This is a genomic window from Ciceribacter ferrooxidans (assembly GCF_004137355.1).
GTDB classification, from domain to species: Bacteria; Pseudomonadota; Alphaproteobacteria; order Rhizobiales; family Rhizobiaceae; genus Allorhizobium; species Allorhizobium ferrooxidans.
In genome coordinates this window covers 1-57099 of sequence record NZ_SDVB01000420.1, presented here as the reverse complement: position 1 = coordinate 57099, position 57099 = coordinate 1, and the positions used below count along the sequence as shown (strand labels likewise).

Annotated in this window: 48 protein-coding genes, 1 pseudogene and 1 riboswitch (1 of these 50 only partly in view); of the genes and pseudogenes, 22 read left to right on the top strand and 27 right to left on the bottom strand. The window is 63.0% G+C overall.

What is annotated here, in order from left to right:
• Positions 1-261: the 3' end of a DUF6519 domain-containing protein gene (locus tag EUU22_RS24695; RefSeq protein WP_129334610.1), read on the top strand. It extends 3474 nt beyond the left edge of the window; the window shows 261 of its 3735 coding nt (coding positions 3475-3735); the start codon falls outside the window, past its left edge; it ends in the stop codon at positions 259-261.
• 837 nt (positions 262-1098) lie between these two features.
• Here the strand turns inward: EUU22_RS24695 and EUU22_RS24690 are convergent.
• Entirely contained in the window at positions 1099-2502 is a 1404-nt protein-coding gene (locus EUU22_RS24690) for an FAD-dependent oxidoreductase (protein ID WP_129334609.1), read from the bottom strand.
• 59 nt (positions 2503-2561) lie between these two features.
• Positions 2562-2882, bottom strand: coding sequence for an ArsR/SmtB family transcription factor (locus tag EUU22_RS24685; protein ID WP_129334608.1), 321 nt, complete (start codon positions 2880-2882; stop codon positions 2562-2564).
• Positions 2883-3141: 259 nt separating this feature from the next.
• On the opposite strand from EUU22_RS24685, the gene EUU22_RS24680 reads away from it, so the two are divergent.
• Positions 3142-3879 (top strand): SDR family oxidoreductase, encoded by a 738-nt coding sequence (locus EUU22_RS24680; RefSeq protein ID WP_129334607.1) that lies wholly within the window; start codon positions 3142-3144, stop codon positions 3877-3879.
• Here the strand turns inward: EUU22_RS24680 and EUU22_RS24675 are convergent.
• The 3 genes from EUU22_RS24675 to EUU22_RS24665 all read right to left on the bottom strand — a co-directional run bounded on the left by EUU22_RS24675 (position 3842) and on the right by EUU22_RS24665 (position 6308).
• The gene (locus tag EUU22_RS24675; protein WP_129334606.1) at positions 3842-4765 is read right to left on the bottom strand and encodes a LysR family transcriptional regulator; all 924 of its coding nucleotides are present in this window, start codon (positions 4763-4765) and stop codon (positions 3842-3844) included. The genes EUU22_RS24680 and EUU22_RS24675 overlap by 38 nt on opposite strands.
• A gap of 15 nt (positions 4766-4780) precedes the next feature.
• Positions 4781-5422, bottom strand: coding sequence for a class I SAM-dependent methyltransferase (locus EUU22_RS24670; protein ID WP_245485298.1), 642 nt, complete (start codon positions 5420-5422; stop codon positions 4781-4783).
• Between the two features lie 112 nt (positions 5423-5534).
• Entirely contained in the window at positions 5535-6308 is a 774-nt protein-coding gene (locus tag EUU22_RS24665) for a DUF8605 domain-containing protein (RefSeq protein ID WP_245485297.1), read from the bottom strand.
• Between EUU22_RS24665 and EUU22_RS25430 the strand changes: the two genes are divergently transcribed.
• Positions 6307-6456 carry a hypothetical protein gene (locus tag EUU22_RS25430; protein WP_165351293.1) on the top strand — a complete coding sequence of 50 codons (150 nt, stop codon included), beginning with the start codon at positions 6307-6309 and terminating at the stop codon, positions 6454-6456. The genes EUU22_RS24665 and EUU22_RS25430 overlap by 2 nt on opposite strands.
• A gap of 13 nt (positions 6457-6469) precedes the next feature.
• On the opposite strand, the gene EUU22_RS24660 is transcribed toward EUU22_RS25430, so the two are convergent.
• Entirely contained in the window at positions 6470-7318 is an 849-nt protein-coding gene (locus tag EUU22_RS24660) for an EamA family transporter (RefSeq protein WP_129334604.1), read from the bottom strand.
• Positions 7315-7929: a nitroreductase family protein gene (locus EUU22_RS24655; protein WP_129334603.1), complete on the bottom strand. Its 615-nt coding sequence runs from the start codon at positions 7927-7929 to the stop codon at positions 7315-7317. The genes EUU22_RS24660 and EUU22_RS24655 overlap by 4 nt, the downstream gene beginning before the upstream one ends.
• Positions 7930-8033: 104 nt before the next feature.
• Here EUU22_RS24655 and EUU22_RS24650 point away from each other — a divergent pair, with 104 nt between their 5' ends.
• On the top strand, positions 8034-8939 hold the full coding sequence (locus EUU22_RS24650; protein WP_129334602.1) for a LysR family transcriptional regulator: 906 nt from the start codon (positions 8034-8036) through the stop codon (positions 8937-8939).
• 73 nt (positions 8940-9012) lie between these two features.
• Here EUU22_RS24650 and EUU22_RS24645 read toward each other — a convergent pair whose 3' ends face one another.
• Both EUU22_RS24645 and EUU22_RS24640 read right to left on the bottom strand, forming a co-directional pair.
• Positions 9013-9927 (bottom strand): haloalkane dehalogenase, encoded by a 915-nt coding sequence (locus tag EUU22_RS24645; protein WP_129334601.1) that lies wholly within the window; start codon positions 9925-9927, stop codon positions 9013-9015.
• A gap of 270 nt (positions 9928-10197) precedes the next feature.
• The gene (locus tag EUU22_RS24640; RefSeq protein ID WP_129334600.1) at positions 10198-10788 is read right to left on the bottom strand and encodes a TetR/AcrR family transcriptional regulator; all 591 of its coding nucleotides are present in this window, start codon (positions 10786-10788) and stop codon (positions 10198-10200) included.
• A gap of 491 nt (positions 10789-11279) precedes the next feature.
• Between EUU22_RS24640 and EUU22_RS24635 the strand changes: the two genes are divergently transcribed.
• The 3 genes from EUU22_RS24635 (at position 11280) to EUU22_RS24625 (ending at position 12733) form a co-directional block, all read left to right on the top strand.
• The gene (locus EUU22_RS24635; RefSeq protein ID WP_129334599.1) at positions 11280-11600 is read left to right on the top strand and encodes a DMT family transporter; all 321 of its coding nucleotides are present in this window, start codon (positions 11280-11282) and stop codon (positions 11598-11600) included.
• Positions 11601-11643: 43 nt separating this feature from the next.
• Positions 11644-12012 (top strand): DMT family transporter, encoded by a 369-nt coding sequence (locus EUU22_RS24630; RefSeq protein WP_129334598.1) that lies wholly within the window; start codon positions 11644-11646, stop codon positions 12010-12012.
• A gap of 313 nt (positions 12013-12325) precedes the next feature.
• Positions 12326-12733, top strand: coding sequence for a MarR family winged helix-turn-helix transcriptional regulator (locus EUU22_RS24625; RefSeq protein WP_129334597.1), 408 nt, complete (start codon positions 12326-12328; stop codon positions 12731-12733).
• A 186-nt stretch (positions 12734-12919) separates the two neighbouring features.
• Here EUU22_RS24625 and EUU22_RS24620 read toward each other — a convergent pair whose 3' ends face one another.
• From EUU22_RS24620 to EUU22_RS24590, 7 genes are all read right to left on the bottom strand, one after another.
• Entirely contained in the window at positions 12920-13210 is a 291-nt protein-coding gene (locus tag EUU22_RS24620) for a type II toxin-antitoxin system RelE/ParE family toxin (protein ID WP_129334596.1), read from the bottom strand.
• Positions 13207-13452, bottom strand: a complete 246-nt coding sequence (locus EUU22_RS24615) for a CopG family ribbon-helix-helix protein (RefSeq protein ID WP_129334595.1) — start codon at positions 13450-13452, stop codon at positions 13207-13209. The genes EUU22_RS24620 and EUU22_RS24615 overlap by 4 nt, the downstream gene beginning before the upstream one ends.
• Positions 13453-13702: 250 nt before the next feature.
• A complete protein-coding gene (locus EUU22_RS24610) occupies positions 13703-14488 on the bottom strand; it encodes an SDR family oxidoreductase (RefSeq protein WP_129334594.1) in 786 nt (261 codons plus the stop codon).
• 50 nt (positions 14489-14538) lie between these two features.
• The gene (locus EUU22_RS24605; RefSeq protein WP_129334593.1) at positions 14539-15489 is read right to left on the bottom strand and encodes a sugar-binding transcriptional regulator; all 951 of its coding nucleotides are present in this window, start codon (positions 15487-15489) and stop codon (positions 14539-14541) included.
• A 20-nt stretch (positions 15490-15509) separates the two neighbouring features.
• Positions 15510-16979, bottom strand: a complete 1470-nt coding sequence (locus tag EUU22_RS24600) for an FGGY family carbohydrate kinase (protein WP_129334592.1) — start codon at positions 16977-16979, stop codon at positions 15510-15512.
• Positions 16980-17057: 78 nt separating this feature from the next.
• Positions 17058-18026: a transketolase family protein gene (locus EUU22_RS24595; protein ID WP_129334591.1), complete on the bottom strand. Its 969-nt coding sequence runs from the start codon at positions 18024-18026 to the stop codon at positions 17058-17060.
• On the bottom strand, positions 18026-18835 hold the full coding sequence (locus EUU22_RS24590; protein ID WP_165351295.1) for a transketolase: 810 nt from the start codon (positions 18833-18835) through the stop codon (positions 18026-18028). The genes EUU22_RS24595 and EUU22_RS24590 overlap by 1 nt, the downstream gene beginning before the upstream one ends.
• Positions 18836-19047: 212 nt before the next feature.
• Between EUU22_RS24590 and EUU22_RS24585 the strand changes: the two genes are divergently transcribed.
• The 6 genes from EUU22_RS24585 to EUU22_RS24560 all read left to right on the top strand — a co-directional run bounded on the left by EUU22_RS24585 (position 19048) and on the right by EUU22_RS24560 (position 26438).
• The gene (locus EUU22_RS24585) at positions 19048-20022 is read left to right on the top strand and encodes an ABC transporter permease (protein WP_129334634.1); all 975 of its coding nucleotides are present in this window, start codon (positions 19048-19050) and stop codon (positions 20020-20022) included.
• A gap of 122 nt (positions 20023-20144) precedes the next feature.
• Positions 20145-21080 (top strand): substrate-binding domain-containing protein, encoded by a 936-nt coding sequence (locus EUU22_RS24580; protein WP_129334589.1) that lies wholly within the window; start codon positions 20145-20147, stop codon positions 21078-21080.
• A gap of 21 nt (positions 21081-21101) precedes the next feature.
• A complete protein-coding gene (locus EUU22_RS24575) occupies positions 21102-22595 on the top strand; it encodes a sugar ABC transporter ATP-binding protein (protein ID WP_129334588.1) in 1494 nt (497 codons plus the stop codon).
• A 16-nt stretch (positions 22596-22611) separates the two neighbouring features.
• Positions 22612-23400 (top strand): SDR family oxidoreductase, encoded by a 789-nt coding sequence (locus EUU22_RS24570; protein ID WP_129334587.1) that lies wholly within the window; start codon positions 22612-22614, stop codon positions 23398-23400.
• Positions 23401-23569: 169 nt separating this feature from the next.
• Positions 23570-23714: riboswitch (FMN riboswitch) on the top strand.
• Positions 23715-23828: 114 nt separating this feature from the next.
• A complete protein-coding gene (ribB, locus tag EUU22_RS24565; RefSeq protein WP_129334586.1) occupies positions 23829-24464 on the top strand; it encodes a 3,4-dihydroxy-2-butanone-4-phosphate synthase in 636 nt (211 codons plus the stop codon).
• 510 nt (positions 24465-24974) lie between these two features.
• A complete protein-coding gene (locus tag EUU22_RS24560; protein ID WP_129334585.1) occupies positions 24975-26438 on the top strand; it encodes an alanine/glycine:cation symporter family protein in 1464 nt (487 codons plus the stop codon).
• A 487-nt stretch (positions 26439-26925) separates the two neighbouring features.
• Here the strand turns inward: EUU22_RS24560 and EUU22_RS24555 are convergent, their stop codons facing one another.
• From EUU22_RS24555 to EUU22_RS24535, 5 genes are all read right to left on the bottom strand, one after another.
• On the bottom strand, positions 26926-28458 hold the full coding sequence (locus EUU22_RS24555; RefSeq protein WP_129334584.1) for a malonate--CoA ligase: 1533 nt from the start codon (positions 28456-28458) through the stop codon (positions 26926-26928).
• Entirely contained in the window at positions 28455-29888 is a 1434-nt protein-coding gene (locus EUU22_RS24550) for a malonyl-CoA decarboxylase (RefSeq protein WP_129334583.1), read from the bottom strand. The genes EUU22_RS24555 and EUU22_RS24550 overlap by 4 nt, the downstream gene beginning before the upstream one ends.
• Positions 29885-31201: a TRAP transporter large permease gene (locus EUU22_RS24545; protein WP_129334582.1), complete on the bottom strand. Its 1317-nt coding sequence runs from the start codon at positions 31199-31201 to the stop codon at positions 29885-29887. The genes EUU22_RS24550 and EUU22_RS24545 overlap by 4 nt, the downstream gene beginning before the upstream one ends.
• Entirely contained in the window at positions 31198-31761 is a 564-nt protein-coding gene (locus EUU22_RS24540; RefSeq protein WP_129334581.1) for a TRAP transporter small permease subunit, read from the bottom strand. Before EUU22_RS24540 ends, EUU22_RS24545 begins: the two co-directional genes overlap by 4 nt.
• Positions 31762-31825: 64 nt before the next feature.
• On the bottom strand, positions 31826-32830 hold the full coding sequence (locus EUU22_RS24535; RefSeq protein WP_129334580.1) for a TRAP transporter substrate-binding protein: 1005 nt from the start codon (positions 32828-32830) through the stop codon (positions 31826-31828).
• A 130-nt stretch (positions 32831-32960) separates the two neighbouring features.
• Between EUU22_RS24535 and EUU22_RS24530 the strand changes: the two genes are divergently transcribed.
• Positions 32961-33635, top strand: coding sequence for a GntR family transcriptional regulator (locus EUU22_RS24530; protein WP_129334579.1), 675 nt, complete (start codon positions 32961-32963; stop codon positions 33633-33635).
• 263 nt (positions 33636-33898) lie between these two features.
• Here EUU22_RS24530 and EUU22_RS24525 read toward each other — a convergent pair whose 3' ends face one another.
• From EUU22_RS24525 to EUU22_RS24505, 5 genes are read right to left on the bottom strand one after another with little or no spacing between them, the layout of a single operon-like run.
• The gene (locus tag EUU22_RS24525) at positions 33899-34423 is read right to left on the bottom strand and encodes a hypothetical protein (RefSeq protein WP_129334578.1); all 525 of its coding nucleotides are present in this window, start codon (positions 34421-34423) and stop codon (positions 33899-33901) included.
• Complete coding sequence (locus EUU22_RS25930; RefSeq protein ID WP_129334577.1) at positions 34416-35726, bottom strand: hypothetical protein; 1311 nt, start codon at positions 35724-35726, stop codon at positions 34416-34418. The genes EUU22_RS24525 and EUU22_RS25930 overlap by 8 nt, the downstream gene beginning before the upstream one ends.
• A complete protein-coding gene (locus EUU22_RS24515) occupies positions 35723-36484 on the bottom strand; it encodes an ABC transporter ATP-binding protein (RefSeq protein ID WP_129334576.1) in 762 nt (253 codons plus the stop codon). The genes EUU22_RS25930 and EUU22_RS24515 overlap by 4 nt, the downstream gene beginning before the upstream one ends.
• Positions 36481-37533: a FecCD family ABC transporter permease gene (locus EUU22_RS24510; protein WP_129334575.1), complete on the bottom strand. Its 1053-nt coding sequence runs from the start codon at positions 37531-37533 to the stop codon at positions 36481-36483. Before EUU22_RS24510 ends, EUU22_RS24515 begins: the two co-directional genes overlap by 4 nt.
• The gene (locus tag EUU22_RS24505; protein ID WP_205687974.1) at positions 37533-38612 is read right to left on the bottom strand and encodes an ABC transporter substrate-binding protein; all 1080 of its coding nucleotides are present in this window, start codon (positions 38610-38612) and stop codon (positions 37533-37535) included. Before EUU22_RS24505 ends, EUU22_RS24510 begins: the two co-directional genes overlap by 1 nt.
• A 438-nt stretch (positions 38613-39050) precedes the next feature.
• Between EUU22_RS24505 and EUU22_RS24500 the strand changes: the two genes are divergently transcribed.
• The 5 genes from EUU22_RS24500 to EUU22_RS24480 all read left to right on the top strand — a co-directional run bounded on the left by EUU22_RS24500 (position 39051) and on the right by EUU22_RS24480 (position 51223).
• Positions 39051-41120, top strand: coding sequence for an O-linked N-acetylglucosamine transferase, SPINDLY family protein (locus EUU22_RS24500; protein WP_129334573.1), 2070 nt, complete (start codon positions 39051-39053; stop codon positions 41118-41120).
• Entirely contained in the window at positions 41117-42367 is a 1251-nt protein-coding gene (locus EUU22_RS24495; RefSeq protein WP_129334572.1) for a UDP-galactopyranose/dTDP-fucopyranose mutase family protein, read from the top strand. The genes EUU22_RS24500 and EUU22_RS24495 overlap by 4 nt, the downstream gene beginning before the upstream one ends.
• A 283-nt stretch (positions 42368-42650) precedes the next feature.
• Positions 42651-48914 (top strand): beta strand repeat-containing protein, encoded by a 6264-nt coding sequence (locus tag EUU22_RS24490; protein WP_129334571.1) that lies wholly within the window; start codon positions 42651-42653, stop codon positions 48912-48914.
• 264 nt (positions 48915-49178) lie between these two features.
• Positions 49179-50777, top strand: coding sequence for a sensor histidine kinase (locus tag EUU22_RS24485; RefSeq protein ID WP_165351294.1), 1599 nt, complete (start codon positions 49179-49181; stop codon positions 50775-50777).
• 44 nt (positions 50778-50821) lie between these two features.
• On the top strand, positions 50822-51223 hold the full coding sequence (locus tag EUU22_RS24480; protein WP_129334569.1) for a response regulator transcription factor: 402 nt from the start codon (positions 50822-50824) through the stop codon (positions 51221-51223).
• 113 nt (positions 51224-51336) lie between these two features.
• Here the strand turns inward: EUU22_RS24480 and EUU22_RS24475 are convergent, their stop codons facing one another.
• Positions 51337-51831: an Lrp/AsnC family transcriptional regulator gene (locus EUU22_RS24475; protein ID WP_129334568.1), complete on the bottom strand. Its 495-nt coding sequence runs from the start codon at positions 51829-51831 to the stop codon at positions 51337-51339.
• Between the two features lie 113 nt (positions 51832-51944).
• Between EUU22_RS24475 and EUU22_RS24470 the strand changes: the two genes are divergently transcribed.
• The 3 genes and pseudogenes from EUU22_RS24470 to EUU22_RS26330 form a co-directional block, all read left to right on the top strand.
• A complete protein-coding gene (locus tag EUU22_RS24470; RefSeq protein WP_245485295.1) occupies positions 51945-55391 on the top strand; it encodes an indolepyruvate ferredoxin oxidoreductase family protein in 3447 nt (1148 codons plus the stop codon).
• Positions 55369-56433, top strand: coding sequence for a PaaX family transcriptional regulator C-terminal domain-containing protein (locus tag EUU22_RS24465; protein WP_210214680.1), 1065 nt, complete (start codon positions 55369-55371; stop codon positions 56431-56433). Before EUU22_RS24470 ends, EUU22_RS24465 begins: the two co-directional genes overlap by 23 nt.
• A gap of 564 nt (positions 56434-56997) precedes the next feature.
• A pseudogene (locus EUU22_RS26330) lies at positions 56998-57099 on the top strand (transposase domain-containing protein); the annotation flags it as partial.

Here is a 57099-nt window from a genome sequence, read left to right as displayed (position 1 = left end):
CGACCGAACTTCATTAGGTACTTCGCTCAGGGCATCCGCATCTGGGGCTTTATCGGCCACCAGATCCTTGTGGCGGAAAACAGGATCTCGATGGCGACGATGGGCATTCGCTTGGTCTCGGTCGTCCCGTTCGACAACGACGATCCGCACCTTTGGGTGTTCCGCGAAAACCTGATCCAGGGGCCCGCTGGCATCCGCAACTGGAAGGCGACGCCATCCTGGCCGCTCATCGACCAGAACAATCTGACGCGCAGTATCTAAGGAGTGGTCCGAGGTCCAATTTCGTTGTATAACTATGCTTCCTGGCTCTAGTGGCAATGGATGTTTGGTGCCACCGGGTTCGAGTCCCTGTCAGGTTAGCGAAGCGGAGCGGGAATACCCGGTCCGCTTCCCGCATTTTCGGGGTAGGCGAAGCCTTTCCGCTAAGCATTTCGGTGCCGCAAATCCTGAAGGGGCAGACATGGCCGTGGCTACCGGAGGTAGGTCGGTCGAGGTGGGTTGATCCAACGTCGGGAGCGGACAATCCGCACATACTGGGCAGGCGCGTTACCGTCCTTTGGACCATGATCCAGCGCTGACGGAACTTCGACCCGCTTATGAGTGCTGCTTGACGTCCGCATAACGCAGCCCCCGATTTCCTGGAATCTGCCAATCCGCTTTTCGATGTGCGCCTTGCAGATTGGGGGGCTCCACACCCTTCTTCCGGCATCTGAGGTTGAGCGGGGCCGGAACGGGCTGCCCTCTGCCGGCTACGGTGTCCATGGCCAATGTGCTCGAGTAGGCGGTCGGCCCTTGGGGCTCGGTCGTCGTGCGCGTCGGGCGTATCATCTCGGTTGCCGGCGCATTCCTGAGCTGGCCCTGAGTGTCGCTCGAATACCTTGCTGACCGTCCGCGAGCTTGCCGGACATCGGAGCCGCGAAGGCTCCGATGAGCAGAACGATGGAAAACATCCCGTAGCCCCTTTGTTCGGACACCACGAGGTCACACGCGATATCGGGAACGAGAATGCTCAGGCATAGTAGAGCGTGCCGTAGCCGATGATCTGTGTGGCGCCCAGTCCGGCAAGCGCCCGGACCGGCAGTTTTGCGTCGGACGTCTTCACAGTTTCTCGACCACCTTCTCTGCCGAAGCCTTCGATCCGCAGCCGCAGCCTGCCTTGCTTTCCTCCTTCGCCACCGCGTCTGCGACGCAGCATGCGTCCTCGCGTGCATTCGACGGTCCGCCGCAGCAGCTGGACGACACGGCTGACTTGATGCCGGCGGAACAGACGCCCGTTTCCGGAAGTACCAGTTCCACCCGCCGAGCAGCCTCGTGGTCGCCCGCGATCTCCGCGACGACGGAGCGAACCTGCTCATAGCCGGTCTTCATCAGGAACGTGGGTGCGCGTCCGTACGACTTCATGCCGACAATGTAGAAGTCCTTCTCGGGATGGGAAAGCTCCTCCGCGCCGTGTGGCGGGACGGTGCCGCACGAATGCAGGTTCGGGTCGATGAGCGGGGCAAGCGCGGGCGGCGCCTCGATCGCGGGATCGATCTCGATGCGGAGTTCGCGAAGGAAGTCGAAGGCCGGGCGGAACCCGGTAGCCACCACGATGTTGTCCACGGCCAGCCGGACCTCCCGACCTCCGGCCGTCGCCAGCACCCTCACATGCTCTTCATCCGCTTCAACGGCACGGGCGGCAAATCCGGTCAACATGTTGAGCCTGCCCTCGTCCATGGCCTTCTTCGCCGCGAGGCCGAGCGCACCGCGCTCGGGGAGCTGGTCGTTCAGGCCGCCGCCGAGCAGACGGTCGACGCCATCTTGACGAAGCGCCCAGAAGATTTCCGTCCGCGGGGCGATCTGCTGGAGCTCCATGAGCGCGAGCGCCGTGTTGATCGCCGAGTGGCCGCTGCCGACGACGAGGGTCCGTTTTCCGGCGAACTCGTCGCGGCGTATCCCGGTGACGTCCGGAATACCGTAGGAGATCCTGGCCGACTGGCGCTCGCCCGGGACCGGGAGTCCGTCCACGCCCATCGGGTTCGGCTGGTTCCACGTACCGGAGGCGTCGATGACGGCGCGGACGGCCGCCTCCCGCTCCGCGCCATCCTCGAAATATCGCAGGACGAATGCGGCTGCGTCACGTCCGCGCGAGGTCGCCTTGTCCAGACCCTTCCGGCTTATCGCCGTCACCGTCGCGCCGAGCCTCACGCCCCGGCGGATGGAAGCGACCCTCGACAGGGGCACCAGATAGTCCTCGACGATCTCCTTTCCATTCGGCAGAGCGTCCGGATCGGGAGCTTTCCAGCCTTCGACTTCGAGAAGACGGCGGGCGGCGTCATCGATATTGTATCGCCACGGCGAGAAAACCCGAACGTGCCCCCATTCCAGCAGAGAAGCACCGACGGAACCGCCCTTCTCGAAAACCACCGGCTCGATGCCCCGCTCGACGAGGCGTGCGGCCGCCGCAAGCCCGACCGGCCCCGCACCTATGATCGCCACGGGAAGTTCTGATCTGACGGACATTTCGCCTCTCTTTTCCATGTTTCTAGAATTATAGAATTATAGATGTAAAAAAAGAGGCGTCACGCCACCTCTTCCTTCTGCTCGCCGCAACATTTCTGGTCCGCGCAGCACTCGTCCACGAGGAAGCCGATCAGCGATCGCATGGTCGGATAGTCCGCCCGGCAGATCAACGTCGTCGCCTGTCTCTCCTGCGAAGCCAGACCCGCCTCAACCAGCCGTTTGAGATGGTGGGACAAGGTCGACGCCGGGATGCCGACGCGCTCCTGGAGATGACCGACAGCGATGCCGTCGCGCCCCGCCCTTACGAGCGTTCGGTAGATATTCAGCCGGGAGGGATTACCCAGCGCTTCCAGTTGCGATGCCACTTTTTCGATAATCATGGAAATAAGCTATGCAGATCGGTCGAGGCTGTCAATAGCTATTTCGACAGTCGTAGAAATACTCTGTACGCACCATCAGACCTCGTGGCCGAGGCGATGACTTAGTGTTGCCAAGTATGACGCAGCCACTCGCCGGAGCCGACACATTCGGGGTCACGTCCGCGCTGTCATCGGAAAATCCGAAAGCGCGATCGGATACTTCCGTTTTCCTTGCCGCACGGCACAAGGCATCTGCTCTCCATCGAAGAAGGAGATGCACATGACAGATACCAAGATCGAAGGCGCGGAAATCGTTATCGTCGGCGGGAGCTCCGGCATGGGATTGGCGCTTGCGCGGCGGCTGCTTTCCGAGGGAGCGCATGTCACCATCGCGGGTCGTACAGCGGCGAAGCTTGAAGCCGCCTGCGAGGCGCTCGATGACCATCAAGGACTGAGTACCGCAGTCCTCGATCTGACACGCGAAGGTGAGGTTGCTGCCTTCTTCGCCGATCGCGCTCGGGTCGACCATATCGTCAGCACGGCGGCCGATATTGACGGGGCTTATCAGCTGTTGCCGGATATCCAGATATCCGCGGCGCAGCGGGTGGTGGAAAGCAAGTTCTACGGGCCCTTGCTGCTTGCCAAACACGGTGCAGCCCGTCTGCCGCCCTCGGGTTCGATCACTTATACATCGGGGGTGGCGGCCTACCGGCCGGCAGCGCGCGGTTCGGTCGTTGCAGCCGTGAACGCCGCGCTAGAAGGACTTGTGCGAGCTCTCGCTGTGGAGCTCGCGCCCCTTCGTATCAATGCCGTATCGCCGGGATGGGTGGCAACACCTATCTGGAAATCTGTCGCGGGCGATGCCGCGAAGGCGAGGCTGGACGCGATGGCCGAACGCCTGCCGGTCGGTCGGGTCGGCCAGCCCGAAGACATTGCCGATGCGATCCGCTTCCTGATCGGTAACGGCTTTGCCACCGGTACTATTCTTCACGTCGAAGGCGGACATCGGCTGGTCTGACCGGTCGCAACTCGCTCTGCGCTGCGGCAAGCAGCAGGGAAAGCGCCGGTGGCTGTACCCGCCGGCGCCGCCAGACCATGATCAGCGAAGCCGTCGGTACGTTGTCCGGCCAAGGCAGTTCGCAGATGTCGTTGCGTTTCGCGTAGGCGCCGATCGCGAGACGTGGCACCAGGCCGTAGCCCGCGCGGGCCGCGACAAGCCTGATGATCGTCGCGATGCTGTCGACCTCGGTCGCGACCCGTGGTGGTTCGACGCCCGCGCCGGCAAAGGCGGCATCGAAGAGGCGGCGGTAGACGCATCCCTCCTGGGTCGCGATGAAGGGCAATTGGTTCAGGTCGGCGAGAGTTGCGGGGCACGGAGCATCGGGGTTGCCGCTCGAAATGAGCGCAAGCGGTTCGTGCGATACCAGACGGGTGACGAAGCGCTCGTCTTGTTGGCCGCGATCGAAGGTGATCGCGAGGTCGATCGAACTGTCGTCCAGCCAGCGCTGCAGTTCGGCGCTGCCGCCGATCCTCAGTGTCAGGCCGATATCGGGATGTCTCTCACGGAAGCGCGGCAGAAAGGCTGCGAGTTTCTCGGCCGCGATGGTCTCGAGCGTCCCGATTGCAAGGGCTCGCTCGCTCTGACAAGCAGAGGCGCGGACGGCAATCCGCGCCTCGTCGTTCAGCGCCAAAATCTCCTCCGCATAGGTCTTCATCACCTGCCCGGCCGGCGTCAGGATCACGCCATGGCGACTGCGCTCGAAGAGCTGGACGCCCAGTTCCTGCTCGAGAGACTGCATCTGGTCGCTCAAGCTCGACTGGGCAAGGTTCGCTTCCGTGGCGGCCCGAGTGACATTGCCGAGTCGTGCGACGATGAGGAAGGTTTTCAACTGTCGTGGATTCATCTCAAGCCTCCGCGCTCACGGTCCCGCGATCGTCCATGTATCACACTGCGGCGGTCTGAGCTGCGGGTCGGGCGCGTCACGGTCAAACAGGAAGACGGAGTTGGTTTTCCGCTCGCCGAGCGTCAACGTGGAAAAATCCGGTCCAGGATACTCGGCGAGAAGTCTGAGCCGCGACCTTGGCAGATAAGCCCGGCAGGGATCGCCAATCAGCGAGAGCACGCCTGAAGCCAGGCATCGGTCAAGAAGAGCCGTGATCCTCTCGGCAAGTGCTTCGTCATAGAAGAGATCGCCGACCAGCACGATGTCGAAGTCGAGCACGGGCTCGGCAGAGAGATCGCCGAGCCGAGTGGTGATCGAGACTGCATTGGCCTCGGCGTTGAGTTCGATCGCGGCCATCGCATAGGGATCGACGTCGGCTGCGACGACCGCCGATGCTCCCGCCTTCGCCGCTGCGATACCGACAATGCCGGAACCGGCGCCCAGATCGAGGACCCGCCGGCCCGACACCAATGCCGGGTTGTCGAGGACATGCCGTGCCAGTGCCAGTCCCCCGCCCCAGAGATGGGCCCAATAGGGTGCGCCGAACGCGTCGTCGTGCTCGGCGAGGCGCCAGAGCCCGCTTCTCGGGCCAGCGGTATAGAGCGAGATCTCCGGCACCGTCGCTGCGGGGCCGAGCGAGAAATTGTTGCGGATGAACCGATGCAGGTCGATGGATTGATTGGAGGTGATGAGAGAGTTTCTCCTGTTGGAAACGGCCTTGCCGGGGGGCTTATGGAGAGCCGTTGCCGGAAAGGATCTGTGCCGCGCCGCGCACGGCGACGCGGAAGGCTTCGTCGAAATTGACGCCTCGAACGGTCCAGACGTATTCCTCTCTTCTTGCGGCTAGGCGCCGTGTCCCGGTCCAGCCGAGGTCGGCATCGCTCCAGATTAGCTTGCCCACCAGGGCGAGTTCGGCACCCGCTGCCTTTGCGGCGCGGGCGAGTTCCGGTGCGCCGGGTCCCAACGCCCAGGCATCGACATCGGCGCTCGAGGGAAATGAAACCCGCATCGCCATTGGCTCGGCACCCAGCGCGAAGGACTCACGCATTGCGGCATCGCGTGGGTCGTCGGGCGAGACGCGGTACCGGGAGTCTCCTCGCCGGACATCGAGGAACACCGCGAGAGACGGCCGCGCATCGCGCCAGGGACGGCTGCCGAGACTGGCGAGCAATTCGTCGATGACTCCCGGATCATAGCGGCAGGTCAGATCGTGCGGGCGGTCATAGGTGCCCTGCTCGTCATGGATAGGTCTCCCGGCCAGGCGGTCACGATAGGAGAAGGATCGAACAAAGGTGCCGGCGCGTTCCCGCAGCGCCTTCATCTCGGGGCGGCGGGTGAGGCGCTGGTCGCCCGACACCCGGACAAGCACACGATCGAGACAATCCCGGAAGCCCGTCTCCCTGTTCTTTTCACCCTGCCCGGTGACGATCGCCCTCGCACTATAGAGTTCATCGAACCCGTCCGCCGACATGGTACCGGGGGACGCTACCAGAACGAGCAGCATGGCCATTTTCGCGAAGCAATGCATGTTTCCCCAGCGCTTCCCGGCAGATATCGGCCCCGCAACCTTCCACAGCGACCTCGATCGTGCAAACGCTTTTCCTTCGGGCTTCCTCACCGACGGCATGGTGGAGAGACGGGTCGTGCCGTGAACGTGCGGCAAGTTCAGGTGTTCGTGCGCTGGCTGAGCCAGATACTGCCGATGACCAATGCGATACCGACAATCTGAAGCACGGTCAGCGTCTGTCCGAGCAGACTCCATCCCAGTAGCACCGCCGTCAGCGGGCTGAGGAACAGGAGGGACGATACGACCGAGGGGGGCAATCGTCCGATCCCGCGAAACCAGAGGGCATAGGTGAGGGCCGCCCCGATGAGGCCGAGCCATGCCAGACCCAGAAAGTTGGTGATCGTCGGAACAGGGATGGGTTGTCCGGTGAGCACAACAGCGGGAAGCAAGAGCAGGCCACCTGCAGTCAGTTGCCAGGCGGTGAAAGTGAGCGGTGACACCGGAGGCCGCCACCTGCGAGCAAGGACGCTTCCGAGCGCCATGGACGTCGCGCCGGCGAGACCGGCGGCAACCCCGATTGCATCGAGCGCGGCGCTGGGCGTCAAGACGAGCAGGGCGACGCCGCCCATCCCGACAAGGGTGCCGATGATGTTCGATAGCCGCACCGGGCTGGACAGCAGCAAGGAGGCCAGAATGACGACGATAAGCGGTTGCGACGAGAGAACGGTGCCGGCAACCCCTCCGGGGAGCCGGTAGGCGGCGACAAACAGCATGCCGAGAAAGATCGAGATGTTGAGTGCGCCGAGCACGAATGCGCGCAGCCACCAGATTCCGCTCGGCAATTCGCGGACGATCATGATCAGGATCAGGCCTGCGGGCAAGGCGCGCAGCATGGCGACGGTCATCGGCGAGAAACCCGGCAGGAATTCGGTCGTGACGAGATAGGTGCTGCCCCAGATGACGGGCGCGATCGCCGTCGTGGCGAGGTCGGAAACGTTGGTCTTCATGATATCTGCAGAACCTCCGAAAGCGGCCGGCGCGGCTTCTGTGGCCAGTTGCCCGGTGCGGCGCGCCCGACCGCAAGAAGCATTACGGGCGTCTCGTTCTGGGCGAGGTCGAATTCGCGAGCTACCGCGTCGGCGTCGAACCCGCCCATGAGGCTCGATGCGAGGTTCATTGCGGCGGCGGCATACATGAGCGTCGCCGCTCCAAGGGTGGCCGAACGTATCGCCTCGTCGCGGGCGGCACGGGGCTCGGAATATTGGGCCCTGACATTCTCCTGCCAACCCAAAGCCATGCCCTGCGGCATGTGTCCTGCGTCGACGAATGGGCGCAGCCGGTCGGCAAGGGCGGTGTGGTCGGGCGCTTGCCCACAGATGATGAATGTCACGGCGGCGTCCGAAACCTTGGCCTGGCCATAGGCATGTTGGCGCAGTCGTGCTTTCGCATCCGGTGTCCGGACTGCGATGAACCGCCAGTTCTGCAGATTGTAGGCCGTCGGTGCGCGCGTCGCGAGCCTGACGAGCTCGCCGATCTCGGCGTCGGTGAGGCTGTGAGATGCGTCGAAACGATTGGCGGAAACGCGCTGCTCGATGAGAGGGATCATTGGATGGGGCATTGTGAGAAATTCCCTGACACTGTTGCAGCAGAGGTAGAGAATTCACGCTCGGGATAGAATACGTTGATAGAGAAAGATACTCTTAGCTGTGAGGGAATAATCAGATGGACCGGTTCACGGCATTGCAGGTCTTCCGACAGGTGGCGGAACTGGGCAGCTTTGCGGGCGCAGCCCGCAAGCTCGGACTTTCGCCACCGGCCATCAGCAAGAATCTGGCGGAACTCGAAGCGCATCTGGGGGTGCGCCTGATCAACCGGACGACCCGGCGCATGGCGCTGACCGAGGAAGGCAAGACCTATCTCGATCACGTCACCCGCGGCCTTGACGCGCTGACGCAAGCGGAAGAGGCGCTCTCGCTCGTCAGGACGTCGCCGTCCGGCACCCTGCGCGTCAGCGCACCCATGACGGTCGCCCTCGTGCGGTTCTCCGAAGCTATTCCGGAATTCCTCTCGCTTTACCCGGACCTGAAGCTCGAGCTGCATCTCGACGACCGTCGCGTCGATATCGTTCGCGAAGGGTTCGACCTCGCAATACGCGGCAGCAGCAATTTCGAGGACTCTAGTCTCGTTGCAAGAAAGCTCGCGGTCATGTCGCATGTGCTCTGCGCCGCTCCGGAGTATTTCAAGCGGCATGGAAAGCCGCAAACACCGTCCGACCTGAAAACACTGGACCACGTCCGATTTCCATTTGGCGCGAACGTCGACGTCTGGGAGTTCAAAAGGGATGGCCGAACCGAAAGGATCGCGGTCCAGGCGCGCTATTCGGTAACGTCGAGTCTCGCCGTCCGGGACGCGTTGCGGGGCGGCTTCGGTGTCAGCCTGATTCCGCTTCCCTATGTTGCGAAGGACCTGCGAGAAGGACGGCTGCAATCTGCCCTTGATGATTGGAAGACAGCGGAGGTCACACACTACGCGGTCTATCCATCGCGGCAGCATCTTGCACCGAAGATCCGCGTTTTTGTCGACTTCCTGGTCCAGCAGTTTAATCGCGTCCCGTCCGGTTTCGAGTGAGTGCAACGCCGATCGGCCGGATTGCGACGCCGGTCAGGGTTTCCGCCCCGCAATGCCAGACTGAGGGCGGGAGCTACAAGCCTGGGAACGGTCGGTCCGAAGAAGCGCGGCGGGCTTCGTTCTTTGCGATCCATTCAGCAACCGCACGGCCGATGATTTCGGGATGATCTTCCTGCAGGTAGTGCGCCCCCGCACCGAGTTGCACGAGCCGGCAATCGTGCAGCTTCGCAGCAAATCCTTCGGCGAAGGCGGGGGAAACCAGAGCGCCCGGGTTCCCGGCGAAGAGAAGTTTGGGATAGCGTGAGTGCGCGAGGGCGAGATGTGCTTCCAGGAGCATTTCATGTACGTCCGCAGGCTCGCCGGCGATCGGCAACTCGTTCGGAAAGCGCCAGGTGGGCTTGCGCGCTTTCGGCGTGGCGAATGGAGTGCGATAGACCGCCATCTCCTCGTCGGTGAGCTTCCTGATGACCGAACCCGGCAATACGCGCTCGACGAATGCATTTCCCTCGATGATCATCCGTTCGCCTTCGCCCGGCGTACGGAACTTGCGGAACGTCTCACGTGCCGCTTCCACCTGATGGAAGTCATCCCAGCTCACCATCGGCCGGATGAACTCCATGAAGGCGAGGCCACGGACGAAATCCGGTCTGCGAGCCGCCAGATGAAAGGCGAGCGCCGTTCCCCAATCCTGAGCGACGAGATAGGCCGAGCTGATTCCCTGGGCTTCGATGAAGGCATCGAGATAGCGGATGTGATCCACGAAGCGGTAGTCGATGTCGGGCTTGCCCGATTGGCCGAAGCCGATGAGGTCGGGAGCGATGCATCTGGCTGCCGGCGCCACGTGCGGGAGGATGTTCCGCCAGATGTAGGACGAGGTCGGGTTGCCGTGCAGGAAGAGGGCGACGGGCCCGTTCTCTGAACCCGCCTCCCGATAGGCCATATGGGAGCCCAATACTGCGCGATGAGGGAGATCGATGTCGAATGTCATGCGTTTGACCTTTGCTAACTGGATCCCGTTTGCAGGGCAGGGTGCCGGACGGACGTTCGGCGCCGCGTTCTTTGAAACATCAGTAATACGGTCGTACGTATTGAGTCAAGCTACAAAGATCCAAGTTCTGGCGGTCCGCCACAGGAGAGCGAATTCACGACATCTCGCGGGCAAAGTCGTCATCTGATGCCGCGTGCGCATGGGGCCGCGGACGGAGACTGGAATGCTGCGGATGGACCCGGCAGATCGACGCGACAAACCTGGCGGATGTCACGAGTATTCCTTGAAGACCGTGGCAAAAGCGATCTTCTTGAATCGCTCGAGCGCCGCCTCGCTGCGCTCGACCTTCATGCGCAGGATGGCGCCTTCCCACGAAGACAGGAGAAAGTCCGCGAGGTCTTCAGGAGTAAAGGTGGAATCGATTTCGCCCGCCGATTGCGCTTGCCTGATGCAATCAGCGAAACGGTCGCGCCATTCCAGGAAAATTTCCGACAGGCGCAGGCGCAGCATCTCGCTGAGCGGTGCCGCCTCCAGACTGAAGTCCCCGATCAGGCAACCACGCGAAAACCCGTCCGCCTCCAGCTGACCGGTGATGATGTCGAGATAGCGTTTCAGCCGCTCGCGCGGTGTCAGGCTCTCGTCGTCGAGTGCCAAAGAAACGAGGGTCCGCACATGCTCGAAATAGACATCCAGGACGTCACGGCTGAATGCTTCCTTTGATCGGAAGTGGTTCGTGAACGAACCCTGAGGGACACCCGCCTCTGCGACGACATCGCGCACGCTGGCGGCGGCATAGCCCTTGCGCAGCATGACACGAAGCCCAGCTTCGAGGATATTCTCTTTAAGCGACTTTCTGGCCATGGCACTACAATGCGGTCGTCCGTATTGGCTGTCAACACGAAGGATGAAGCTTTGAGCTAGAGGGTGGGCCCAACAGGGGGACCGCTGCCAGCACCGTCTCGGCCGAGTTGCAGCGATCTGTTCCCAGGTCAGGGCCAACGAAGGCGCCGGCCGAACCCTGCTCGGGGTCCACCGTTCCATGATCCCTGTCACGACCAGTTGGGCAGGCGATATCGTTCCGCCATAATAATGCATGTGCATGCATTGTTATTGACAAACTGCATTGGCTTCATTTAATGCATGCACACGCAAATATAATGTGAGATGAGACTGGCCGAAGGACTGTTGTCGGCAAACCGGTTTTCCGGGGAGTTCCCCGGCGCAGCGGCTGCAGCGGGTAATCCACCGGCCCGCCGGCATCTGGCGCCATTGCGGCCGTCTCGCTCACGAAAACCATCAGGCCGGTCGCACATACCGTGCTCGGCACGTCGTTCACGAAAGGAGTAGATGAAATGAACTGGCTATATCTTGGAATCGCCGTGATCTTCGAGATCGCGGTCGCAATCAGCGCAGGCAATGCAAAGGGCTTCGCTCGTCCATGGTGGACAATCGCTACGCTCGTCAGCGGCGCGATTGCCACATTCTTCCTGAGCCTCGCGCTGCTGACCTTCAGTGTCGGCGTGGGTTACGCGATCTGGACATCCGTTGCGGGCGTCGGGATCGTCGTACTCGGGGCGTTGTTGTTCGGGCAACCGTTGAGCTGGAGAAAGGTGCTCGGGATCGTTCTCGTCATTGGAGGCGTCGTCGGCCTGCGCCTCAGCGGGGCGGCATAGAGGCCTCGCAGATCAACTCCATTCGATCTGAAAGGAAAGAGATATGACTGCAACCCATGAAAAGAACAGAAGCAATGGACGCGCGTGGATCATGTTGTTGCTCGCCGGAGCTTTCGAAATCGGCTACGCCCTCAGCGTGGGAGGGAGCCAGGCCTTCACGGTGCCGAGTTGGTCGACCGCCGCTTTCGGCTTCTTCCTCCTCACGCTCTACTTCCTGAGCGCCGCATTGAAATCGATCGACGTAGGGATCGGTTATGCAGTGTGGGCCGGTATTGGCTCCGTCGGTGCGGCCATCCTCGGCAGCATTCTGCTCGACCAGCCACTCACTGCGATTCAAGCCTTCTGGCTTGCCGTTATCATCGCCGGCGTCGTGTGGTTGAAACTCGCCGACAGCGCAAAGCTCCAGGGATGAGCCTCGAGCTTGCTGATCCTGCAAATCGCCTTGCGCGGCCTACGGATGAGAGCGTCACCATTCTCAACGGATCACGTCGATCAAGGCGACGTTCCCTTCGCCGCCTTCGCGAGTGATCGGGACGGCGGCATGCCCGGACGCGGTTTCGACCGCGTCCGGGAGCAGCACGACCCGACCGTCCGTGCCGAGGTTCAGCCATCGGCAAATAGAGCCTGTGTTGCGCAGGCTCGTCACCTCGGACTTGAGTCAGCACTTGCATGGACATACATCTCTCGAAGGTTTTGATCGTGTCCGCAGGGAGCCCGGTTTACTCATGGCGAAAGAAAGTGATTTGTGGCTCAGGCTGATCCATGCGGTCGCGAGCGTCGAGGCCGACCTCGAGAGGATCCTGCAGGAGCGCCACGGGCTCGGTCTCTCGGAGTATCGAGCACTTCAGATATTGTCGCGTTCGCCGGGATCCGAGCTTCGGATGCAGGCGCTCGCGACACATCTCCGTTTGAACCAGAGCTCGGTGTCGCGGATGGTGGAACGTCTGGAGCGCGCCGGGTTCGCCATTCGCGACCTCTGTCCGGACGACAAACGTGGCGTTTACACGGTTCTCACCGATAAGGGGCGCGCGTGCCTCGAAAATGCGGAACCGGACTACGACACGGCGCTGGCGGCGTCGCTCAAGGAGCACGGGTGTGGAGGACTACTCGCGGCAGGCCAGATCAGAGACTAAAGCCCTTTCTGCGGATTTCAGATTAACGGGACACCGATGGAGTGTGTCCCGTTAATCTGAAATCCGCACGGGTGTCCCAGTCCGTCGAATGGAGGTTGGCACGCACGGCTCAGGCGACGGGTCGTGTCCATTCAAGGGCGGCGCAGCTTCGCCACCGCTGGTGTTCTGCTCACGCAATGCGCGCCTTTACAGCCTCTTCGGCCACTTCTGAGAGGCGTGCATCACGGTAATGATCTCGATGTCCTGACGAACCCGATAGGGGATGATGTAAGGAATGTTGGACAGTACAATTTCGCGCGTGCCGGCGATACGACCGATGCGTCCAGCGGCCGGCAGCTCTGCCAGCATATCGACAGACGCAACGAGCCGGGCGACAACTCGCGCGGCGGCATCTGGGTCGTCGGCTTCAATGTACGCACCGATTTCATCAAGTCGCCGCAACGCCCGCACGGTCCAGCGGATGCGCCTCTGCGTCATGATCGGGAAGTCGCCTTGACGTATTTTCCGACCACGCGCGCCACGTCGTCGTCACTTGCGAATTCGCCGCGGTCCGCCTCGGCAATACCGGCTTCAATTTCCGCAAGCTGCCATTCTTCGCGAGAGACGAATTCTTCTATGGCTTGTGCCGCCATGTAAGAGCGGGAGCGATCGAGCTTCTGAGCAATCTGGTTCAGACGCTCGCCCACCTCGTCCGGAACGCGGATCGTGAATGCGGTCATGAAAAGATCCTCTCTTGTTCACCTTGAATATCATTGAACCGCTCTGGTTCGTCAAGGTTCAATTGATTATTCTCCGAGTTGGTCTTGTTGCGTAAGTTCAGGTTGGCCAATCGATGATGATTGCGCCGATGGCTGCTGCGGTCCGCCCACTACGAAGGGTCCGGTGGACGAGCGATCAGCTCAAGCTCTCAACGATATTCGCCCAGAGCGGAGCCTGCCGCCGGCTGATCCAGCTCCGGACAGCGCGGCCTCAGGACATGATCAGGCCGCCGTCCACGTTGATCGTCTGGCCGGTGATGTAGGCGGCGTCCTCCGAGGCGAGGAAGGCGACGAGCGCTCCGACCTCGGCGGGTGTACCGGCGCGCCCCATCGGGATGCCATCGACCCATTCCGCCATGAGTTCGCCGGGGCCGTAGTTGCCGAGCATCCCACCCCAGACGCGGTCGTTGTAGTTCCACATCTCGGTGTGGATGATGCCGGGGCAGATCGCGTTCACGGTGATACCCTCGCGCGCCAGTTCCTTGGCGAGGCTCTGCGTCAGCCCGACCACGCCGAACTTCGAGGCGGCGTAATGCGGCGTATAGATGAAGCCCTGGCGTGCCTGGCCGGAAGCGGTGTTGATCAGCCGCCCCCTTGTTCCGCTGGCCCGGAAACGGCGGATCGCCTCCTGGCAGCAGAGAAACACGCCCTTGGCGTTGACGTCGAGATTGAGGTCCCATTCCCGTTCGGTGAGGTTTTCCACCCTGGCGATGGTGATGACGCCGGCATTCTGGACCGAGACCGATAGCGCCCCGAGCCTCGCCTCGGCTTGTGCATACGCCTCCCGAACCGCATCGGCGTCCGTCACGTCGAGCACCAAGCCGTTGATTTCCGCCCCGGTCTCGCGTGCGAGGTCCTCGGCCGCGTCAGCTGTATCCTTGTCGATCGCAGCGATGGCGACCTTCGCGCCCTCTTCGGCAAAGCGTTTGGCAATGCCGCGGCCGATGCCCTTATTGCCTCCCGTGACGAATACCGTCTGACCTTCGAAACGCCTCATGGTTCTCTCCCATTGCGCAGCAGGTCAGCGGTGATCTTCCGGAATGACGATCAGGCCGTCAGCCTGGCTGCAGTGAACTTGTCGGTGACGAGCACGTCGACGATGCCGAGTTTCAGGGCACCGGCGATCGCCTGCGTCTTCGATTCCCCGCCCGCCAGTGCCATCACGCGGTCCGCCTTCTTCAGGTCTTCGAGCGAGATGCCGATGACCCGTTCGTTGAGCGGTGTCTCGACCGGCCGGCCGTCCTTGTCGTAGAAGCGGAAGGAAATCTCCCCGACGGCGCCGGCCTCGTTCAGCATCGCGAGTTCCTGCCGCGAGAAGACGTTTCCGGATCGCGCGAGAAGCTCCGAAGGTTCGACCGCGCCGATACCGACGATTGCGAGGCTGAGCCGCCCGAACAGGTCCATGGTGCCGCGCACGACCGGGTCGGCCAGCATCACGAGCTTTGCCTCACGCGAAGACGTGATGCCCTGGACGAGCAGCAGCCGTGGTTCACCGCCGGTCAGCCGGGCAAGCCGTGCGGTCAATTGCGTGGCGTGGGTCTGGACCGAGGCCTCGCCCATGCCACCGAGGATCTGCACGATGTACTTGGCCTTGGCGTTCTTCAGCGGGTGAATGTTGTCGACCATGCGCAGAATGGTCTGGCTCCAACTCGAGACACCGATGATTTCGTCCGGCCGTAGCGTCACTTCGAGAAAATGGGCCGCGGCCTCGCCGATGCGCGCCATGATGGCCCCGTCGCGATCCTCGGAGCAGTCGATGACAATCGCCTCCGTCAGGCCGTAACGCTCGCGAAGGGCGGCCTCGAGATCGGCGAACGTGCCCGGAGGAGGGATGACGGTGGTCCGGACGATGCCCTCCATCTCGGCGCGCTTCAGCATGCGCGAAACGGTCGCCTGCGACATGTGCAGGCCATCGGCGATCTCCGCCTGCCGCTTGCCCTCGATGTGATACATCTGTGCAACGCGGGCTATCAGTCGCAACTCGTTCAGCCGTCCCATGGTCCCTCCGGGGTGAATTTTTATTCACCCATAGTTGAAGTCACGGGAACGGTCGAGCGGAAGATTGCATCCTGCCATACCCGAAGCCGCACCGAGGCGTCGGAGGCGAGCGGAAGAAGGGTGGTTCGGCTGCGCGGCAGCGCGGCGACGGCGTCGAGATCGGACCAGACGCCGAGAGAAAGACCCGCCAGATACGCGGCTCCGAGCGCCGACGCCTCCGGTGCATCACTCTGGATGACGGCGTGGTCGAGCGTATCTGCCACGCACTGCATGAGGAAGGTGTTCTTGCTGGGGCCGCCATCCGCATAGAGGCGGCCGAGGGGGGCGGGCGACTGCGCCGACATGGCCTTGAACACGTCATGCACCTGAAACGCCATCGAGTCCGTTACCGCGCGCGCCATCTGGGCGCGCGTCGTGTTGAACGTAATCCCCGCAAAGAGCGCACGGGCGTCGGCCTGCCAGTAGGGCGCGCCGAGTCCGACGAAGGCCGGGACGAAACCGGGGCCACCCGGTGCCGCCGTCGCCGCGAGATCGACGAGCGCCTGGACGTCGGGAAGGCCGAGGATTTCAGCCATCCACGGCAGGGCAGACGCCGAAACCAGGATATTGCCCTCGAAAGCGTAAGTCGGCACGCCGTTGATCGACCAGGCGATCGTCGTCGTGATGCCGTGCTCCGGCGCAATGAAGCGGGGCAGCGTCGTCATGATCGACGAGCCGGTCCCGAAGGTGACCTTCCCGTCGCCGGGGCTGAAGGCCCCGTGGCCGAAGAGCGCGGCATGGCTGTCGCCGACAGCTGCTGCGATCGGAATGCCGTCGCGCAGGCCCGGCACGTTGCGCGTCGCGCCGAAGTCGGAGGCACTGTCGTGCACTTCCGGCAGGGCCGCTTTTGGCACGCCGAAGAGGTCGCAGAGCTCATCGCTCCAGGTGCGGCGATTGAGATCGTAGAGCTGGCTGCGCGCGGCATTGGACGCATCGCAGGCATGCGTGGCGCCGTCCGTCAGGCAATGGATCAGCCATGCGTCGACCGTTCCGAGCCGGATCGTCCGGCTGGACGGAGCGCGGTCGAGCAGCCACTTCATCTTCGGGCCGGGAAACATCGGGTCGATCGGGAGGCCCGTGAGCGCCTGGACGCGGGACGAATGCCCGGCTGCGTTCAGGTCGGCGCAGACCGGTGCGCTGCGGCGGCATTGCCAGCTGACCACGGGCCCGAGCGGCTTGCCGCTCTCGGCATCCCAGATGGTGACGGATTCCCGCTGGTTGGAGATCGCGATGCCGAGGACATCGACCGGAGGTCCGGCGTCGAGGCATTCGGCAATCGCTTCCTGCACCGACTGCCAGATCCGCAAGGGGTCCTGTTCGACCCAGCCGGGCTGCGGGTGCGAGATCCCGACGGGCGCGGACCCGCGCGCCAGAATTTCCCCTTCAGTCGAGACGAGCACGGCCTTTGAATTCGTGGTGCCTTGGTCGATGGCGAGGATGGCGGTGATCATGTCGGCTCCACAGTCGGACGTTGGTGGGCGCGGCAAGAGGGGGCTGCCGCGCCCGGCACGGATTTTAGACGCGCATCGTCAGATGCGTGAAGACTTCCGTGCGATCAGGGTCTTTGCCGCGTCCACGATCCCGGCAGGAGACATACCGAACTCGTCGAGGAGGAATTCGGCGGAGCCCGTGGGTGCAAAGATCCCAGGCACGCCGAGAATCTTCATCGGCACCGGCGTCTCGGCGACGACGACCTCGGCGATTGCCGAGCCGAGCCCGCCGAAGGTCGAATGTTCCTCGGCCGTGACGATGGCGCCGGTTTCCCGAGCTGCAGCGACGACCGCCGCGACATCGATGGGGCGCACCGTCGCCATGTTGAGCACGCGTGCCTCGATTCCCTCGGCCGCCAGGATGTCCGCAGCCTTCATCATGCGGTGGGTGAGGGTGCCATTGGCAATCAGCGTCAGGTCATCGCCGTCGCGCAAGAGATTGGCCTTGCCGAGCTCGAATTGGTGGCCCGGTGCCAGGAGGTCGGGGACCCCGACGCGCGACAGGCGCAGGAAGACGGGACCCTCGTAGGCTGCGGCCCATTCCACGGCAGCCGCTGTCTCGATCGAGTCACAGGGGGCGATCACCGGCAGGTTCGGCAGAACGCGCGTCCAGGCGAAGTCCTCGATAGAGTGATGCGTCGGGCCGAGTTCGCCGTAAGCCATGCCAGACGAGATGCCGACGAGCTTCACGTTAGCGTTCGAATAGGCGATGTCGGCCTTGATCTGCTCCAGCGAGCGGCCTGTGAGGAAGCAGGACGCCCCGCAGACGAAAGGCAGAAGGCCACCGTTTGCAAGACCGGCGCCGACGCCCACCATGTTCTGTTCGGCAATGCCCACATTCACCAGGCGTTCCGGCCATTTGGACTTGAAGCCGCCGAGCTTCGATGAGCCGACCGAGTCGTTGCAGACGGCAACGACTTTCGGATTTTCCGCCCCGAGCCTTTCCAGCACGGCAACGAAGGCGTCGCGACAATCGTGGAGTTTGGGGGAAACCGTCACGGCGTTCATCACAGGGCCTCCGAGAGTTCGGCGAGCGCGATCTTGTACTGTTCAGCATTCGGCACCTTGTGGTGCCAGTCGACCTTGTCTTGCATGAAGGAGATCCCGTGGCCTTTATTGGTGTGGGCGACGATGCAGTGCGGGCGTGTTCCCCTTCGCTGCAGCGCGGGGACGATTTCGCCGATGTCGTTGCCGTCGATCTCGGTCACATCCCACCCGAAGGCTTCGAGCTTGGGCGGGAAGGGCGCAAGGTCGTTCGTGTCCTTGAGCGCTGCGCCCTGCTGGAAACGGTTGTGGTCGACGATCAGGGTGAGATTGTCGAGACCGAACTGGGCTGCGGACGATATCGCCTCCCAGTTCGATCCTTCCTGCATCTCGCCGTCACCAGTCAGAACGTAGGTGTGATAGCCGGCGCCAGTCAGCTTGGCAGCCTTGGCTATGCCGACGCCGACGGGAAGCCCGTGGCCGAGAGGACCGGTATTGGTTTCGATGCCCGGAACCTTGTTGCAGTTCGGGTGCCCGTTCAGCCGTGAATGCGGTTTCAGGAAGGTGCTGATCTCTTCTTCCGGCAGGAAACCGCGTTTGGCGAGCGTGACGTACAAGGCAAGCGCAACGTGACCCTTGGACAGAATGAACCGGTCGCGATCGGGGTGCTTCGGCTGGTCCGGCCAGATGCGCAGCACCTGAAAGTAGAGCGCCGTCAGTATGTCGATTGCGGACATTTCGCCGCCGATATGCCCGGCTCCTGCCTCATAGACCGCCTGGACATCGCGAAGACGTATTTGTCGGGCGATACGATCGAGATCGTTCGGCTGCATGAATCCCTCATGATGAATAAATATGCGATTAGCGATATAATTGCACGATGGGCGGTTGTGTCAAGCCATGGCAATAGAAAAATCCCAACTGAGCGTGTCAATAAGTCGGTTGACAGGCGGCTTGTCGATCAGCTACGAATTTCCACACGACATTGAATATTTATGCCACCACTGCCGAGGAAGGCGATGACGGGTGGAGTTGGGAGGACTGGATGCTCGCATCCGCGACGGATCAAAATCGAAACGCAGGTCTCCGGGTGCTCTCCGTCCTGAAAGGGGCGACGGGCCCGCTGGTCGGCCTCATTCTGCTCTGCGTCTTCCTGTCGTTTGCGACGGACAAGTTCATGTCTGTTCGCAACCTCCTCAACATCCTCGACCAGATCACGGTTCTCGGGATCATGGCGGTCGGCATGACGCTGGTGATCCTGATCGGCGGCATCGATCTTGCGGTTGGTTCGGTTCTTGCTCTGACGATGATGGTCATGGGCTATCTCGCCAATCAGCTTGGCATTCCCCTGATCCTCGGCATTCTGATTGCCTTGGCTGTGGCGGCGGTGACCGGAGCGATCTCGGGGTTGCTGATCACCGCCTTCAGGGTGCCTGCCTTCATTGCGACGCTTGCGATGATGTCGGTTGCGCGGGGTCTCGCCAACATGATTACCGACGGCCAGCAGATCGTCGGCTTTCCTTCCTGGTTCAGTCTTCTCGCCTACACGCGTTTCGGCGGGTTTCTCACGCTGACGGTCGCCATCATGCTGGTCGTCTTCGTGCTCGGCTGGCTCTACCTGCGCTACACATCCGGCGGCCGTTCGCTCTATGCCATCGGTGGTAACCAGGAGGTCGCACGCCTCGCCGGCATCAACGTCAATCTTTACACGGTCGGGGTCTATGTCGTTTCGGGTCTGCTTGCCGGGCTTGCGGGCGTCGTGCTGGCGATGCGCCTCGACTCGGTGCAGCCGACGGCCGGCGTTACCTACGAGCTCGACACGATCGCGGCCGTCGTCATCGGCGGCACGAGCCTCAGCGGCGGCAAGGGAGGCATCTTCGGCACCATCATCGGCGTGCTGATCATCGGGGTGCTGCGCAACGGCCTCAATCTGCTCGGGGTTTCTCCCTTCACCCAGGCCGTCGTGATCGGCGTGGTCATCGCGCTCGCCGTCGCCGCGGAGGCGCTCAAGCGAAAATGAGATTTGGTCCAGTGCCAAAGCCTGGCGGCCGTGCCGCCAGTTTACCGCCGGGCGTGACGCCAGGCACAAAGATCGGCCCTGCGATGGTGGCGGGTGCCGGGAATCAACGGAGGAGATCAACCATGAAATTCAAGACAGTCCTTCTGGCTGCCGCTGCATTGGCAACCACGACGCTCAGCCCGCTCGGCGCTTCCGCCGAAGAGGTGAAGAAGATCGGCCTTGCGGTCTCGAACCTGCAGGCGGACTACTTCAACCAGATCAAGATCGGCGTCGAAGCCTATGCCAAGGAGAAGGGCATCGAGGTCATCACCGTCGACGCCAAGAACGACAGCGCAACCCAGGTCAGCCAGGTCCAGGACCTGCTGACCCAGGACATCGACGCCTTCATCTACATCCCGGCGGGTGCCGCGGCCGCGGCCGTGCCGACCCGCCTCGCCAAGGAAGCCGGCATTCCGGTCGTCAACGTCGACCGCAATGCGGACGAGGCGCCGGGTGACACCTTCATCGCGACCGACAACGCCACCTCCGCCTACGAAGTCTGCAAGCACATCATCGGTCTTGCCGGCGGCAAGGGCAAGATGCTGATGATCCACGGCCAGAAGGGCACGACGCCGGAAGTCGAGCGTACGAAGGGCTGCCAGAAGGCGATCGGCGAGAATGCCGGTGTCGAGCTCGTCGCCGAACAGTGGAGCGAGCAGTGGTCGCAGGCCGAGGGCCTGAACATCGGCCAGAACCTGCTCCAGGCAAACCCCGAGGTTTCGCTGATCTTCGCCCAGGCTGACGGTCTCGCTCTCGGCGCCGCCCAGGCGGTCAAGGTGTCCGGCGTCTCCCAGCGCGTCTATATCGGCGGCTTCGACGGCGACACGACGGCTCTGCCGATCCTCGCTCAGGGTGGCTTCGATGCCACCGCGACGCAGCAGGTCCGCGGCATCGGTCGCCTCGCAGTCGACAGCGCGATCAAGCTTGCAGCCGGCGAGAAGCTCCCGGCCGAGCAACTGCTGCCGGGCTTCCTGACGACGCCGGAGAATGCTGCGAAGTTCGTTGCCGAGCATCCCTGATTCCGATCGGAAGATAGCGCCATGACCGCCAAGGACACCGCACCCATCCTTTCTCTCCGGAAGATCCGCAAGGTCTACGGCTCGATGGAAGTGCTGCACGGCATCGATCTCGATGTCCGGTCCGGGGAGGTCGTGGCGTTGCTCGGCGAGAACGGAGCCGGAAAGTCGACCCTGTCGAGGATCATTTCCGGGGCCGTCGAGGCAACGGCCGGCGACATGACATGGTTCGGGGCGCCTTACGCCCCGGCCAACCCCCGCGCCGCGATGGACGCCGGCGTCGGCATGATCCATCAGGAGCTGAAGCTCCTGCCACAACTGTCGATCGCCGAGAACGTCTTCGTCGGACGTTACCTGATGAAGGGCGGTCGCGTGGACCGGCAAGCGATGGAGGAACGTGCCCATGCAGGCCTGCAGCGCCTCGGGCTCGACATATCCCCGCGCCGTCTGGTGGAAGGTCTTTCGACCGCCAAGCAGCAACTGATCGAGATCGCCAAGGCGATGACGCTCAACGCGAAGCTTCTGATCCTCGACGAGCCGACGGCCGCTCTCGGCGGCGAAGAGACACAGTTGCTGTTTCGCCAGATCGAGCGCCTCAAGGCCGACGGCGTCGGCATCATTTATATTTCCCACCGGCTGGAAGAAATTCGCCAGATCGCGGACCGGATCGTGGTCATGCGCGACGGCGCCAAGGTCCAGGAATTCGACAGTGGCGACGTTCCCGTCCGGACCATCGTCGAAGCCATGGTCGGCCGCTCGCTGGAGCGGATGTTCCCGGCGGTTCCCGTACCGCAGGACGAGGTCATGCTGGAGGTGCGCGATCTCTGCGCGCCGGCCCGGACCTTCAGCAACATCAGCTTCTCGGTAAAGAGGGGCGAAGTCTTCGGAATTGCGGGCCTCGTCGGTGCCGGGCGCACCGAACTCGTCCGTGCTGTCACCGGCGCAGACCCGATCGCGAGCGGTGAGGTGCTCCTCGACGGCGATGTCGTGACGCCGCGCTCACCCGGCGAAGCGATCAGGAAAGGCATCGTCCTGGTTCCGGAGGACCGCAAGCTGCAGGGGCTGGTGCTCGAACATTCCATTCAGGAAAACATCGGCTATGCCAACTTGAAGGAAGTCTCCCGCGGCGGCTGGCTGACCTCGCGTCGCCTCGGCCAGTTCGCCGACGTCTACATCCGCAAGTTCGGCGTCAAGGGCAGTGGAAGGCAGGACGCCGGCGAGTTGTCGGGTGGCAACCAGCAGAAGGTCGTGCTCGCGAAATGGCTCGCGCGAAAGCCGAGGGTGGTGGTGCTGGACGAGCCGACCCGCGGCATCGATGTCGGCGCGCGCTCTTCGATCTACGACATGATCATGGATCTCGCCCGCGAGGGCGTGGCCGTGATCGTCGTCAGCTCGGACCTCGAAGAGGTGCTGGGCGTCTCCAATCGCATCATGGTCATGGCGCAAGGCAAGCAGGCCGGTATTCTGGATCGCAAGGACGCGAACGACGTCTCGGTCATGGAACTGGCAACGATTTGAAGAAGGAAAGAATGTCATGCCGGACATCACATTGAATGCACCGAAACTGTTCGACCTCGGCGGCAATGTCGCGCTGGTGACGGGGGCGGGCAGCGGTATCGGGCAACGTATCGCCATCGGACTGGCCCAGTGCGGCGCCGACGTCGCGCTGCTTGACCGCCGGACGGACGACGGTCTGGCGCGGACGGCGGAGTTCATCGCCGGAACGGGCCGCCGTAGCATCCGGATTGCGACCGACGTGACCCAGTCCTCTGCCCTCAACGACGCGGTCGCCCGCACCGAGGCCGAGCTCGGCCCCCTCACGCTCGCGGTCAATGCCGCCGGCATCGCCAACGCCAATCCGGCGGAGGAGATGGAGGAAAGCCAGTTCCAGACGATGATGGACATCAACCTGAAGGGTGTCTTCCTCTCCTGCCAGGCGGAAGCCAGGGCGATGCTGAAGAACGGACGGGGATCGATCGTCAACATCGCCTCGATGTCGGGCGTGATCGTCAATCGTGGGCTGAACCAGTGCCACTACAACGCTTCGAAGGCGGGTGTCATCCACATGTCGAAGTCCATGGCCATGGAATGGGTCGGGCGCGGCATCCGCGTCAACACGATCAGCCCCGGCTATACCGCGACCCCGATGAACACGCGGCCGGAAATGGTGCACCAGACGAAGCTCTTCGAGGAGCAGACCCCGATGCAGCGCATGGCGACCGTCGACGAGATGGTGGGCCCGGCCGTCTTCCTGCTTTCCGACGCGGCAAGCTTCGTGACCGGCGGCGATCTCCTGGTGGACGGCGGATTTTGCTGCTGGTGATGCGATCGGCGAGGGACAGCGGATGGCCGATCTCGTGCCGGCGCCTCGCCGACCGCGTCGCGCCTGTTGCGCCCGCGACTTTCATGTGCAGCGCAGCGACATCACGCGAAGAATAGCCGTTCGTTGCGCTTTACCGCTTGAAAGGACAGCCTAACTACCCTTATCTAAATACTGTTCTCAGGGCGGGGCGAAATTCCCCACCGGCGGTATCCGGCGTTGCCGGGAGCCCGCGAGCGCTTTCACTTCGGTGAAAGGCAGCAGATCCGGTGCGATGCCGGAGCCGACGGTCAGAGTCCGGATGGAAGAGAACATCGGCTGTAGCTGCTCCCCTCTGCGGGAGAGGCAGGAGCTGTGTTCGCCCAAGGGATGATGGCGACCGGAAGGTCGTGGCTTGGCCGCTGATGCGGCGACCCTTGAAAGGCACTGAAATGACACTTTCGAAAATTGAAGACGCATTGGAAACCTTCGCGCGGGGCGGAATGGTCGTGGTCGTCGACGACGAAGACCGCGAAAACGAAGGCGACATCATCATCGCCTCCGACGCCATCACATCCGAGGTGATTGCCTTCATGATGAAAAACGCTCGCGGACTGATCTGCGTCGCGATGGAGGGTGAGCGCCTGGACGCGCTCGACATCCCGCTGATGGTTCCCGACAACACGGAATACTTGAAAACGGCGTTCACGGTGTCGGTCGACTACATTCACGGCACGACGACCGGAATCTCCGCTGCCGATCGGGCCGCGACCGTGCGGGCGCTGATGGACGAAACTTCGGCACCGGCAGACTTCGCCCGGCCGGGCCATATCTTTCCCCTCAGGGCACATCCCCGCGGTGTGCTCGGTCGTCCGGGCCACACGGAGGCCGCCGTCGATCTTGCGCGCCTTACCGGCCGTCGACCCTCCGGCGTAATCTGCGAGGTGGCGAATGACGATGGTACCATGGCGCGGTTGCCGGAACTTCTGGAGTTCTGCCGCCTTCACGACCTTCCCATCATCACCATCGAGGAGCTGATCCGGTACCGGAACCGGCAAGAAGCGTCGGCGTCCGCCGTCGCCGCCTGATTGTGGTGCCGCGGTCAAGGGTGTTCGACCCGCTGACCGCGGCCTGCACGTCGTCATTACCCGGCCAAATTCGGTGGTACTCTGTCTCTTGTCGGCCTCCGTCTCAAGTCGCAGCTGGTGAACGAGCATCGCATGGTCGCTTGCCGCTGCTCGGCGTGTTCGGCGGCGCTGATTGAACGCGAGCACCGCGGCTGCTGTTGGGGGAACAGGTATTTTCTTGAGAACGCCTTTTCTCACATTGACACCTCACCACTCCGCCGGAAGAGCGTCGCTATTCCGATCGGGGACAACGGCGGATTGTTCCGACATAGTGTACGTTCCAAAACCGGTGGTTGAGATATCGCCCGAATCGGGTCAAACACAGTCACAATCGTCAGCTGTTTGCCGCGGTCACCCCCTCTCCTTTCTCGTTCGTCGAGTCAGGCATCTAGCCAAGCAGCTGGTCGGTGGTAGAGGTGGCGGGCAAGTGTCTATCAACCGTGCGTACGTGTTTCAGGGAGGATACAGCCTATGAATGTCATCACCGACTTCTTCGGACTGATCGAAGACCTCACCTGGGGATGGGCATTGATTCCAATCCTCGTCGTTTTCGGCCTGTTCATCACAGTGATGAGCGGATTCGTCCAGATCGAATTCTTTACCCGGATGTTCCGTGTCCTCTTTTCCAAGAACCAGACTGGTGACCCGAACGCCATCAGTGCACGCGAAGCGCTGCTGGTTTCGGTGGGCGGGCGTGTCGGCGGCGGCAACATCGCTGGCGTCGCGGTCGCGATCACGCTCGGCGGACCGGGTGCAGTGTTCTGGATGTGGGCAATTGCACTGATCGGCATGGCGACGAGTCTGGTGGAGTCGACGCTTGCGCAGCTTTACAAACGGTCAAACGGTGATGGAACCTATCGCGGCGGGCCCGCCAGCTACATCATTCATGGACTGGGCGTAAAGTACAAATGGCTGGCGATCGTCTACGCCGTTTGCCTGATGCTGGCATTCGCGTTCGGCTTCAACGCCTTTCAGGGCAACACCTTTGCCGGCGCCGTCAAAGACAGCCTCGGCGTCGATCGTTTGTGGAGCGGAATCGGTCTTGCGATCATCACCGGCTTCATCGTCTATGGTGGCATCCGCCGCATCGCCAAAGCCGCCGACGTGATCATACCGATCATGGCCTTCATCTATATCGGCTTGGCACTGCTGGTAATCGTGTCGAACATTACCGCGTTGCCGGGCGTGATCTGGTCCATCGTCGCGAACGCGTTCGGCCTTGAGCAAGCCGTTGGCGGCGGTTTCGGAGCGGCGCTGGCCCAAGGTCTCCGGCGCGGCCTGTTCTCCAACGAGGCCGGACTGGGCTCCGCGCCCAATGTCGCCGCGACGGCCGATGTTCGGCATCCGATCAGCCAGGGCATCACCCAGTCACTCTCGGTCTTCATCGACACGATCGTCATCTGCTCGTGCACGGCCTTCATTATCCTGCTCAGCCCCGTCTATCAGCCGGGGTTGGAAGGCATCGACGGCGTTGTGCTGACCCAGCAATCACTGGTCAGTCAGGTCGGCAACTGGTCGCAATACTTTCTGGCCTTCGCGGTCCTGCTCTTCGCCTTCAGCTCTGTCATCTACAACTACTACCTCGGCGAAACTGCTCTGAAAGTGATGACCTCGCAGGCGGCAGCCTTGCATGCTCTGCGACTTGCCGTCGTCGTTGTGGTCTTCCTCGGGGCGACGGCTCCGGGCGCAACAGCGGTGTTCTTCTTCTCCGACCCGTTGATGGGCGTGCTCGCCGTCGTCAACTTGATGGCGATCATGATGCTCTTTCCCGTGGCTTTGCGCGTTCTTGACGATTTTCGCTCGCAGTTGAAGGCGGGCGTGGCACGGCCGGTATTCCAGCCTGCGGCATTTCCTGATCTCGATCTGGATCACTCCGCCTGGCCACATGCCCGAAGATCTGTCGAGCAGAACGGCCTCGAGGAGGGCACTGCCTGAGGGTTTCCCACTGCAGCATGTGCATAGCAGCATTGCACAATAAATGTTTTCCAACTGATCAAAAAATGATCATAAGGGAGGCAGCTGATGCACTTGACGGTTTTCCTCCCAGTGCCGTCGCAACAGCTGTTCCCCTCTGGAGATTGAAGATCTCCACACCTCATGGGCCGCGGTTTCCGCCGGCCCATTTTTTTATCCATGCGCCGCCCTCCCATGCCGAGGACCCAGGTGTCGCAACCTGACATCGCACCTGTCGATGAGATTGCAGGTCGGCGGGCGAGCTATTCGTCCTGGTTGTCATGCATCTTCGTTGGCCGTCTGCTCTCAATGTCCCGTCGGGACTTCGTTCTCCAAAACGCCTGGGCTCGTGCGGTGTTCTCTGCACTGACGGCCGCAACCCCGTCGCGAAACACGAACGAGATCGCGCCGCTTCCGGCAAGCATAGATCAATTCCGGCGAGTATTGCGAAGAAGATGCTTCCGGACGCCTACGCTCCTGCCGGTGCGTCCGACGGAACATAAAGACCAGCATATCTGTCGCGAAGTACGTTCTTTTGAACTTTACCCATCGTGTTGCGCGGCAGGTCGTCGACGAAGATCACGCGCTTTGGCTGCTTGTAGCGTGCGAGGCGGTCCTTCAATCCGTCGAGAATGGCGCGTTCATCGATCGCCGCATCCGCTTTGCGTACGACGACCGCAGTCACGCCCTCGCCGAAATCCGGGTGCGGTACACCGATCACGGCAGTCTCGACCACGCCCGGCATCTGGTCGATTTCGCTCTCGACTTCCTTCGGATAGATGTTGTAGCCGCCGGAGATCACGAGATCCTTGCCCCGGCCGACGATATGCACATAGCCTCGTTCGTCCACCTTGCCGAGATCGCCGGTGATGAAGAAGCCATCGGCGCGGAACTCGGCCTGCGTCTTCTCGGGCATCCGCCAGTAACCCTTGAAGACGTTGGGACCTTTCACCTCGATCATGCCGGTCTCTCCATCGAGAAGTGGCTTTCCGCTTTCGGGGTCGGTCACGCGCAGCGAAACGCCGGGCAGCGGGAACCCTACGGTCCCGGCGATGCGCTCGCCGTCATAGGGGTTGGACGTGTTCATGTTGGTCTCGGTCATGCCGTAGCGTTCGAGGATGGCATGGCCGGTCATCTCCTTGAACGCTCTGTGGGTTTCGGCAAGCAGTGGGGCCGAACCAGACACGAAGAGACGCATGTTGGCCGTCGCCTCGTGGGTCAGTCCCGGGTGCTGGACCAGACGCACGTAGAAGGTCGGAACGCCCATCATCGCTGTGGCGTGAGGCATGAGCCGCAGGACCTCGTCGGTGTCGAACTTCGGCAGGAAGTACATCGAGGCGCCTGCAAGAAGTGTGATGTTCGAGGCGACGAAAAGGCCGTGCGTATGGAAGATTGGCAGTGCATGAATGAGCCGGTCTTCGGCGGTAAAGCGCCAGTAGTCGCGAAGGGTGAGGGCGTTCGACAGGAGGTTGTCATGCGTCAGCATGGCGCCTTTGGAGCGCCCCGTCGTGCCCGAAGTGTAGAGGATGGCGGCAAGATCGTCCGGCCCGCGATGCGCGTCGGTGAAAGCCGGTGCCGCATCGTTTGCGAGCGCCATCAGCGAGCCGCCGCCTTTCTCGTCGAGCGTCTCGACACGGGCGCCGTGACCGGCCGCGAGCTTCGCGATCCCGTCCTTCGCCGCCGGTGCGCAGACCACCACCCGCGGCTCCGCGTCACCAATGAAGTAGTCGAGTTCTGCAAGCGTATAGGCAGTGTTGAGAGGAAGATAGACCGCGCCGACGCGAAGGCAGGCGAGATAGAGCATCAGCGCTTCCGGGCTCTTCTCCACCTGCACGGCAACCCGGTCGCCCGGCCGCACCCCGAGGGCGTCGAGCGCGGACGCGATGCGGCCTGAAAGCGCCAGCATGTCCCCGTAGGTCCGGGCGCGGCCGTCCGCCGTCAGAATGAAGACGGCGTCCGGACGGGCGGCATGGCGGATCGCGTCGAACAGGTGATTGCTCATGAGGTGAACTCCTTGCTGCCTTGCTTTCTTGCGGCGTCGTGCGGCTCGCCCTTCGCCGGGAGCCTGCCCGCTGCCGGGGCGCGGGGGCCTCTGTCGGCCGGAACGAGCCGCCGAACGGCGGGCGCGGCGACAACCTCGCCGCGGCTTGCGAATGCCTCGTGGTTTGTCTCGATGTCCTCGAGTTTGTAGAGATAGTTGACCATGACGCCATGGGCCTGCCGCATCGCCCGCCCGGAACGATCCGCGAGGAAATTGATGCGCTCCAGCCGCGCGCCGTTGCCGAGGTGGAAGCGCGCGACGGGATCGAGGGGCCTGCCGTTGCGGTTGCGGGCCCTGAGGAAATACCACGCCGCCGCCGCGGTCACGGCGGAGCGGACACCTGCCGCTGCCTCCGGCCGATCCGCCCAGTCCGGCTCGTCGAGCACGGCGAGTTCGGCGCGGTCGGTCGGCGTGAGCGCGTCGGAGGTCTCCGCCGCGCGTTCGCGCAACAGCCAGTCGGCAAAGCCTGGAACCGGCGACAGGGTCGCGAAGCTGTCGAGACGGGGAAGTTCGCGCCGCAGGTCCTCGACCACCTGTTTGATGAGGAAATTGCCGAACGAAATTCCTCTCAGTCCTTCCTGGCAGTTCGAGATGGAATAGAAGACCGCCGTCGTCGCGTCCGCCGCACGGATCGGCGCACGGTCTTCCTTCAACAAATCGGCAATTGAGGTCGGGATTTCCCGCGTCAGCGCCACCTCCACGAAAATCAGGGGATCGTCGACCAGTTGCGGATGGAAGAAAGCGAAGCAGCGGCGGTCCTCCGGCGCCAGGCGCCGGCGCAATTCGTCCCAGCCTCCGATATGATGGACGGCTTCGTAGCGGATGATTTTCTCCAGGATATCTGCCGGTGTCGACCAGCTGATCGGCCGCAGCACCAGGAAGCCGCGATTGAACCATGACCCGAAGAGATGGGCAAAATCCGCGTCGACCGCCTCTAGATCGGGATTGTCGTTCTTGAGGGCAAGCAGGATCTCCCGCATTCCGACGAGCGTGGCCGTGCCGTTCGGCGCGAGATTGAGCCTGCGGACGAGTTCCTGCCGGCGTGGCTCCGCTGCTTCACTCAGTTCGAGCAACGCCTTCGGACTCGGGTCGGTGCGATAGGCCTCGATTGCCCGCTCGAGCCGCTCGATGTTCGGCCCGAAGCGGGAGAGCAGCACAGCCATGAAGTCGCGCCGTCTCTGCTGGTCGAACGCCTCCCAGCGGTCGAGGATATTCTTCGCGAGCGCCATGCCGGAGGCCTCGCCCCGGCTGGACAGCAGGGTTTCGCAGAGCTCCTCCATGGTGCCGACCGCATCGGCGTCGCCGTCCTGAACGGGTCCGAGCGACAATAGTCGTCGGCCGCGATCGGTAATGCTCTGCAGCATGTCGCTGAAGAATGACGTCGTGTTCATTGGATCGTCCCCAGCATGTGGTTCGGCAACCAGGTCGCAATTCCCGGGAAGATGCAGAGGATGAGGATCGCCAGGAACATGACCAGCACATAAGGCAGCGAGCCCCAGAGGATGTCGCGTGTCCGGATATCAGGCGCGATGGCGTTGATGACGAAGAGGTTGAGGCCGATCGGCGGGGTAATCAGCCCGACCTCCATGTTGATCGTCAGCACGATCGCGAACCAATAGGGGTCGAACCCCGCTTGGGTGACGATCGGGAAGAGCATCGGTGCCGTCATCACGATCACGGCGACCGGTGGCAGGAACATGCCACAGATCAACAGGAAGACGTTGATGACCAGCATCAGTACCCAGCGGTTCACCTCCATGTCTGCGATGGCGGCGGCGACAGTCTGGGTGATGAAGAGCGATGAGAGCGCGAAGGCGAAGAGCTCCGCGGCAGCCATGATCATCATGATCATGACGCTTTCCTTCATCGCCGATCCGAAGATGCCGGCGACCGACCGGAACCGGAACAGACGATAGGCGACGATCACCACCAGCAATGTCAGGAGCGCGCCGGCACCGGCCGCTTCCGATGGCGTGGCGATCCCGCCGTAGAGCACGTAGAGCGTTCCGGCGATGATCAGCAGGAACGGCAGGATGCGCGGGAGGCCCGCGAGCCTTTCCTTCATCGAATAGCGAACGAGACGTGCGCTGAATTCGTAGCCTTTGCGTTTGCAGTCGATGACGGCCCAGACCATGAACATGAGGGTGAGCAGGATGCCCGGCATCACGCCCGCCATGAACAGGCGGCCGATGGAGGTCTCGGTCGCGATCCCGTAGACGATCAGCGTCACCGACGGGGGAATGAGGATCCCGAGCGTGCCTCCGGCGGCGATCGAGCCGCTCGCCACTGAGCTCGGGTATCCACGCCGCAGCATTTCCGGAATGCCCATCTTGCCAATCGCGGCACATGTCGCAGGCGAGGAGCCCGTCATGCCGGAAAAGATCGCACAGGCTCCGATATTGGAGAGAATGAGCCCGCCCGGAATGCGGTTCAGCCACCGGTCGAGCGAGGTGTATAGGTCCGACCCGGCCGGAGACGAGGCGACCGCCGCCCCCATAAGGACAAACATCGGGATGGATACGTAGGCGAGATTGGCGATGCCGGAAAACATCGTATCGCCGAGCACGTAGAAGATGGCGCCGCCACTTTGCGTATAAAGCGCCGTGAAGGCTGCAAGCCCGAGAGCGAACGCGATCGGCATGCCTGTCGCCAGCAGCGCGAAAAGGCAGCCGACGATCATCAGTCCTGCGACGGTCGGGCTCATGGGGTGATCTCCCGTGAATGGGGATTGATTGCGGACTTCCGGTCCCCTCCATCCTGACCGCTCGTCACAGGCGCGCGCAGAACGGTCAGGAGCGTCAGGAGTTGCGCGACATACTGCAGGCACAGCATGGCAAAGCTGACCGGCAGGGTGGAAAGCGGCACCCACAGCGGCGGCGCCCAGACGCTCGAATGTTTCCAGTTGCCCGCCCATGCGTCGTGGAACTGGATCCAGGTCGCAATCAGCATGATGACGCAGAAGAGAAGGCCGAGCAGGCTCGCCACAACCCGCAACACTGCCCGGGTACGATCGCCGACGATCATCTCGACGACATCGACGCCGACATGCCCGCCCCGCAGCAGCACGTATGGTGCGCCGAGGAACATTGCCGCCGTCGCCGAGAAGACGACGAAATCCGTCTGCCAGATCGTCGGCTGGCGCAGCACGTAGCGCATCGCAATCATCTGGCAAATCACCAGCATGGACGTGATGACCAGAGCCGTCGCGACGATCGCGAGCCCGCGCGAAGCGTTGCCGACAGCCGTTACATAGGCCTTGAGCATGCGACTATCCTTACGTTGCGAGAAACGGGAGGGCGCGCGGAAGCACGCCCCTCGGTCACTGTTCTCACTTCACGGCAAGAGCCTTTTCGATGAGCTTGTCGCCGCCGGGCACGTTGGTGGCGAAGTTCTTGTAGGACGATGCCTTGGCGACCTCGAGCCAGGCATCGAAGTCCTCCTTCGACATTTCGACCACCTCGACGCCTGCCTTCTTGTAGGTGTCGACCATCACCTGATCACCCTTGCGGATCTCCTCGTTGAAGTAGGTTTCCGCCTTCTCGCCCGCGGCGAGGATTGCCTTTTGCTGCTCCTCCGTCAGGCCTTCGAAAACTCGCTTCGACACCAGCACCGGCTCATACATGAACCAGAGGGCGTTTCCGCCCGGCGCGGTCAGGCATTTGGCCTGCTCGAACAGGCGGTAGGAGACGAAACTTGCCGACGACGTGTTCGCCGCATCGAGCACGCCGGTCTGCATACCCGTGTAGATCTCCGAAGACGGCATGGAGGAGATCGAAGCACCGGCTGCCACCAGCATCTCCTCGAAGGCTGGGCCGGCGGCGCGGATCACCTGTCCCTTGATCGTGTCGGGTGCGGTGATGCAGCTCTTCTTCGAGGCGAATGCGCCGGAAAGCCAGGCGTCGGAAATCACGATCGCGCCCGCATCATCAATGATCTTCTTGATGTCCTGCATGAATTCGGAGTCGTTGAGCCGCATTGCCCGGTCGAAGCTGCCGACGATCCCCGGCATCAGCGTCGCCGAGAATTCCGGATGGCGGCCCGAGGCATAGTCGAGCGGAAACGAGGTCATGTCGAGAAGGCCGCGCGTCACGGCGTTCCACTGGTCGTTCGGCTTGTAGAGCGAGGATCCCGGAAAGACCTGGATTTCGAGACCGACATTGGCCGCAGCGACTTCCCTCGCGATCAGCTGGACCATCTCGTCGCGGATATCGCCCTTTCCTCCGGGGAACTGGTGTGATGCCTTCAGAACCGTTTGGGCATCGGCCGCGGTCACGGCAAGGCTGCCGAGGACGGCAAATGCGGATGCCATCAGCGTCCGTCGAAAAATGCTCATCTTTTCCTCCCTGGTATTCCGGCCCTCCCGCCGGCTTGGTATAAGAATGCAGCGATCTTGCGCACGATGTCAACAATCTTGTATACAAGAAATGAAGTCGTGCATATTACGGGAGCGAAGACGGGGAAGAATGAGCGAGAATATCTTCTACAAACTGCGTGACAGCATCGAGAACGGCATCGTGACAGGCGAGTTCGCACCGGGTGAGCGCCTGGATGAGACGCAACTTGCGACCCGCTTCGGGGTCTCCCGTACCCCGATCCGTGAGGCCCTGATGCAACTGAGTGCGATCGGCCTCGTCGAGATCAGGCCGCGGCGGGGCGCTGTCGTGGTCGATCCTGCACCCCAGCGCGTCTTCGAAATGTTCGAGGTGATGGCGGAGCTCGAGGCCATGGCGGGGGCGCTCGCGGCCCGCCGGCATACGAAGGAAGACAGCGCCGCGCTTCTTGCCGCTCACGAGAAGTGCAAGGAGGCTGCCGCCAGCGAAGACCCCGACCGCTACTACTATGAAAACGAACGTTTTCATCAGGCGATCTACGCCGCGAGCCACAGTGGCTTCCTGGAGGAGCAATGCACGGCGCTGCATCGTCGTCTCCGCCCCTACCGCCGCCTCCAGCTCAGGGTTCGAAACCGCATGAAGACGTCCTTCAGCGAGCACGGCGAGATCGTCGACGCCATTCTCGCAGGGGACGCGCCCGCGGCGCGGGAGCGCCTTCGCAGCCACGTGGCGGTCCAAGGTGACCGTTTCGGCGATCTCGTCTCCAACCTCGCGAACCGAGAACGACGCACCGGACGGCTCGGATAGGAATCCGGCCATGGACTGCCGGGCGCGTTCCGGGGCTCCTTGCTTAATACAGACTCGGGCCGCCCATTGATGGTATCGGGTACTTGCAGGACACCGGAAACGAAGCTCGACCGCTCCAAGCGGCGCTGTTCCGTTTCGCCGTGAGGGTCGGATCGGGTGTTGCTGAATCAGTCTGCCGACGCGTGCAACCCAGCAACGAAGTTGCGTCGCTTTAAATGGAAATCAGCACCTGACATGTCGGACGCGGCGGAACTGCCGTGCGTTCACTCGAAACCAGGAAAGATGATGGATGCTGCATAGACCTCGCTGCCGGCGAGCGGCAGCAGGCGGTAGGCCATCTCCGCCTTCAGTTCCTCGTGCCGGGCGATCTCGTCGGGCGTCTTGTCGGGCTTGGCGCCGAGCGTGACGAACTCCTCCTTGACGTGCCCCGGCTTGGTCACCGCCTCGACCGTCTTGCCGCGATAGCTGAAGCGGAAGACGTAAGGGCCGGGCGGATCGTTGATCACATGGGTGCCGCCGATCGACTTGTCGACGGTGAGCCGCCCGCCGGTCACTGCGCGGGTGACCATTTCCAGCGCATCGCGTCCGCCGGGACCGGAAAAGGCGGTGACGATCTCGACCTCGCGCCGCTCCAGCGGCGTGGTCGACAGAAGCGGGAAGGCGGCCTGCATGGCTTTCAGCGCATGCGCCACGCCGCCGGGAAAGCCGCCGCCGTGATAGGCGTTGATGCAGTCGAAGGTGAAGCTGATCGGGTGACCGTCGTCGAGGACGGTGATCTCGTTAGACATGGGCAAAGGCTTTCAGGTTGGGAACGAACCGGTCGAGGAAGCGCGTCGTCGCCGGCATGAAATGCGAGCCATGGTGGAACATCGGATCGAGGGAGCAGAGGATCATGGTGCCGCGTGTCGAGACCTTGTCCTCGTAGAGAATCGGCCGGCCTTCGCCGTCGCGGGCAAGAATGGTGGCGCCCTCCGATGGAACGAACCAGCCGTGCAGATGCCAGGTGACTTCCTTGTCGCCGATACCGGCCATCAGCGGATGGGAGGCAGCCGCCTCGGTCACGCGCACGCCGAGATCCGCGGACGGATCGAGCCACCACCACCAGTTCGTCTCCGTCTCGGTGAAGTCGACCGCCGGCAGCCAGAGGTCGGAGCGGCTCTCGCCGAGCGCGACGACCGTGCCGCCGATGTCGAGATGGCGGGCGACCACATCCTTCTGGGCGATCATGCGCTGCGCCGGCGTGCGGCATGGAACCCAGAGAATATCGTCCGGCCGCAGCACCTCGCCCAGCTGTTCCGGTCTGCAGATCACGTCGAAGGCTGCGGTATAGCGCGGCCCTTCGAGGCTGCGGATATTGTAGTAGGTGCCGGAGGACGGCGCGACGATCCGCCGGCCGCTGCGGCTCGATGCGCGGAGCCCGCGATAGTCTTCCGGCTCGGCGAGCGGCAGTTCGGCGGCCGGACGCGCCGGCGCCTGCGGCCAAGGGTCGAAGCACGCGCCGCCATTGGCCCAGGCGAGGATGCGGGCCGAAAGCTCCGGTGCCAGTCCCCATTCGAGCCCCAGGCCGGCGAGGTCGTTGCCGGAATGGGAGAAGATCCGTCCGCCCTTCGGCCGTGCCCAGACCCAGTCGACCGGCACCTTCGCAGCCCCCAGGCCGTTGACGGCCACCGCGCCTTCGGGCAGCGGATTGCAGCCGCGACCGTAGAAACCGGCCACTCCCTTGTTGGTCTCCAGCTTCTTCAGATCGATGCCGTCATAGATCGGATGCGGATTGATCGCGGATAGGTCGAAGTCGGCCCGCTTCGGCTCGGCGATCGGCCGGTACTGCGCCATGCCGTCGACGAGCGGGCGCACCATGTGGCCGTTGAAGAACCACCGCCCGCCGCGGTCGAGAAAGGCCTGGAGCGCCGGTTTCAGCGTGAGCATGGCGTCCTGGTCGAGCTGCTGGCCGGTGATCAGGCCGGCATGGGCCGACAGGATCTCCGGCGAGAGCTCGGCCTGCTCGACGATGACGGCCTCGCCGCGCCGAGCGGCCTCGATGATGCCCGGCGATGGTTTGCCATAAGCGGATTTCAGATAGATCGTACTCATGCTGCTGCCTCAATTCCGGCGAAAGCGGGCAGGATCGCCCGTCTGGTCTCGCCCGTGGGTCCCTGGACATCGACCCAGCGCATCGGCACGCCATAGAGTTCGGAGAGCTTGTCCGGCTCGATCATCTCCGGGACCGGGCCGTGGATCTCGCCGCCGCCCGGCATCATCAGCAGAACGTCGTCGGCCGCCCCCAGCGCGTGATTGGGGTCGTGGGTGGTGAAGATGATGGCGAAGTCGCGCCGCAGCCTCAGCGTGTCGAGCAGTTCCAGCGTTTTGGCCTGGTTGCCGAGGTCGAGCGCCGAGGTCGGCTCGTCGAACACCAGCACCGGCGAGCCGGTGGCAAGCGCCCGGGCGATCAGCACCATCTGCCGCTGGCCGCCGGACATGCGGTCATAGCGAAGGTTCGCAAGGCCGCAGGCACCGACCTGCACGAGGGCAGCCTCCGCTGTCTCGCGGTCGGCGGCCGACGGCTGGCCGAACAGGCCGAGCTGCACGGCCCGCCCCATGACGACGACGTCGAGGCCGGAAAGCTTGGCCTGCGAGGCGCCGTGCTGCGGCACATAGCCGGCGACCTTCGGCGCATGGCGCGTACCCGCTGCGAGCGGCTGAAAACCGAGGAGCGCGCGCAACAGCGTGGTCTTTCCCCTTCCGTTCGGCCCGAGGATGGCCATGGAGCGGCCGACCGGCACGGAAAAGCTGATGTCCCTGACCAGCGTGCGCGAACCGAAGGCGACGGATGCCTTGTCTAGGCCGATCATGGGCGGTTCGCCTCCTTGAAATGCTTGCGCAACAGCACGGCAAAGACCGGCGCGCCGATCAGCGCGGTCAAGACGCCGAGCGGGATTTCGGCCGAGGTCAGCGTGCGCGACAGCGTGTCGATGAAGGTGAGATAGGCGGCCCCGATGATCGCCGAGGCGGGGATCAGCGCGCGGTGGTCCTCGCCGACGAGGATGCGCGCGGCATGCGGCACGACGAGGCCGATCCAGCCGACGATGCCGGCAACGGCGACCGAGGTGCCGGTCATCAGGGAAATGGCGATGAAAATGTACCAGCGTTCGCGGTCGGGATTGACGCCGAGCGAGCGCGCTTCCGAATCTTCGAGCGCGAGCAGGTTGAGCCGGTAGCGCAGCGCAAAGACGATCACGAGCCCGATCGTCATGCCGGGAACGGCAAGCCCGAGCCTCGCCCAGGTGGCGGTGGCAAAGGAGCCCATCAGCCAGTAGACGATGGCGGGAAGCGAGGTGTTCGGATCGGCGATGAACTGCACGATCGACACCAGCGCCCCGAACAGCGCGCCGATCACCATGCCCGACAGGATGACGGTGATGACTTCAGTCCGGCCGTTGATGCGGGCGAGCGCCCCGACCAGGATAAGCGCCGACAGGCCGAAGACGAAGGCAAGGCCAAGCAGCACCACGCCGGAATAGCCGAACAGCAGCGCCATCGCCCCGCCGAAGGCCGCGCCCTGGCTGATGCCGAGCACCTGCGGCGAGACCAGCGGATTGCGGAACACGCCCTGCAGCGCCGCCCCGCCGACGGCGAGTGCCGCCCCGGAAAGCGCCGCAAGCAGCACTCGCGGCAGGCGCACCAGCAGCACGATGCGCTCGTCCATCTGGGTGGGGGCGAGGCCGGGGTTCAGGGCCCCGGCCATCAGGATGTCGATGATGCGCGGCACGCTGACGGAGAACCGGCCGGCGCCGATGGCAAACAGCATTGCGGCAAGGAGAGCGAGAAGCAGGGCGCCGAACACGCCGATCCTCATCACCGAAACGCCACGTCTGACCGGCTCCGCCACGACCGCGCTCATCACTTGGCCTTGAACTGGGCGTAGTTCGTCGCGTCGCCCTGCATGTCGGTCCACAGGATGCCGTCGATGTCGGCGTCGCTCAGGTCATAATTGTAGAGCGTCTTGTAGGCGGTCTTCATCTCGGCGCGCAGGTCGTAGGTGAAGACGTCGGGGTGCAGCAGGTTGGCGAGCCACATCCAGGTCAGCGGGCTTTCCTGGCTCGGCGGATCCCAGCGATAGCCGCCGAGCGGCATCTTGTAGACTCGTCTGTCCTGCGCGGCCTTGGTCAGCGACAGGATCGGGTCGTTGTAGATCCGTTCGATGCCGAGCTTGGCCTCGAAGCTGTTCAAGAGGATGACGTCCGGGTTCCATTCGGCGATCTGCTCCGGGCTGATCGTCGTGCCGTTGCCTTCGACGGAAGCCGAGGCGTTCACGCCGCCGACCAGATCGATGTACCAGGCATTGTAGTTGCCCTTGTTGCCGGAGGCGGTCAGGCTTTCCAGCGCCCGGCCGAGATAGAGCACCTTCGGGCGCTTGTCGGCCGGAATGGCCTTGGCCTTTTCCGCCATCTCCTTGGCGACCACGTCACGCCAGCCGTTGATTTCGGCGGCGCGGTCGGCCTTGCCCATCGCGGCCGCCACCATGTTCTGGTAGTAGCGGGCCTTCTCCTCGGTGCCGTAGGAGATCAGCGCGACGTTGAGCCCGGCATTGCTGATCGGGTCGACGAGGTCGGCGCCGTAGTCGGCCCACTGGATCACCAGTTCCGGATTGGTGGCGGCCAGTTCCTCGACGTTCGGAATGAAATTCGGCGCGGTGATGTCGGAGGGAATGTCCTTGGCTTCCGGGAAGATCTTGCCGAGCACGCCTTCGACGATCGCCGACTTGGCGGTCGGGTTCATGCCCACCAGCTTCGACGTGCCGCCGTCCATGGCGATGATGGTGGAGGCCATCGGGATCGGGATCGAGGCGATGCGCTCGGCCGCCTTCGGTAGCGTGACGGTGCGGCCGCCCTGGTCGGTAATGGTGATAGGATCGGCAAGAACCGTGCCGGTAAGGACGAGGACAGTTGCCAGGCTGAGGGAGAGATGGCGGGCGTGCATCGGGAAGCCTTTCATAAAGTGGAGTAAAACACTCATAATATGGCGCACCAAATCACAAACATGATAACCAAAGTCAAGAAAAAGATTCTGCGATAAGCCGGTGGCCTGGCACTTACTGCGGCTCGGGCCGAGGACGTCTACATACAAGTCTCGATGCCACGAACCCATAGCGCGGGACGACTCTGGCTTCCGGCTGGAAGAGAAACCGCAAGGAACGTGAGGCGGATGCCCTCTAGGAACGCCTGCCGAAGCCTCTCGCCTGAACCGGTTGCCGGCTCCGTCGTCGCGAAAAGGACAGGAGCGTGCAGGTTCGGCGGTGATCGCCTGCAAGCGTAATGCACCGGTTTCAGTTCAGCGCCGGGATATGCCGGAAAATTAAGCCGGGGAAAGCCGGACCCGATGCTTGCAACGCCGTCCGTCAGATTATCATTTTGAGGGATGACCACCAACGACACATCCGCGCCGACGTCCGCTCCGCGAATTGACGGGACCTCGGTTGTTGCCGGCATTCAGGGTCTGCCTCTGGCGGATCTTCTCAAACTCGCGGAAGGCCGGACTGCCGAGGGTCGGGGCGCAGATGCGGCCGAGATCTACAAGGTCTGGATCGCCTTCAATGAAGGTCATCCCTTCCTTCATCTCGTTTATTTCAACTATTCTGTGACGCTGCGCCAATTGGGCGATATCGCAGGGTCGATCCATGCGCTGCGCGCCTGCCTGAAACTCGACCCCCAGTTCGGGCCGGCCCATATCAATCTCGGCCGCGCGTTCGAAGACGGCGGTGCCGCCGCGCAGGCGATACAGCAGTGGCGAAGCTTCGTCGAGCTGACGGCCGACAGTACCGCCGACCGGCTCGCACACCGCCTGATGGCGCTTCAGCATATCGGCCGGGTGATGGAAAATGCAGGCCTGCTGGACGAGGCGGAAACCGCCCTGTGGCAGGCCATCGAGTTGCGTCCCGACAAGACCGAGGCGGGCCAGCACTGGAGTGCGCTCAGGCAGCGTCAGTGCAAGTGGCCGATACTTGTGTCGTCCGACCATGTCTCGACGCGACAGCTGCTCGACGCGATGTCGCCCTTGGCGCTTGCATGTTATTCGGACGATCCGTTGTTCCAGCTCGCCAAGGCCTATCGTTACAACAAGTCCTTCGTCGGGCGTCCAGACGTCAGCGGGTTTGCGCGCCGCAAACCCAGGCGGAAGTCGGGAACCGGTCAACGGCTTCGTGTCGGCTATGTCTCCTCGGACCTGCGTGATCACGCGGTCGGCTTTGCGCTTCGCGAGGTGCTGGAACTGCACGACAAGGAAAGCGTCGAGGTCTACGCCTACTATTGCGGCGAGCCGGCCGGCAACGATGCGACGCAGGCGAGAATGAAGGCGGCGGTCGACTGCTGGCGCGATATCGCGGCAGTGAGCGATATGGAGGCTGCGCGGCAGATTGCTGCGGACGAGATCGACATCCTCATCGATGTCAACGGTTACACCAGAAGCGCCAGAACCAAGATCTTCGCCTACCGGCCCGCGCCGGTCATCGTCAATTTCTGTGGCTACCCGGGCTCGATGGGCAGCCCCTTCCATCAATACATGATTGCGGACGATCACATCGTCCCGCCGGAAAACGAGATCTACTATTCGGAAAAAGTGCTGCGAATTGCCTGCAGCCAGCCGCTGGACCGCAAGCGCGTCATCGCCGAAAAACCGGGCCGCGCGGAAGTGGGGCTTCCGGAAGAGGCTTTTGTCTTCGCCTGCTTCAACGGCATGCAGAAAGTGACTGAAGGCACCTTCGCCGAGTGGATGAGGATTCTTGCCACGACGCCCGGCAGTGTGCTCTGGCTGCTCAGTGGCGGCGACAGCACCGACCAGCGTCTGCGCATGGCGGCCGAAAACGCCGGCGTAAGCGCGGAAAGGCTGGTCTTCGCGCCGAAAGCACCGAATGCAAAGCATCTCGCGCGCATCGCCGCCGCCGATCTCTTCCTCGACACCTTCCCGTATGGCGCCCACTCGACGGCGGCTGATGCGCTGACCGTCGGGCTGCCGGTGCTCACCTTCCCGGGCAAGAGCTTCGCCGCCCGCTTCTGCCACAGCATCGTTGCCGCCGCGGGTGTTCCGGAGACCATCTGCACGGATCCGGAGCACTACGTCGACACGGCAATCGCGCTCGCGAAAGACCGGGAGAGGCTCGCCGGTATCAGGCAGGCCTTGGCGGTGGCGAGGGAAGCCAGCGTATTGCGCGATATTCCAGCCCTCGCGCGGCGGCTCGAAGCGCTCTTCTGGCAGATGCAGGAGGAATGCGAGCGTGGTGAGACGCCCGTGCCGGACCTGCGCAATCTCGATGTCTACTATGAGATCGGGACGGAACTCGTTCAGGAAAACACCGCGTTTTCGCAGGATGCCGTCTACCGTCGGCGCTACCTCGAAAAGCTGGCGGAATGGCACGATTTCTCGCCTCTCCAGCACGATGGTCGCCTGTGGACGGAAGCGACTGCGCAAGGACGCGCACGAGGCCAGGTATGAGCGGGAAGAACCGGTTCACGTCGCGCGCTGAACGGATCGCCGTCGTCGGCGCCGGTCTGTCGGGGGCGGTCATCGCACGCGAGCTAGCCGAGGCGGGTCATGAGGTCGACGTCTTCGACATGCGCGCCCACGTCGCCGGCAATTGCCACACCGAGCGCGATCGGGAAACCGGTGTCATGGTCCATGTCTACGGACCACACATCTTTCATACCGACGACCGTGAGGTCTGGGACTACGTCAACCGTTTCCAGACGTTCATGCCGTACAAGAACCGTGTCAAGACGACCGTGAACGGGCAGGTCTATTCCCTGCCGATCAACCTTCATACGATCAATCAGTTTTTCGGCAAGGCGTTCAGGCCGGACGAGGCGCGAGCCTTCATCGCAGATCTCGCCGACGGAAGCATATCGAACCCGAAGACCTTCGAGGAGCAGGCGCTGCGTTTCGTGGGCCGGGAACTCTACGAGGCGTTCCTCGAGGGCTATACGCAGAAGCAATGGGGGTGCTCACCCACCGAGCTGCCATCCTCCATCCTGAAGCGGCTTCCGCTGCGGTTCAATTACGAGGACAACTATTTCTTCCACAAATACCAGGGCATGCCTCAGCACGGCTACACCGACATGATCAGCCGGATCCTCGATCACACGAATGTCGCGGTCCACCTTGAGACACGCTTCCTCCGCGGACGTCAGAGCGACTTCGATTTCGTGTTCTATTCCGGCCCCCTGGACGGCTATTTCGATTACGAATTCGGCCGCCTCGGTTATCGCACACTCGACTTCGAGCGCTTTACCTATGAGGGCGATTACCAGGGCTGCGCCGTCATGAACTACGCCGACGCGTCGGTGCCTTATACGCGGGTGACCGAACACAAGCATTTCTCGCCATGGGAAGATCGTACCGCGTCGGTGTGCTACCGCGAATTTTCGCGTGCCTGCGGTGAAGACGACGTTCCCTACTATCCGATCCGGCTCGTGGACGACACACAGCAACTCGCCCGATACGCGGCGCGTGCTCTCGAGGAGCATTCCGTGACCTTCGTCGGCCGGCTCGGGACCTATCGCTATCTCGATATGGACGTCACGGTGCGCGAGGCGCTGGATACCGCGCGGCGCTACCTTTCGGCCCGCGCCGGAGGGGATCCAATGCCGGCGTTCCTGCACCCGCCGGTCCGTCCGCAGGACATTTCTTCGGAACACCCGGTTCGCTTGGATTCAATGACGGAAGGGTTGCGCGCATCTCTTTGAGCGCCCGGGCCCGAAGCCCGCAGGGAGGGCTCGCCCGGCGAGGCGTTTGCGGAGAAATCGCCGGCCGTGGCCGAACCCATCAGGTTCGGGCAAGCCAGGTGAACCAATAAGGTTTCTTGCTGAGTGGTAGATCCGGGTGAACGGCTGCAATCCATGCGCGTGATCCGGCGGACGGCAAACGCCGTCGAAGCCGGAGCTCTCCGAGGGGCGGTTGCATAGGTTCCCTGACGCTGCCGGCGAAGTGGATTGTTTCAGACGCCGGCAATTTCAGGGGCCTTCACGCATGACCTCGACAATACCTTCGCTCAGCACGAGCCAGATCAGGTCTCTCTCCACCGCCGAGGTCAAGGCCTGGACCACGGAAGACGTTGGGCTGCTTTCGACCCAGCAGATCAGCGTGCTGTCCGCTGCACAGGTCGCCGCCCTGGATGCCGAGGATGTCGATGTTCTCAATGCCCGTCAGCTGAACGCCATTTCTGCAGGCGCGATCGTCGGTCTGACGCTGGAACAACTGGCTGTTCTGGATCAGCTCGACATCAGGAGCCTGAGTTCCGCCCAGGTCGCCGCCCTCACCGGAACACAGATCGGGGCGCTGACGACTGTGCAGGCGGAAGCCCTGACGTCCCCCCAAGTCGGCGCACTCGGTGCGTCGCAGCTTTCGATGCTGAGCGGCGAGGACCTTGCGACGTTCTCGCTTGCCGACATCACGGCAATCACCGGCAGGGCGATCTCCGGCCTGACGACGGATGTCCTCGCGACGCTCTCCACCGACCAGATTGCCGCCCTGAATACGGGCGCCGTCGCGGGTCTGACGACTGCGCAGCTTGCCGTCCTCTCGACCGCCCAGGCCGAGGCCTTGTCCGTTGTACAGGTGAGGGCACTGAGCGCGGCGCAGCTCTCGGCGCTTGGGGCCGAGCGGGTTTCGACATTCTCAACGACAGAAATTGCCGCAATCACCAACAAGACCGTTGGGGGGCTGACTGCGGGCATCCTGGTGGCACTGTCCACCGATCAGATAGCCGCCCTGAGCACCAGCGCGATCGGAGGGTTGTTTACCAGCCAGGTCGCCGCCTTGTCGCCTGAACAGGCCGCGGCGCTCTCCGTCACGCAGGTCAGGGCATTGCTGGCAAGGCAGGTCTCGGCCCTGACCACGCAAGCCGTCGCAGCGCTGTCCACCGACCAGATTGCCGCGTTGAACACGAGTTCGATCTCCGGCCTGACTGCTCTGCAGCTCGGTGCCCTGTCGACGGCGCAGGCCGAGGCGCTGTCCGTTGCGCAGGTAAGAGCACTGAGCGCGGCGCAGCTCACGGCGCTCGGGGCCCAGAGACTTGTGACGTTCTCGACCGCCGACATCGCCGCGATCACCAACAAGGCGGTCGGCGGCCTGACGACAGGAATTCTCTCGGTGCTTTCCACCGAACAGATTGCAGCCTTGAGCACCAGCGCGATCGGAGGTCTGACAACGAACCAGATCGCCGCCTTGTCACCCGATCAGGCCGGGGCGCTCTCGATCACGCAGATCAGAGCCTTGCTCTCGAGACAAGTCTCGGCCCTGACCACACAAGCCATGGCGGCGCTATCCACGGACCAGATCGCTGCATTCGCCACCACTGCGATCGCCGGGCTGACGAGCACGCAACTCGCAGCGCTTTCGACCGTGCAGGCCGAAGCGCTGAACGCGACCCAGATCAGGGCACTGACCGGGGCGCAGCTTACTGCTCTCGGGGCGCAAGGGCTCGCGACATTCTCGACCGCGGAGGTCGCCGCGATCACCAGTACCGCGATCGGTGGTCTGACGACCGGTGTGCTCGCGGCACTCGCCACCGATCAGATCGCGGCCTTGAGCACGAGTGCGATCGGTGGTCTGACGACCGCCCAGATCGACGCGCTGAGCACTGGCCAGGTCGCGGCGCTGAACGCCCGGCAGGTCGCCGTGCTGAACCCGACGCAGCTAGCGGTGCTCGCAGCGGATGACGTCGCAACGTTTTCGACCGCCGAGATCGCGGCGATCACCGGCAAGGCGATCGGAGGCATGACGACGGGAGCTCTCGCGGCGCTTTCCGCCGAACAGATCACTGCCTTGAGCACGAGTGCGATCGGAGGGCTGACTGCGGCTCAGTTCGAGGCCCTGAGCCAGATCCAGATTGCCGCGCTTGAAACGAAGCAGGTGGCGGCACTGAACTCGGCCCAGATCACAGGCCTCGAGCCCGAAAACCTCGCGGCATTTTCGTCGGCCCAGATCGCCGCCCTGAATGCCGGCGCAATCGGCGCCCTGAGCAGCCTTCAACTGGAGGCCCTGTCCAGCGGACAGGTGGCCGCCTTGACCCCTGCACAGATCCGCGCCTTCACTTCCTCTCAGCTTGCGGCTCTGACCGCGGAAGACCTGGCGACCTTTTCGACCGACGACATTGCAGCGATCGGCTCGGCCGCCGTCGCCGGCCTGTCCACGAGCGTGATCGCCGCGCTCTCGACCGACCAGGTCGCCGCGTTGAGCGCCAGGTCCGTGAGAGGCCTGACCGCCGACCAGATCGAGGCGCTCAGCACGGCGCAGGTCGAGGCGTTGTCGGCCTTACAGGTCGGAGTCCTGACCTCTGCGCAGCTCGCAGCCTTGGCGGTGGACGGCATAGCGACATTTACGACCGCCGAGATCGCCGCGCTCAGCGCGAGTTCTCTATCCGGTCTTTCCACGAATGCCGTCGCAGTGCTCTCCAGCGGCCAGATCGCCGCCCTGAGCAGCGGCGCACTCGCGGGGCTGACGACCGCTCAGGTTGCCGCCCTGAGCACCGGCCAGATCGCCGCGCTGAGTGCGAGCCAGATCGCCGCACTGAATGCAGCCCAGGTTGGTGCGATGGGGACCGACGGTGTCACAGCCCTCTCGACCGACCAGATGGCCGCCCTCGGCACGGCCGGCATCCAGGGGTTGACCTCCGGCCAGATCGCCGCGCTCAGCATCGTGCAGATCGCGGCCCTGAGCACCAAACAGGTCGCCGGACTGAGCGCGACCCAGGTGGCTGGTCTTGGGACCGACGGCATCGCGGCTCTTTCGACCGACCAGATCGCTGCTCTGAGCGCGGCCGGCATTTCGGGCCTGTCGACGAGACAGGTCAACGCGCTTGGCAACAGCCAGATCGAAGCCTTGACGCCTGCCCAGGTGGCCGGGCTGACTTCCGCGCAGCTTGCCGTCCTCGATGCTAACGACATTGCGACGTTCTCCAGCAGCGACATCGCAGCCCTCTCCCGGGATGCGATCTCCGGTCTTTCCACGTCCGCCGTCGCGTCTCTCTCGGCCGCGCAAATCGCAGCTTTGAGCGCGAGCGGCATCTCGGGCCTTTCGACCACCCAGATCACCGCCCTGAGTTCCGCACAAATCGCGACCTTGAACACCAGGCAGGTTGCAGCGCTGACCTCCGAGCAGGTCGCCGCCCTGGGAACGGCGAGCATGGCGGTGCTGTCGGCCAGCCAGATCGCCGCCCTGAGCACGGCCGGCATATCCGGTCTGTCCACCGGTCAGATCGCGGCAATGAGCATCGATCGCATCGGGGCTCTCACCCCGGCGCAGGTCGCGGCCCTGAGCTCTGCGCAACTTGCCGCCCTCGATGCGGATGACATTGCCGCCTTCTCCACCAGAGACATAGCCGCCATCGGTTCGAGCGCCGTGTCGGGCCTTTCCACCGCCGTCGTAGCGGCCCTCTCGACCGCCCAGATCGCCGCTCTGAGCACGGCCGGCATTTCGGGCCTGTCCACGGGTCAGATCGTCGCGCTCGGTAGCGGCCAGCTCGAGGCGCTGACCCCGGTCCAGGTTCTCGCGCTCAACGCTGCGCAGCTCGCCGTCCTTGATGCGGAGGACATCGCCGCGTTCTCGACGAAGGACATCGGAACGATCGCTCCGGCTGCCATCGCGGGCCTGTCCGCAAGCATGATCGCGGCACTTTCGACGAGCCAGATCGCCGCGCTCAGCACGGCTGGCATATCGAGCCTCTCCACCGCGCAAATCGCCGCACTGACGACGAACCAGATCGCCGCTCTTACCACCGACCAGATCGCAGCGCTGAGTTCCAGGCAAGTCGCCGCTCTGGGAACCGGTGGCATTGCAAGCCTCTCCACCGACCAGATTGCGGCCCTGAAACCGGGCGGTGTTGCAGGCCTCTCTGCCAGCCAGATCGCCGCCCTCAGCCTTGCCCAGGCGGAGGCTCTGAGCCCCTCCCAGATTGCAGCACTGAGTTCGGTGCAGATCGCGGCCCTGAGCACCGACGATCTCGGGGCATTCTCGACCGCCGACATTGCTGCGATCACCGCGAGTGCGATCGCAGGTCTGTCGACGAGCACGCTCACCGCGCTCTCCACGGACCAGATCGCGGCACTCGGCACCGCCGGCATAGCGGGCCTTTCAACCGGCCAGATCGCGGGACTGGGAACGGACCAGATCAAGGCGCTGACGACCACCCAGATTGCCGCGCTGAGTTCAAGGCAATTGGCCGCTCTCGGTACCGGCGGCATAGCGGCATTGTCGACGACCCAGGTCGCCGCTTTGAATGCAAACGGCGTCGGCGGCCTCACCACCGATCAGGTCGCCGCGCTGAGTCCCGGTCAGGTCGAGGCGCTCACGCCCACCCAGATCGCCGCTCTCAGTTCCTCGCAGCTTGCTGTGTTCGACGCGACCGACATTGCCGCATTCTCCACACAGGATATCGCCGCCATCGGCTCGAGTGCCATCCCGGGCCTCTCTACAAGCGTGATCGCGGCACTGTCGACGGCGCAGGTCGCCGCGCTCAGCGCGGCCGGTGTGCCGGGCCTGTCCTCCGCGCAGGTCGCCGGCCTGAGCAGAGATCAGATCGAAGCCTTGACGACCGCGCAGGTCGCCGCCCTGAATTCCAAGCAGGTTGCCGCTCTCGGCGTGGACGGCATCGCTGCCTTTTCGATCGCCCAGATCGCGGCGCTTGCCGCAAGCGGTGTCCCGGGATTGTCGAGTGGCCAGATTGCGGCCCTCGGCAGCGAGCAGGTTAGGGCACTCGGTCCCGTCCAGATCGCGGCGATGAGCTCGACGCAGATCGCGTCCCTGGAGGCGGACGATCTCGCGGCATTCTCGACCGCGGACATTGCCGCGATCAGTTCGAGAGCCATGTCCGGCCTATCCACGAGCATGATCGCAGCGCTCTCCACAAGCCAGATTGCGGCCTTCAGTGCCGCCGGGATCCCGGGCCTCTCCACGGATCAGATCGCAGCCCTCAGCATCGACCAGATCGAAGCGCTTGGGCCTGCCCAGATCGCGGCGTTGAGCTCGGCACAGATTGCCGTTCTGAGCACGGAGGAACTGGAGGCGTTCTCGACCGCGGATATCGCCGCGATCAGCGCCAGCGCAATCGCGGGGCTGTCGACCGGCACGATCGCCGCGCTTTCGACGAACCAGATCGCCGCGCTCGGTACGGCCGGCATATCGGGTCTGACGACCGCCCAGATCGCGGCACTCGACGTTGGCCAGATCGAGGCGCTGCGCCCGGCCCAGGTCGCTGCGCTGACCTCGACGCAGGTTTCCGCTCTCGGCGCAGATGGCATCGCAGCGTTCTCGACGGCGCAGATTGCGGCCCTGAGCGCGAGCGGCGCTTCCGGCCTGACCGGCGCACAACTCGGTGCGTTCAATATCGAACAGCTCGAGACCCTCTCCACCGGTCAGATCGCCGCCTTGACCGCGGAAGGGATCGCGGGTCTGACTCCGGATTCTCTCGGAATCCTTTCTTCCGCGAAACTCGCCGCGATCAGCTCATCCGCCATCAAGGGCCTGTCCACGGAGTTCGTCGCCGCTCTTTCCGCGGACGAAATCGCCGCCCTCGGCACCTCTGCCGTCGCCGGGCTGAGCAGCGCACAGGTTGGTGCCCTCAGTGCCGCGCAGATCGATAGGCTCTCGACGGCGCAGATTGCCGCCCTCAGCGCAGACGGACTGGCCGGCCTGACCATCGAAGACCTCGGAACGTTCTCGACCGCCGAAATCGCGGCGATCAGCACGGCCGCCATCAAAGGCCTGTCGGCGGACGTCGTCGCCGCGCTCTCGACCTCCGAGATCCAGACATTGACGGCAAGCCAGATCGGCGCATTGAGCTACAATCAGGTGGCTGCGATGAATGCCGGACAGATTGCGGCATTGTCGACCGCTCAGATCGGCGCGTTGAACGCCGTCCAAGCCGCCGCGCTCGGGGCCGACGATGTCGCAGGGCTCTCGACAGCGCAGATTGCCGCCCTCAGCACCGGCGCGGTGCCCGGCCTGACGACCGTGGTCATCGCTGCGCTGACCACCGCGCAGGCGGAAGCCCTCACTCCCAGCCAGGTCAATGCTCTGACGGCTGCGCAAGTGAATGCCCTGACTACGGAGGGATTGGCGACCTTCTCGACCGCGGATGTCGTGGCGTTCAGCTCAACCGGCATCGCCGGCTTGTCCACCGAAGACATCACGAACCTGTCCAGCGAACAGCTGGACGCATTGATGGGCTCACAGATGGGCGCGCTGAACCCGGACCAGATTGCGGCGGTGATTTCCGCCTATCTGACGGCATAGGCTGCGTCGGAACCGTGGGGCCGGCTCCGCGGATTCGATCCCGGCGTCAGTCAGGCGACGGGCGCTGACCTGGCCGGGATTGGCATCGCTCCCCGAAAGGTTGCCGCTCGCAGCACTTGGTCGGCGAGCCGAGCGATACCGTAAGAGGTGTGTGCCATCGCTACACGCATGGGCACGTCATTTTAACTCGTCCACAACCATCACGAGGCTATCTTCCGGAGCATGCAGCAACAACAGACACTGCTTGGACCGGAAAGAGGCTATATGTCGGGAACCGATGTCTCCGTAACAGGGTTGCTCCCTGCCATGTCGTTCGGCGAACCGTGCCTTGCCATGGCGGAGGCACCTGATGGCGTAATGATCGAGAATCTTGAATTCGCGCTCGATCTCGACAGGACCGGCATCACGGTCTTCGATGCCGGGGGCCGGCTGACCTACGCCAATCGGGCATTCTTGTCCCTCTACGGCCTGTCTGGTGTTGGAAACATCCGAGGGCAGTCGGTCCTCGAGGTGGCGGCGCGCGTTCGTCCGGCGAGCATGACTGCGTCCAGCGCGCAGAATTGTCTCGCACCTGCGGGCTGGCAGGAAGAACAAATGGGAGAGCAGCACTATGATATCCCCCTTGCCTCGGGCGGGATCGTGCACGTCAGTCACCATGCTTGCTCGGACGGCGGTTGGGTTTCCCGACACGTGCCGGCGGCCAACGTCTTTCCGGTGTCCCAAAGCGTCGATGAACTCATTCCGCTGCAGACACTCATCGATCAGCTTCCTGACTACCTTTGGATAAAGGATGCCAGCAGTCGCTTCCTCGTCGCCAACCTGGCGCTTGCGCGCGACAGCGGCCGCGAGAAGTCGAGTGACATCATCGGCCTGACAGACTTCGACCTGCATGAGCACGGGAAGGCGTCACAGTTCTATGCGAAAGAACGCGGTATCCTTCTCAATGGTACGCCCATGCTTGACGAGGAAGAATGCATCGTCGACGCGGCGGGCAGAGAAAAATGGCTTTCCTCAAGCAAGATTCCGTTGCGAAGCACCCAGGGCGAAATTGTGGGTTTGATCGGCGTCGCCAGGGACATCACGGCGCGCAAGAAGGCGGAGGAACTCCGGCAGCGGGCGTTCGAACTCGAGGAAAGCGCACGAGGGCTGGCGGCCGCCTTGGAGAAGGAACGGCACCTGAACGCGATGCAGCGGCAGTTCGTTTCGATGGCCAGTCACGAATTTCGAACGCCCTTGGCCATCATTGACGGCGCCGCCCAACGGCTCGTGAGGCGCCGGGACGAACTCTCTCCCGATTTCGTCGGCGAAAAATCCCAGCAAATTCGCCAGGCAGTTTCGCGCATGGTCGAGTTGATGGAGAGCATTCTATCCTTCGGAAAACTGGAAGCTGGAGCCATCGCTATCACGCCAGTACCGGTTTCGCTGCGCGAATTGTTGTCGACCTGCTGCCGGCGGCAGGAGAGTTTGTCCAAGGGGCACCGGATTGTCATGGAAACGGATGCCTTGCCGGACAAGATTATGGCTGATCGTTCGGCGATCGAGCAGGTCTTCACAAACCTGCTTTCCAACGCGGTAAAGTATTCTCTCCAGCCCTCCTCGATCGTTGTTCGAGGTTGGTGTGAGGACAATGAAGTACGGGTAACGGTGAAGGATCACGGCATCGGCATCGATGCAGACGACCTTCCGAGGATGTTCGAACGCTATTTCAGAGCGCGAACGTCGACAGGTATTGCCGGGACGGGGATTGGTCTCAATCTCGTAAAGCAACTGATTGAGCTTCATGGAGGACGGATAAGCGTGGAAAGCAAGAGGGGAGAAGGTTCAGAATTCACGATCTCGCTCCCTTTAGGGGCCGTGGAATAAGTATTACGTTCTAAGTTTACATTGGATATAAAGAGACAGAACTCATGATTAGCATCCTGTGTATTGAAGACGAAGTCGATGTTCGCACTCTGATCGTTGAGGAACTGACCGATGCGGGGTTCGTCGTTTTGCAAGCGTCGAACGGGCGGGAGGGACTCGACGTCATGGTGGCCAAATGGCCGGATATCGTCATTTGCGACGTAAGCATGCCCGAAATGACGGGAACGGAGTTGTTGGCCGAGATTCAACTCAATCATCCGGACCTGGCGATGACCCCGTTCATTTTCCTGACCGCCATGGCCGACAAGGAGACAAGGCTGGAGGGCCTGCGAGCCGGCGCAGACGACTACCTGCTAAAGCCGGTGGATTTTGACGAGCTGATGGCGAAGATTGAGGGCTGCGTGAAGAGGATCGAGAACGCCCGCAAGACGGGGCGTGCATTCTAGGCGGCGTAACAAGGTTGCCGGGCCGATGCGCGTTTGGATTCGTTCGCCAGACCTTAGTGCCATTCGGCCTTTGTAGGCGTTCCGCGATGCACCCGGTCGCCCGGCTACGAAAATCACGGCCGCTGACGCGGGATGATCTCGCTGGCGATCTTGGGTGTCTCCTTGATCTTGCTCATCACCACGGTCGAGTCCGTCTTGCCGATGAAGCCCAGCTGGATCATGCCCGCTTGGAGAAAATCGAAATGGCTCCGCATATCGGCGGCCACGACCTTCAGCGTGTAGTCGTGCGCGCCGGTTCCCACATAGCATTCGAGCACCTGTGGTGAATTTCGCACGAACTCCGCAAAGGCCGCCGTCGTTTCCGGTGTATGTCGGTCAAGGCTCACATTGACCAGGATCGTCTCGCGCAGACCCAGCTTTTCCGCGTCGACCGTGACCCGGAAACCGCTGATCACACCCGCATCCTCCATCGCCCGAATGCGGCGCCAGACCGACGACGGCGAGCTGTAGACCCGTTTGGCAATCTCCTGACTCGAGAGGCGGGCGTCGTCCTGCAGAACATCGAGGATCTTTCGGTCGAGTTCCAGAAGTTCGAATATTTCATCCATGAATACGCCAAATCCTGACACATACGTTTCATTAATGTCCAAATAAGTACTCAAATCTGGTCGGATTTGTCAAATTAGCGGGGATAGGCTCTTCACAATCCAGGAGGAGCCCCATGAACGTCGCCAGCCCACAACCGATATCCAGCGAAATCAATAAGGACTACCAGCTGGATGATTGCTTCGACGGAGAGCACGTCTTCCTGACCGGAACCCAGGCGCTGGTTCGGTTACCGCTCGAGCAGGCTCGGCTCGACAGGGCTGCCGGTCTGAATACCGCCGGCTTCATCACCGGCTACCGCGGTTCGCCTTTGGCCGCCTACGATAGTGCGCTGATGTCCGCCCGCACGAGGCTGCAGGAAGCCGGGGTCACCTTCAGGCCCGCCGTGAACGAAGACCTTGCCGCGACCGCCCTTTTCGGTACCCAGGAAGTCTCCGCCGACCCCTTGCGGACCAGGGATGGTGTCTTCGGCATTTGGTACGGCAAGGGGCCGGGCGTCGACAGGGCAGGGGATGCGCTCAAGCACGGCAATGCCTTCGGAGCATCCGAAAAGGGCGGTGTCCTGGTTCTTGCAGGCGATGACCACGGCTGCGTTTCCTCCAGCATGCCGCACCAGTCCGACCACGCGCTTGCGAGCTTCATGATGCCGGTCATTCATCCGGCGACCGTCAGTGACTACATCCGTTTCGGCCTCTTCGGCCTCGCAGCTTCGCGTTTTTCCGGCGCCTGGGTCGGCATGAAGACGATCTCCGAGGTGCTGGAAAGCGGGGCGACGGTAACCGTCGATCGCGACATCATCTTCGATACTCCGACGGATTTCCCGTTTCCGCCCGGCGGGCTCAATTGTGATCCGACGAAGAACTTCGGTCCGGCCATGGAGCAACGCATGCTCGAGCGCCTGGACGCCTTCCGGGCATTTGCCAAAGCCAACCCGATCGATCGCCCTGCGTTCGGCGCGGAGGAGCCGGAGCTCGCAATCATCGCTGTCGGCAAGGCCTTTCTCGACACCATGGATGCACTCGCAGGGCTCGGCATTTCCGAAATCAGTGCCAGACGTATGGGACTTGGCGTCTACAAGGTCGGGCTGGCCTGGCCGATAGAAGCGTCGGGGTTCTCGGCCTTCTTGGTAAAAGCCAAGAAGGTTCTGGTCGTGGAGGAAAAACGCGACTTCGTGGAAAGCCAACTGCGCGCTCTGGCGCTCGACCGGGAAAGGCCGCTGCAAATGATGGGAAAGCGGGATGCATCGGGCGGTCCGCTTTTGCCGGAAGCCGGAGAGCTCCGTCCCACCTTGGTGGCAGAGGCGCTGACGAAGGCCTTCGGACTCGATTCGCTGGTTTCCAGCGTGGCGGGTACCCGAACGGCGGTGGTGAAATTGCCGGAATTCCTCGTCGGGAAGCGGACACCGTTCTTCTGTTCCGGGTGCCCGCATAACCGGTCGACCAAGCTCCCGGAGGGAGCGGAGGCATTTGCGGGGATCGGCTGCCACTTCATGGCGAGCTGGATGCCGCGCAACACGACCGGACTCGTGCAGATGGGCGGCGAGGGCGTGAACTGGATCGGCCGCAGTCTCTATACCGGTCGCAAGCACATGTTCCAGAATCTCGGTGACGGAACCTATTTTCATTCCGGCCTTCTGGCGATCCGCGCGGCAGTCGCGGCCAATGTCAACATCACTTACAAGATCCTCTACAATGACGCAGTTGCCATGACCGGTGGCCAGCCGGTCGACGGTAGCCTCAGGGTCGAGGACATCGTCACGCAGCTGCGCGGCGAAGGCGTTCGCCGCATCGCCGTGGTGTCCGAGAATCCCTCCCGTTTCGGGAACATGTTCAGAGGCATGTCGGGCGTCACGCTCAGTCCGCGCGATCAATTGATGGCTATCCAGAACGAACTGCAATCGATCGAGGGCGTCACCGCCATTATCTATGACCAGGGCTGTGCGGCCGAGAAGCGTCGCAAGCGAAAGCGCAAGATGATTGCCGATCCGGGCAAACGCGTCTTCATCAACGAGGCGGTGTGCGAGGGATGCGGCGACTGTTCGGCCAAGTCGAACTGCGTTTCGATCGTACCGGTCAAGACGGCCTGGGGCGTCAAACGGCAGATCGATCAATCTTCCTGCAACAAGGATTTCTCCTGCGCCGATGGCTTCTGCCCAAGCTTCGTGACGATCTCCGGCGAGGAGCGGAGAAATGGCGGCGATGACGAGCGACGGAAGGCCTTGCTTGCGCGGGCGAAGCTGCTGCCGCTTCCGGCTGTTCCCGAGACCGGCGAGATCCTTGTCGCCGGTCTCGGTGGTACCGGGGTCGTGACGATCGGCGCGGTGCTCGCCATGGCGGCCCATCTGGAGGGCAAAGGCAGCACCGTCCTCGATTTCATGGGATTCGCCCAAAAGGGTGGCGCGGTCGTCAGCCATCTCAAGGTGGTTGGCAAACGCATGCAAAACCATCCCGCGAGGATCGACCGGGGCAGAGCCGGCGCGCTGATCGCCTGCGACGTCATCGTCGCGACCATGCCCGAGACATTTGCCGCTCTCTCGCCCGACCGCACATGCACCGTCGCCAATACGGACGTGGCTCCGACGGGTGATTTCGCCAGCCGCGGGATGGCAGACCTGGAGGAAGGCAAGCGCCTGAAGGCGCTCCGGGCACGATCCCGCTCGCTTGCCCCCATAGGCGCAAGCACGCTTGCGGTGGCGCTCTTCGGGGACAGCGTTTACGCCAACATGCTGTTGACCGGCTACGCATGGCAGAAAGGCCTTCTGCCTGTTTCTCTTCAGGCGGTGGAACGAGCGATCGAGCTCAACGGCCGGTCCGTGAGCGCCAACCTCGATGCCTTCAAGCTCGGACGCCTGCATGCGGAATTCCCGGACATGTTCGGGACGAATGACAGCGTATCGACGCCAAAGGTGGAAAGCCTCGAAGAGCTCATCGCGTCGCGCGCCGGCTTCCTCAGTGATTACCAAGATGCCGACTATGCTGCCGATTTCATGGCGTTCGTCGAAAAAGTTCGCCTCGCCGAGGCCCCTCTCGGGTCCGACGAATTCACGCGCACCGTCGCAAGCAATCTCTCCCGCCTGATGGCGTACAAGGACGAGTACGAAGTGGCGAGGCTTCATCTCGAAAGCCCGCTGCTCGCGAATTCCCAGCAGGCTTTTGCGCCCGGCGCAAAGGTGGGGTTTCACATGGCTCCGCCGCTCCTGCCATTCGTCCGGGCGCCGGACGGTAAGCCGCGCAAGATCGCAATACCGGGGCGGATTGCCCTGCCCGTGCTGAGGCTGTTGCGCTTCATGCGACCCTTGCGCGGGACGCGGCTCGACCTTTTCGGATACACACATGAACGACGCGAGGAACGCCGGCTGATCTCCGAATACAGGGATTTGGTCGAAAGCCTGCTGCCCGGGCTCTCAGCGGCGTCTCATCAGGATGCGATCGAGACCGCGCGCCTCGCCGACATGATCCGCGGTTTCGGACATGTGAAGGCAGCCGCCATTGACAGGTACCGTCTGGAGCTTCGCGCCATGGCGGAGCGGCCCAAGATCAGTGCACCCGGAAGAGCAGCATGAGCAAAGGACCCCGCAGGCAAAGAACCGATCTCGTTGCTTGTTCAACGGTCCTGAACGGCGAGCGCTGTGCAATTTGACATTCATGGATGAGATGCCTACCGATGCGGCCAGGATTTGGGCCGAGGCGGAAACTCCACACAATGCCGAAGCCGACATTGAGAGGCGGAATCCCTCGGCGATGCGGATAACCGGTACACTTTCGGACATTCAGGCGGGTCTTGCGGTGCGGGCTCCGGCGATGATCGTCACGATCTACGGTGACATCGTCGTGCCGCGCGGCGGCGTGCTGTGGATGGGCACGCTGGTGGAGATTTGCGCGGGGCTCGGCATCAGCGAAACGCTGGTGCGGACCGCGGTTTCACGTCTGGTCGCCGCCGGCCAGCTGGTCGGCGAACGTGACGGGCGTCGCTCCTATTACGGCCTGGCATCGGGTGCGCGAACCGAGTTCGCGGCGGCCGCAAGGCTGCTCTACGGGCCGCCATCCTCCGCGCGCGGGTTCCTGATCCATCACGCTCCCGGTGTCGATGATGAGACCGTTCGTCGTGCCGGGCTCGGACGGATGGGCCCGGATCTCTATATGCGCTCCGATCATCCGGGAAATCTGCCCCTTCCAGGCCTTACCTTCCGCGCCGAGGTTGCCGAGGAAGCGGCTCTTTTGCCGGCTTACGCGGCAACGCTCTGGAACCTGCAGTCCTTTGCGGACGGATATAGGGCTGTCATCGACCTCTTTTCGCCGCTGGCGGCGGCTTTGCATGAAGGAGCGGCGCTGCTGCCCGCCGATGCGGTCAGTGCGCGCCTCTTGCTGGTGCAGGCCTACCGTGCCGTCCTTCTGCGGGATCCACGTCTGCCATCCGATGCGCTACCAGCAGATTGGCCGGGCATCGCAGCTCGTCGGCTCTTCAGCGAGCTCTATCGGAAAATCTCGCCCTTGGCGGATGACTACATCGGAACGCATTTCGAGGCGCGCGATGGTTACCTGCCGGCTCGAACGGACGAAGTTGTGGCCCGGCTTCAGTCTTTGGCCAGTGACGCAGACGTCTAGGCTCGACTTTGTGTAACGTCGATCGTGATTTCTGGTTCTGCTGAGCGTCTTGTCGTGTGCGAGGGAAGCCGTTCTATCGTATGTCAGGCGCTCACCTCCGGCGCGGTTGGACAGCCGAAGCACCTAGTCGTTTTGACGCAACATGCCTGATCCAATCCTACTCGATGTGTTCGCATGGATCGTCATTGATAAATGCCGGCATTGACAGGGCATTATTGCGTGACGCAGGCCTGCACCGCTCGCACGGTTTGAAGCTGACCTTATCAAGGCCGCTTCGATGGATTCCGCGCATCGGGTGAGATGCTCCCTCCCGTCCATTTGCCAGGAAAGGACGACAGCCCGCCGTCGCTCTAAGGCCATCGCCACGTCTCGGAGCAGGCGGCGATCCGACGGTATTTCCTCGGATCGGCAAATCACTTCTCGGGCGGATAGGGCGATCCTGTGAAAATGGCTGGCAATTGCTGCCTCGAGCCTGCGCAGTGCAAAACGAATGTGAAGGTTATTTTGCAAACCATTCGTTGAAAGCGGCAGAGGCTTTTGGCACTGTGGCCTGCCGCGCATGCCGGAAAGTCCTTCGCTGTGCTGGCATCGCTCGTTAACACGGCAAAGCTTAACGGCGTGGATCCTGAAGTCTGGCTTGCCGATGTGCTGGAACGCATCATCTCC

Excerpts from the sequence above, each read along its gene's own strand:
- EUU22_RS24690 (WP_129334609.1), bottom strand. The coding sequence starts at position 2,502 with ATGTCCGTCAGATCAGAACTTCCCGTGGCGATCATAGGTGCGGGGCCG.
- EUU22_RS24685 (WP_129334608.1), bottom strand. The coding sequence starts at position 2,882 with ATGATTATCGAAAAAGTGGCATCGCAACTGGAAGCGCTGGGTAATCCC.
- EUU22_RS24680 (WP_129334607.1), top strand. The coding sequence starts at position 3,142 with ATGACAGATACCAAGATCGAAGGCGCGGAAATCGTTATCGTCGGCGGG.
- EUU22_RS24675 (WP_129334606.1), bottom strand. The coding sequence starts at position 4,765 with ATGAATCCACGACAGTTGAAAACCTTCCTCATCGTCGCACGACTCGGC.
- EUU22_RS25430 (WP_165351293.1), top strand. The coding sequence starts at position 6,307 with ATGGCCATTTTCGCGAAGCAATGCATGTTTCCCCAGCGCTTCCCGGCA.
- EUU22_RS24665 (WP_245485297.1), bottom strand. The coding sequence starts at position 6,308 with ATGCTGCTCGTTCTGGTAGCGTCCCCCGGTACCATGTCGGCGGACGGG.
- EUU22_RS24660 (WP_129334604.1), bottom strand. The coding sequence starts at position 7,318 with ATGAAGACCAACGTTTCCGACCTCGCCACGACGGCGATCGCGCCCGTC.
- EUU22_RS24655 (WP_129334603.1), bottom strand. The coding sequence starts at position 7,929 with ATGCCCCATCCAATGATCCCTCTCATCGAGCAGCGCGTTTCCGCCAAT.
- EUU22_RS24650 (WP_129334602.1), top strand. The coding sequence starts at position 8,034 with ATGGACCGGTTCACGGCATTGCAGGTCTTCCGACAGGTGGCGGAACTG.
- EUU22_RS24645 (WP_129334601.1), bottom strand. The coding sequence starts at position 9,927 with ATGACATTCGACATCGATCTCCCTCATCGCGCAGTATTGGGCTCCCAT.
- EUU22_RS24640 (WP_129334600.1), bottom strand. The coding sequence starts at position 10,788 with ATGGCCAGAAAGTCGCTTAAAGAGAATATCCTCGAAGCTGGGCTTCGT.
- EUU22_RS24635 (WP_129334599.1), top strand. The coding sequence starts at position 11,280 with ATGAACTGGCTATATCTTGGAATCGCCGTGATCTTCGAGATCGCGGTC.
- EUU22_RS24630 (WP_129334598.1), top strand. The coding sequence starts at position 11,644 with ATGACTGCAACCCATGAAAAGAACAGAAGCAATGGACGCGCGTGGATC.
- EUU22_RS24625 (WP_129334597.1), top strand. The coding sequence starts at position 12,326 with ATGGCGAAAGAAAGTGATTTGTGGCTCAGGCTGATCCATGCGGTCGCG.
- EUU22_RS24620 (WP_129334596.1), bottom strand. The coding sequence starts at position 13,210 with ATGACGCAGAGGCGCATCCGCTGGACCGTGCGGGCGTTGCGGCGACTT.
- EUU22_RS24615 (WP_129334595.1), bottom strand. The coding sequence starts at position 13,452 with ATGACCGCATTCACGATCCGCGTTCCGGACGAGGTGGGCGAGCGTCTG.
- EUU22_RS24610 (WP_129334594.1), bottom strand. The coding sequence starts at position 14,488 with ATGAGGCGTTTCGAAGGTCAGACGGTATTCGTCACGGGAGGCAATAAG.
- EUU22_RS24605 (WP_129334593.1), bottom strand. The coding sequence starts at position 15,489 with ATGGGACGGCTGAACGAGTTGCGACTGATAGCCCGCGTTGCACAGATG.
- EUU22_RS24600 (WP_129334592.1), bottom strand. The coding sequence starts at position 16,979 with ATGATCACCGCCATCCTCGCCATCGACCAAGGCACCACGAATTCAAAG.
- EUU22_RS24595 (WP_129334591.1), bottom strand. The coding sequence starts at position 18,026 with ATGAACGCCGTGACGGTTTCCCCCAAACTCCACGATTGTCGCGACGCC.
- EUU22_RS24590 (WP_165351295.1), bottom strand. The coding sequence starts at position 18,835 with ATGCAGCCGAACGATCTCGATCGTATCGCCCGACAAATACGTCTTCGC.
- EUU22_RS24585 (WP_129334634.1), top strand. The coding sequence starts at position 19,048 with ATGCTCGCATCCGCGACGGATCAAAATCGAAACGCAGGTCTCCGGGTG.
- EUU22_RS24580 (WP_129334589.1), top strand. The coding sequence starts at position 20,145 with ATGAAATTCAAGACAGTCCTTCTGGCTGCCGCTGCATTGGCAACCACG.
- EUU22_RS24575 (WP_129334588.1), top strand. The coding sequence starts at position 21,102 with ATGACCGCCAAGGACACCGCACCCATCCTTTCTCTCCGGAAGATCCGC.
- EUU22_RS24570 (WP_129334587.1), top strand. The coding sequence starts at position 22,612 with ATGCCGGACATCACATTGAATGCACCGAAACTGTTCGACCTCGGCGGC.
- ribB (WP_129334586.1), top strand. The coding sequence starts at position 23,829 with ATGACACTTTCGAAAATTGAAGACGCATTGGAAACCTTCGCGCGGGGC.
- EUU22_RS24560 (WP_129334585.1), top strand. The coding sequence starts at position 24,975 with ATGAATGTCATCACCGACTTCTTCGGACTGATCGAAGACCTCACCTGG.
- EUU22_RS24555 (WP_129334584.1), bottom strand. The coding sequence starts at position 28,458 with ATGAGCAATCACCTGTTCGACGCGATCCGCCATGCCGCCCGTCCGGAC.
- EUU22_RS24550 (WP_129334583.1), bottom strand. The coding sequence starts at position 29,888 with ATGAACACGACGTCATTCTTCAGCGACATGCTGCAGAGCATTACCGAT.
- EUU22_RS24545 (WP_129334582.1), bottom strand. The coding sequence starts at position 31,201 with ATGAGCCCGACCGTCGCAGGACTGATGATCGTCGGCTGCCTTTTCGCG.
- EUU22_RS24540 (WP_129334581.1), bottom strand. The coding sequence starts at position 31,761 with ATGCTCAAGGCCTATGTAACGGCTGTCGGCAACGCTTCGCGCGGGCTC.
- EUU22_RS24535 (WP_129334580.1), bottom strand. The coding sequence starts at position 32,830 with ATGAGCATTTTTCGACGGACGCTGATGGCATCCGCATTTGCCGTCCTC.
- EUU22_RS24530 (WP_129334579.1), top strand. The coding sequence starts at position 32,961 with ATGAGCGAGAATATCTTCTACAAACTGCGTGACAGCATCGAGAACGGC.
- EUU22_RS24525 (WP_129334578.1), bottom strand. The coding sequence starts at position 34,423 with ATGTCTAACGAGATCACCGTCCTCGACGACGGTCACCCGATCAGCTTC.
- EUU22_RS25930 (WP_129334577.1), bottom strand. The coding sequence starts at position 35,726 with ATGAGTACGATCTATCTGAAATCCGCTTATGGCAAACCATCGCCGGGC.
- EUU22_RS24515 (WP_129334576.1), bottom strand. The coding sequence starts at position 36,484 with ATGATCGGCCTAGACAAGGCATCCGTCGCCTTCGGTTCGCGCACGCTG.
- EUU22_RS24510 (WP_129334575.1), bottom strand. The coding sequence starts at position 37,533 with ATGAGCGCGGTCGTGGCGGAGCCGGTCAGACGTGGCGTTTCGGTGATG.
- EUU22_RS24505 (WP_205687974.1), bottom strand. The coding sequence starts at position 38,612 with ATGCACGCCCGCCATCTCTCCCTCAGCCTGGCAACTGTCCTCGTCCTT.
- EUU22_RS24500 (WP_129334573.1), top strand. The coding sequence starts at position 39,051 with ATGACCACCAACGACACATCCGCGCCGACGTCCGCTCCGCGAATTGAC.
- EUU22_RS24495 (WP_129334572.1), top strand. The coding sequence starts at position 41,117 with ATGAGCGGGAAGAACCGGTTCACGTCGCGCGCTGAACGGATCGCCGTC.
- EUU22_RS24490 (WP_129334571.1), top strand. The coding sequence starts at position 42,651 with ATGACCTCGACAATACCTTCGCTCAGCACGAGCCAGATCAGGTCTCTC.
- EUU22_RS24485 (WP_165351294.1), top strand. The coding sequence starts at position 49,179 with ATGTCGGGAACCGATGTCTCCGTAACAGGGTTGCTCCCTGCCATGTCG.
- EUU22_RS24480 (WP_129334569.1), top strand. The coding sequence starts at position 50,822 with ATGATTAGCATCCTGTGTATTGAAGACGAAGTCGATGTTCGCACTCTG.
- EUU22_RS24475 (WP_129334568.1), bottom strand. The coding sequence starts at position 51,831 with ATGGATGAAATATTCGAACTTCTGGAACTCGACCGAAAGATCCTCGAT.
- EUU22_RS24470 (WP_245485295.1), top strand. The coding sequence starts at position 51,945 with ATGAACGTCGCCAGCCCACAACCGATATCCAGCGAAATCAATAAGGAC.